Annotated in this window: 51 protein-coding genes, 1 tRNA gene, 1 other RNA gene and 1 pseudogene (2 of these 54 only partly in view); 31 read left to right on the top strand and 23 right to left on the bottom strand. The window is 65.1% G+C overall.

The features are described 5' to 3' along the window. Both B586_RS21680 and B586_RS18645 read right to left on the bottom strand, forming a co-directional pair. Nucleotides 1-174 carry the 5' portion of a PPC domain-containing DNA-binding protein gene (locus B586_RS21680; protein ID WP_211141534.1) on the bottom strand. 90 nt of this gene lie to the left of the window's left edge, so only the first 174 of its 264 coding nucleotides appear in the window; it begins with the start codon at nucleotides 172-174; the stop codon falls past the left edge of the window. A 189-nt stretch (nucleotides 175-363) separates the two neighbouring features. Then, entirely contained in the window at nucleotides 364-1,422 is a 1,059-nt protein-coding gene (locus B586_RS18645) for an asparaginase (protein WP_211141532.1), read from the bottom strand. Nucleotides 1,423-1,803: 381 nt separating this feature from the next. Between B586_RS18645 and B586_RS18640 the strand changes: the two genes are divergently transcribed. The 3 genes from B586_RS18640 (at nucleotide 1,804) to B586_RS18630 (ending at nucleotide 6,851) form a co-directional block, all read left to right on the top strand. Further along, nucleotides 1,804-2,313, top strand: a complete 510-nt coding sequence (locus B586_RS18640; protein WP_211141530.1) for a hypothetical protein — start codon at nucleotides 1,804-1,806, stop codon at nucleotides 2,311-2,313. Between the two features lie 73 nt (nucleotides 2,314-2,386). Further along, nucleotides 2,387-3,427, top strand: a complete 1,041-nt coding sequence (gene ligD / locus B586_RS18635; protein ID WP_054879160.1) for a non-homologous end-joining DNA ligase — start codon at nucleotides 2,387-2,389, stop codon at nucleotides 3,425-3,427. A 250-nt stretch (nucleotides 3,428-3,677) separates the two neighbouring features. Continuing rightward, complete coding sequence (locus B586_RS18630) at nucleotides 3,678-6,851, top strand: ATP-binding protein (protein WP_054880818.1); 3,174 nt, start codon at nucleotides 3,678-3,680, stop codon at nucleotides 6,849-6,851. A gap of 120 nt (nucleotides 6,852-6,971) precedes the next feature. Here the strand turns inward: B586_RS18630 and B586_RS18625 are convergent, their stop codons facing one another. After that, on the bottom strand, nucleotides 6,972-10,196 hold the full coding sequence (locus tag B586_RS18625; protein WP_082607765.1) for an MFS transporter: 3,225 nt from the start codon (nucleotides 10,194-10,196) through the stop codon (nucleotides 6,972-6,974). A 237-nt stretch (nucleotides 10,197-10,433) separates the two neighbouring features. On the opposite strand from B586_RS18625, the gene B586_RS18620 reads away from it, so the two are divergent. Further along, the gene (locus B586_RS18620; protein WP_168162489.1) at nucleotides 10,434-10,586 is read left to right on the top strand and encodes a hypothetical protein; all 153 of its coding nucleotides are present in this window, start codon (nucleotides 10,434-10,436) and stop codon (nucleotides 10,584-10,586) included. 68 nt (nucleotides 10,587-10,654) lie between these two features. Here B586_RS18620 and B586_RS18615 read toward each other — a convergent pair whose 3' ends face one another. Further along, entirely contained in the window at nucleotides 10,655-11,389 is a 735-nt protein-coding gene (locus B586_RS18615) for a cutinase family protein (protein WP_082129627.1), read from the bottom strand. Between the two features lie 285 nt (nucleotides 11,390-11,674). On the opposite strand from B586_RS18615, the gene lipL reads away from it, so the two are divergent. After that, complete coding sequence (gene lipL / locus B586_RS18610; RefSeq protein WP_054879163.1) at nucleotides 11,675-12,976, top strand: esterase/beta-lactamase LipL; 1,302 nt, start codon at nucleotides 11,675-11,677, stop codon at nucleotides 12,974-12,976. Nucleotides 12,977-13,017: 41 nt separating this feature from the next. Here the strand turns inward: lipL and B586_RS22325 are convergent. Beyond that, nucleotides 13,018-13,222, bottom strand: a pseudogene (locus B586_RS22325) (dihydrodipicolinate reductase); the annotation flags it as partial. Nucleotides 13,223-13,529: 307 nt separating this feature from the next. On the opposite strand from B586_RS22325, the gene B586_RS18605 reads away from it, so the two are divergent. Both B586_RS18605 and B586_RS18600 read left to right on the top strand, forming a co-directional pair. Continuing rightward, entirely contained in the window at nucleotides 13,530-13,907 is a 378-nt protein-coding gene (locus tag B586_RS18605; protein WP_054879164.1) for a hypothetical protein, read from the top strand. A gap of 11 nt (nucleotides 13,908-13,918) precedes the next feature. Further along, the gene (locus tag B586_RS18600; RefSeq protein WP_236971331.1) at nucleotides 13,919-14,725 is read left to right on the top strand and encodes an enoyl-CoA hydratase/isomerase family protein; all 807 of its coding nucleotides are present in this window, start codon (nucleotides 13,919-13,921) and stop codon (nucleotides 14,723-14,725) included. Between the two features lie 16 nt (nucleotides 14,726-14,741). Here B586_RS18600 and lucA read toward each other — a convergent pair whose 3' ends face one another. Next, complete coding sequence (lucA, locus tag B586_RS18595) at nucleotides 14,742-15,494, bottom strand: lipid uptake coordinator LucA (RefSeq protein WP_054879165.1); 753 nt, start codon at nucleotides 15,492-15,494, stop codon at nucleotides 14,742-14,744. Between the two features lie 101 nt (nucleotides 15,495-15,595). Further along, nucleotides 15,596-15,681, bottom strand: a tRNA-Ser gene (locus tag B586_RS18590). Nucleotides 15,682-15,870: 189 nt separating this feature from the next. On the opposite strand from B586_RS18590, the gene ffs reads away from it, so the two are divergent. The 3 genes from ffs to B586_RS18580 all read left to right on the top strand — a co-directional run bounded on the left by ffs (nucleotide 15,871) and on the right by B586_RS18580 (nucleotide 19,258). After that, an RNA gene (gene ffs / locus B586_RS20535) (signal recognition particle sRNA small type) lies at nucleotides 15,871-15,967 on the top strand. 87 nt (nucleotides 15,968-16,054) lie between these two features. Next, nucleotides 16,055-17,359 carry an aspartate aminotransferase type Ic gene (locus tag B586_RS18585; RefSeq protein ID WP_156406836.1) on the top strand — a complete coding sequence of 435 codons (1,305 nt, stop codon included), beginning with the start codon at nucleotides 16,055-16,057 and terminating at the stop codon, nucleotides 17,357-17,359. A gap of 81 nt (nucleotides 17,360-17,440) precedes the next feature. Beyond that, nucleotides 17,441-19,258 (top strand): DNA polymerase III subunits gamma/tau, encoded by a 1,818-nt coding sequence (locus tag B586_RS18580; RefSeq protein WP_054879167.1) that lies wholly within the window; start codon nucleotides 17,441-17,443, stop codon nucleotides 19,256-19,258. 65 nt (nucleotides 19,259-19,323) lie between these two features. Here B586_RS18580 and B586_RS18575 read toward each other — a convergent pair whose 3' ends face one another. After that, a complete protein-coding gene (locus tag B586_RS18575) occupies nucleotides 19,324-20,643 on the bottom strand; it encodes a class I SAM-dependent methyltransferase (RefSeq protein ID WP_054879168.1) in 1,320 nt (439 codons plus the stop codon). Further along, complete coding sequence (locus B586_RS18570; protein WP_047316198.1) at nucleotides 20,640-22,019, bottom strand: FAD-binding oxidoreductase; 1,380 nt, start codon at nucleotides 22,017-22,019, stop codon at nucleotides 20,640-20,642. Before B586_RS18570 ends, B586_RS18575 begins: the two co-directional genes overlap by 4 nt. An 89-nt stretch (nucleotides 22,020-22,108) precedes the next feature. Here B586_RS18570 and B586_RS18565 point away from each other — a divergent pair, with 89 nt between their 5' ends. Beyond that, the gene (locus B586_RS18565) at nucleotides 22,109-22,546 is read left to right on the top strand and encodes an SRPBCC family protein (protein WP_054880819.1); all 438 of its coding nucleotides are present in this window, start codon (nucleotides 22,109-22,111) and stop codon (nucleotides 22,544-22,546) included. A gap of 186 nt (nucleotides 22,547-22,732) precedes the next feature. Here the strand turns inward: B586_RS18565 and B586_RS18560 are convergent, their stop codons facing one another. Next, the gene (locus B586_RS18560; protein WP_054879169.1) at nucleotides 22,733-23,467 is read right to left on the bottom strand and encodes an Rv3717 family N-acetylmuramoyl-L-alanine amidase; all 735 of its coding nucleotides are present in this window, start codon (nucleotides 23,465-23,467) and stop codon (nucleotides 22,733-22,735) included. A 134-nt stretch (nucleotides 23,468-23,601) separates the two neighbouring features. On the opposite strand from B586_RS18560, the gene B586_RS18555 reads away from it, so the two are divergent. The 3 genes from B586_RS18555 to B586_RS18545 all read left to right on the top strand — a co-directional run bounded on the left by B586_RS18555 (nucleotide 23,602) and on the right by B586_RS18545 (nucleotide 25,502). Further along, nucleotides 23,602-23,949, top strand: coding sequence for a YbaB/EbfC family nucleoid-associated protein (locus tag B586_RS18555; protein ID WP_047316200.1), 348 nt, complete (start codon nucleotides 23,602-23,604; stop codon nucleotides 23,947-23,949). A gap of 11 nt (nucleotides 23,950-23,960) precedes the next feature. Further along, nucleotides 23,961-24,572: a recombination mediator RecR gene (gene recR, locus B586_RS18550; RefSeq protein WP_047316201.1), complete on the top strand. Its 612-nt coding sequence runs from the start codon at nucleotides 23,961-23,963 to the stop codon at nucleotides 24,570-24,572. A gap of 96 nt (nucleotides 24,573-24,668) precedes the next feature. Next, entirely contained in the window at nucleotides 24,669-25,502 is an 834-nt protein-coding gene (locus tag B586_RS18545) for a PDDEXK family nuclease (RefSeq protein WP_054879170.1), read from the top strand. Here B586_RS18545 and B586_RS18540 read toward each other — a convergent pair. Continuing rightward, entirely contained in the window at nucleotides 25,499-26,206 is a 708-nt protein-coding gene (locus B586_RS18540; RefSeq protein WP_047316202.1) for a type 1 glutamine amidotransferase, read from the bottom strand. The two genes, B586_RS18545 and B586_RS18540, sit on opposite strands and share 4 nt — an antisense overlap. Beyond that, complete coding sequence (locus B586_RS18535; protein WP_047316203.1) at nucleotides 26,199-27,455, bottom strand: Mur ligase family protein; 1,257 nt, start codon at nucleotides 27,453-27,455, stop codon at nucleotides 26,199-26,201. Before B586_RS18535 ends, B586_RS18540 begins: the two co-directional genes overlap by 8 nt. Before the next feature lie 166 nt (nucleotides 27,456-27,621). Here B586_RS18535 and B586_RS18530 point away from each other — a divergent pair, with 166 nt between their 5' ends. After that, on the top strand, nucleotides 27,622-28,623 hold the full coding sequence (locus B586_RS18530; RefSeq protein ID WP_054880820.1) for a DEDDh family exonuclease: 1,002 nt from the start codon (nucleotides 27,622-27,624) through the stop codon (nucleotides 28,621-28,623). An 18-nt stretch (nucleotides 28,624-28,641) separates the two neighbouring features. Here the strand turns inward: B586_RS18530 and leuA are convergent, their stop codons facing one another. Then, a complete protein-coding gene (leuA, locus tag B586_RS18525; protein ID WP_054879171.1) occupies nucleotides 28,642-30,504 on the bottom strand; it encodes a 2-isopropylmalate synthase in 1,863 nt (620 codons plus the stop codon). Nucleotides 30,505-30,819: 315 nt separating this feature from the next. Here leuA and B586_RS18520 point away from each other — a divergent pair, with 315 nt between their 5' ends. From B586_RS18520 to B586_RS18510, 3 genes are read left to right on the top strand one after another with little or no spacing between them, the layout of a single operon-like run. Next, on the top strand, nucleotides 30,820-32,085 hold the full coding sequence (locus tag B586_RS18520; protein ID WP_047316205.1) for an aspartate kinase: 1,266 nt from the start codon (nucleotides 30,820-30,822) through the stop codon (nucleotides 32,083-32,085). Further along, complete coding sequence (locus tag B586_RS18515; RefSeq protein WP_054879172.1) at nucleotides 32,085-33,140, top strand: aspartate-semialdehyde dehydrogenase; 1,056 nt, start codon at nucleotides 32,085-32,087, stop codon at nucleotides 33,138-33,140. Before B586_RS18520 ends, B586_RS18515 begins: the two co-directional genes overlap by 1 nt. Before the next feature lie 7 nt (nucleotides 33,141-33,147). Further along, nucleotides 33,148-34,296 carry a DUF4185 domain-containing protein gene (locus tag B586_RS18510; protein ID WP_054879173.1) on the top strand — a complete coding sequence of 383 codons (1,149 nt, stop codon included), beginning with the start codon at nucleotides 33,148-33,150 and terminating at the stop codon, nucleotides 34,294-34,296. A gap of 8 nt (nucleotides 34,297-34,304) precedes the next feature. Here B586_RS18510 and B586_RS18505 read toward each other — a convergent pair whose 3' ends face one another. After that, a complete protein-coding gene (locus B586_RS18505; protein ID WP_054879174.1) occupies nucleotides 34,305-35,741 on the bottom strand; it encodes a flavin monoamine oxidase family protein in 1,437 nt (478 codons plus the stop codon). Between the two features lie 344 nt (nucleotides 35,742-36,085). On the opposite strand from B586_RS18505, the gene B586_RS18500 reads away from it, so the two are divergent. The 8 genes from B586_RS18500 to egtE all read left to right on the top strand — a co-directional run bounded on the left by B586_RS18500 (nucleotide 36,086) and on the right by egtE (nucleotide 43,848). Further along, the gene (locus B586_RS18500) at nucleotides 36,086-36,457 is read left to right on the top strand and encodes a hypothetical protein (RefSeq protein ID WP_082607695.1); all 372 of its coding nucleotides are present in this window, start codon (nucleotides 36,086-36,088) and stop codon (nucleotides 36,455-36,457) included. 177 nt (nucleotides 36,458-36,634) lie between these two features. Further along, nucleotides 36,635-37,048 (top strand): hypothetical protein, encoded by a 414-nt coding sequence (locus B586_RS18495; RefSeq protein ID WP_054880821.1) that lies wholly within the window; start codon nucleotides 36,635-36,637, stop codon nucleotides 37,046-37,048. Nucleotides 37,049-37,441: 393 nt separating this feature from the next. Beyond that, entirely contained in the window at nucleotides 37,442-38,089 is a 648-nt protein-coding gene (locus B586_RS18490) for a sensor domain-containing protein (protein WP_054880822.1), read from the top strand. A gap of 144 nt (nucleotides 38,090-38,233) precedes the next feature. Next, nucleotides 38,234-39,553, top strand: coding sequence for an ergothioneine biosynthesis glutamate--cysteine ligase EgtA (gene egtA, locus B586_RS18485; RefSeq protein WP_054879176.1), 1,320 nt, complete (start codon nucleotides 38,234-38,236; stop codon nucleotides 39,551-39,553). A 176-nt stretch (nucleotides 39,554-39,729) separates the two neighbouring features. Next, nucleotides 39,730-41,025, top strand: coding sequence for an ergothioneine biosynthesis protein EgtB (gene egtB, locus B586_RS18480; RefSeq protein ID WP_054880823.1), 1,296 nt, complete (start codon nucleotides 39,730-39,732; stop codon nucleotides 41,023-41,025). Beyond that, a complete protein-coding gene (egtC, locus tag B586_RS18475; RefSeq protein WP_054879177.1) occupies nucleotides 41,025-41,735 on the top strand; it encodes an ergothioneine biosynthesis protein EgtC in 711 nt (236 codons plus the stop codon). The genes egtB and egtC overlap by 1 nt, the downstream gene beginning before the upstream one ends. After that, nucleotides 41,735-42,700: an L-histidine N(alpha)-methyltransferase gene (gene egtD, locus B586_RS18470; RefSeq protein ID WP_047316212.1), complete on the top strand. Its 966-nt coding sequence runs from the start codon at nucleotides 41,735-41,737 to the stop codon at nucleotides 42,698-42,700. Before egtC ends, egtD begins: the two co-directional genes overlap by 1 nt. Continuing rightward, entirely contained in the window at nucleotides 42,697-43,848 is a 1,152-nt protein-coding gene (gene egtE, locus B586_RS18465) for an ergothioneine biosynthesis PLP-dependent enzyme EgtE (RefSeq protein WP_054879178.1), read from the top strand. The genes egtD and egtE overlap by 4 nt, the downstream gene beginning before the upstream one ends. Before the next feature lie 88 nt (nucleotides 43,849-43,936). On the opposite strand, the gene B586_RS18460 is transcribed toward egtE, so the two are convergent. Then, a complete protein-coding gene (locus tag B586_RS18460; protein ID WP_054879179.1) occupies nucleotides 43,937-44,623 on the bottom strand; it encodes a class I SAM-dependent methyltransferase in 687 nt (228 codons plus the stop codon). Nucleotides 44,624-44,645: 22 nt separating this feature from the next. Next, nucleotides 44,646-46,118, bottom strand: a complete 1,473-nt coding sequence (locus B586_RS18455; protein WP_054879180.1) for a glutamate-cysteine ligase family protein — start codon at nucleotides 46,116-46,118, stop codon at nucleotides 44,646-44,648. 124 nt (nucleotides 46,119-46,242) lie between these two features. Between B586_RS18455 and glpK the strand changes: the two genes are divergently transcribed. Continuing rightward, nucleotides 46,243-47,769 carry a glycerol kinase GlpK gene (gene glpK / locus B586_RS18450; protein WP_054879181.1) on the top strand — a complete coding sequence of 509 codons (1,527 nt, stop codon included), beginning with the start codon at nucleotides 46,243-46,245 and terminating at the stop codon, nucleotides 47,767-47,769. Nucleotides 47,770-48,003: 234 nt separating this feature from the next. On the opposite strand, the gene B586_RS18445 is transcribed toward glpK, so the two are convergent. After that, nucleotides 48,004-48,714 (bottom strand): PadR family transcriptional regulator, encoded by a 711-nt coding sequence (locus B586_RS18445; protein ID WP_054879182.1) that lies wholly within the window; start codon nucleotides 48,712-48,714, stop codon nucleotides 48,004-48,006. Nucleotides 48,715-48,847: 133 nt separating this feature from the next. Here B586_RS18445 and B586_RS18440 point away from each other — a divergent pair, with 133 nt between their 5' ends. After that, nucleotides 48,848-49,234, top strand: coding sequence for a hypothetical protein (locus tag B586_RS18440; protein WP_047316218.1), 387 nt, complete (start codon nucleotides 48,848-48,850; stop codon nucleotides 49,232-49,234). Here the strand turns inward: B586_RS18440 and B586_RS18435 are convergent. Then, on the bottom strand, nucleotides 49,231-50,106 hold the full coding sequence (locus tag B586_RS18435) for an RDD family protein (RefSeq protein WP_054880824.1): 876 nt from the start codon (nucleotides 50,104-50,106) through the stop codon (nucleotides 49,231-49,233). The genes B586_RS18440 and B586_RS18435 overlap by 4 nt on opposite strands. 79 nt (nucleotides 50,107-50,185) lie before the next feature. On the opposite strand from B586_RS18435, the gene B586_RS18430 reads away from it, so the two are divergent. From B586_RS18430 to B586_RS18420, 3 genes are all read left to right on the top strand, one after another. Then, nucleotides 50,186-51,187, top strand: coding sequence for a stage II sporulation protein M (locus B586_RS18430; RefSeq protein WP_047316219.1), 1,002 nt, complete (start codon nucleotides 50,186-50,188; stop codon nucleotides 51,185-51,187). Between the two features lie 829 nt (nucleotides 51,188-52,016). Next, nucleotides 52,017-52,316, top strand: coding sequence for a PE family protein (locus tag B586_RS18425; protein ID WP_054879183.1), 300 nt, complete (start codon nucleotides 52,017-52,019; stop codon nucleotides 52,314-52,316). 58 nt (nucleotides 52,317-52,374) lie between these two features. Further along, the gene (locus B586_RS18420; RefSeq protein ID WP_054879184.1) at nucleotides 52,375-52,938 is read left to right on the top strand and encodes a PPE family protein; all 564 of its coding nucleotides are present in this window, start codon (nucleotides 52,375-52,377) and stop codon (nucleotides 52,936-52,938) included. 108 nt (nucleotides 52,939-53,046) lie between these two features. Here B586_RS18420 and B586_RS18415 read toward each other — a convergent pair whose 3' ends face one another. From B586_RS18415 to B586_RS18395, 5 genes are all read right to left on the bottom strand, one after another. After that, nucleotides 53,047-54,369, bottom strand: coding sequence for a DUF58 domain-containing protein (locus B586_RS18415; RefSeq protein ID WP_054879185.1), 1,323 nt, complete (start codon nucleotides 54,367-54,369; stop codon nucleotides 53,047-53,049). A gap of 61 nt (nucleotides 54,370-54,430) precedes the next feature. Beyond that, nucleotides 54,431-55,426, bottom strand: coding sequence for an AAA family ATPase (locus tag B586_RS18410; RefSeq protein ID WP_054879186.1), 996 nt, complete (start codon nucleotides 55,424-55,426; stop codon nucleotides 54,431-54,433). Further along, nucleotides 55,423-56,589, bottom strand: coding sequence for a DUF4350 domain-containing protein (locus B586_RS18405; RefSeq protein ID WP_211141526.1), 1,167 nt, complete (start codon nucleotides 56,587-56,589; stop codon nucleotides 55,423-55,425). Before B586_RS18405 ends, B586_RS18410 begins: the two co-directional genes overlap by 4 nt. Further along, nucleotides 56,571-57,224, bottom strand: a complete 654-nt coding sequence (locus B586_RS18400) for a DUF4129 domain-containing protein (RefSeq protein ID WP_054879187.1) — start codon at nucleotides 57,222-57,224, stop codon at nucleotides 56,571-56,573. The genes B586_RS18405 and B586_RS18400 overlap by 19 nt, the downstream gene beginning before the upstream one ends. A gap of 24 nt (nucleotides 57,225-57,248) precedes the next feature. Then, nucleotides 57,249-57,671, bottom strand: the 3' portion of a protein-coding gene (locus B586_RS18395) for a DUF7847 domain-containing protein (RefSeq protein ID WP_236971330.1). 750 nt of this gene lie beyond the right edge of the window; 423 of the gene's 1,173 nt are visible here — the last part of the coding sequence; its start codon lies beyond the right edge, outside the window; the stop codon is at nucleotides 57,249-57,251.

Genomic DNA, 57,671 nt, shown 5'->3' with positions numbered 1-57,671 from the left:
CATTTCCGTGAGAAACTGGACCTTCGCGCCGAGCGAATGGCCACTGTGTCCACTGGCGCTGTGCTCCTTGAGCCCGATCGCGACGTGGATATGTGGTTGTACTTGTTGGCTGCCAGGGTCATAGGCGACGGTTCCACCACCGAACGCTTCACGTTCGTCAAATCCTTGCTCCACACCGGGGCATCCGGGTTCTCCAGTTTGTCGCAGGTGCCGACAAGATCGACTTCGCTGAATCCAGCAACGAACGACGGAATGAAGGCCTGGCGGACATTGACGCTTTCGCGGAACGCGATCAGCGCGGTATAGAAATCTTCGCCGTGATCGAATACCACGCCGAAAGTTCTTCCCAAGGTTAGTTCCGAGCTACGCACGTGTTGGCTTCTTGCAGTCGGAAACGATTGGCCAAGGCCATGTTTCGGGATCGGCTTCGCCTCCAGCGGCGGCGAAAGCGGTCCGGATGGTGGCGGTGTCCGCGTCGGCTGCGAGCAGTGCATGCAATAGAACGCGAGCTTTGAGTGGGTCGAGAAATCCGGCCCCAATCAAACCGCAGCTGCGCAGATCCTGCTCGGAGCCGACAAACCCGTATGTGTGAGCCAGTACCGAGCCGGCGCCGACGCGGGAGGCAAGCACGACCGGCATCGTTTTGGCCAGTGTTGCCAGCATCGGGACAAGCTGAGCAGGAACGTGTCCAGCTCCAAATGCGGCGACAACCAGTCCGTCACAGTTCGCGCAGGCATTGAGCAGGGTGCCGTCGTCGGCGAGCGTGATGGTCACCATGCCGATCCGAGGAGCACCGAGATTCGTGGCAGGCACCACGAAACGAGCGGGTGGACCGCTAACAAGTACGGGCTTGCCTTCGATGACCAAGCCGATTGGACCACTGTTCGGCGATTCAAATGCGCCGTTGCTGGTGGTGTGCCCCTTGCGTACCCGGGCGGCGGCATGGATTTCGTCGGCCATGACCACCAGCGAGCCGCATCCCTGGAAAGCAGGACTCGCGGCTACTTGGATCGCAGCGAAAACGTTCGCGGGTCCGTCGTGGCCGGCTAGGCTGGGGCTTCGCATCGCGCCCGTGAACACGACAGGTTGTCGTGTCTGGTGAATGAGGCCGAGAAGATATGCGGTTTCCTCGACCGTGTCGGTGCCCTGGATGACCACCACGCCATCGACAGTGGAGAATTGGTCTCGGATTGCAACGGCCAACGCGCCGATATCCCCGAAGGTAAGACACGCTCCTGGAACCTGGCGGACGTCCTCGACGACGATTCGTACGCCGATCGCGGCGAGTCCTGGCACCGCCGCGACGAGTTGGTTGGCGGACAGTGCGGGGGTGAGGCCGTTGGCTTCTGGGGAAGCTGTCATAGCGATGGTCCCGCCGAGACCGAGTACGGCCACGCTGGGGGTACCTGACGGGCTCGACACGGCGTCCAGCCTATCGGGCCGGGCCGGCAAGGTCGGCGACGAAGCTACACGCACGATCCACGCCGATTAGCGACAGCAGTCGGCTACGTGGCTGGGCAAGGCCTGCCGCCCCGTACCCTGACAGTTCCCAGCAGCGCTGTGCGAACCATTCCCAATCGATATCCAGGCAACTTGCTACTGTTCGCATTCGGATCAACGGATCTGCTCCCGTCGTGATTTGAGTGCGCACGAGCGTCTGCAATTGTGTCGCGGAACTCGCGCACGGTGACCCGGTTGGCTATACCGACCGTCCAAATCGATTCCGAGCGAAGCCAGTTCGCAACTATTGCACGTCTTTGCGAATCGAGGACGAATCCCGGCATTGCGGTGTATTGCGATTCGGTGCACACATCTACTCGGATGCCGAAGGACTCATTCAATGCCACCGCGAGTAATGGCAAGGTCCGCTCAAAGCGCGGCGTTCTCGTAGACGATGGACCGGCCTTTGTGGTTACGGCTAACGGCACCTGCACGAAGTTCTACATAGATGACGACGCGTTCGCAGGCTGGGTCGCTGATGACAGTGATGAGTGGGAAGCCAAACTTCTTGACCCGAGCAACGACAGTGTTGGATCGTCCTTATCGGACTTAGCCTATGAGGCGCTAAGTGCTGGTGTGCTCGTCGGCGATCCCAGCCTCGAACTCAACGTCCACAGTGATGGTGTCGGATACCTCGTGCGGCTCAACAATGTCGCTGGCCGTCAGCGATCGGTTGGCCTGACCCGAGGATTGCACCAGCTGCTTTGGCCGTTAAACGAACTCCCCGCATGTGCAAGCATTCGCCGTTACCTGCAACAGGTCTGCGACGTCGCCAACGCGCTACTCAACGACTTACTGGTAGCCGCGGTGTAGAAGGGCGGCGCGCGCCCCGATCGGACAGTTAGGCCCGGTACGCGGCGGCGATGCGGCATGCTGGACTTCAGATATGGCTGCTGCAGCGGAAGAACTTGACGTCGACGGCATTTCGGTGCGGTTGACCAACCCCGACAAGGTGCTTTTCCCCAGGCTTGGGCCCAACGGGACGAAGCGGCGGCTTGTGGAGTACTACCTTGCCGTGGCAGGCGGCCCGATGCTGACCGCGCTGCGCGATCGGCCCACTCACCTGCAGCGTTTCCCGGACGGCATCGACGGGGAGGAGATTTACCAGAAGCGGGTGCCGCAGCATCACCCCGACTATCTTCAGACCTGTCGGGTGACGTTCCCGTCGGGGCGAACCGCTGACGCGCTGAAGGTGACTCATTCCGCCGCCATTGTGTGGGCGGCGCAGATGGGCACGATCACGCTGCACCCGTGGCAGGTGCGCTGCCCCGACACCGAGCATCCCGACGAACTGCGCATCGACTTGGACCCGCAGCCCGGCACCGGCTTCGAGCAGGCGCGCGCGGTCGCTGTCGATGTGCTGCGGCCGGTGCTCGACGACCTTGGTCTGGTCGGGTACCCCAAGACATCCGGGGGCCGCGGGATCCACGTGTTCCTGCGGATCGCCACCGACTGGGACTTCATCGAGGTGCGCCGGGCGGGCATCGCGCTAGCCCGCGAGGTGGAGCGTCGCGCACCCGACGCGGTGACCACGGAGTGGTGGAAGGAAAAACGGGGCATGCGGGTTTTTCTGGACTTCAACCAGAACGCCCGAGACCGCACCATGGCGTCGCCGTATTCGGTGCGGCGCACCCAGATCGCGACCGTATCGACCCCGCTGACCTGGGACGAACTGGCCGTAGCCGACCCGGACGACTACACCATGGCGACCGTGCCTGATCTGGTGCATGGCCGGGACGACCCGTGGGCCGGCATAGATGATGTTGATCAGTCGATTGTCCCGCTGTTGGAGATGGCCGCGGCCGACGCAGAGCGCGGACTGGGGGACATGCCGTATCCGCCGAACTACCCAAAAATGCCGGGCGAGCCCAAACGGGTGCAGCCGAGCCGGGACATTAATCGAAAATCGGGGACCAAACCGACTTGATGTGGTAGAAATCTGCGTAGGAAGCCGGCTGTTTACGTGTTTCTGCTGATGCTTTGTGCCCTGTGGTGGCCGCATGCTGGCTGGCATGAGCGAGATTGACGCATGGCTCGACACCGCTGAGATGCTGGGCGGACGCGGGCGCGGCCGCGTAATTGCGCTCACCGACCATGACCAGCGTCAACGTGCGCTGTTTGGCGCGTTGCCCGGGGAGGATCCGAAAACTCTGGGACCGGGAGTGGCGGAGGGGCGGATGGCGACGGCGTTGGCCTGCGTGGCGTGCGGCGCAGAATTACGGCCGACCGCGAAGTTCTGCGATGGGTGCGGCTCCCCGGTTGTCGAGGCCGAAACACCCGCGGAGTACAAGCAGGTGACGGTCTTGTTCGCCGACGTGGTGGGTTCGATGGACATCGCGGCAGCGGTCGGTTTGGAGCGGCTGCGCGAGATCATGACCGAGCTGGTCGGCCGCGCGGCGGGAGTGGTGGAGCGGTATGGCGGCACGGTGGACAAGTTCACTGGCGACGGCATCATGGCGATCTTTGGTGCGCCGACCGCGTTGGAGGATCACGCGCTGCGTGCGTGTTTGGCTGCACTTGGTGTCCAGGAAAAGGCTAGGCGGCTGGCCGCCGAGGTTGGTGACCGTGACGGGGTTGATCTGCAGCTGCGGGTGGGCCTGAACTCGGGTCAGGTGATCGTTGGTGAAATCGGTTCTGGCGCTTTGGGTTACACTGCTGTTGGTGTGCAAGTTGGGATGGCCCAGCGGATGGAGTCGGTTGCGCCGCCGGGCGCGGTGATGCTCAGCGAGTCCACCGCACGGCTGGTGGAGCAGGCCGCAGTGTTGGGCGAACCGCAGACGGTGCGCATCAAGGGCGCCGAGGACGCGGTGCCAGCGCGGCGGCTGCTCCGCGTGGCCGAGCCGCGCCAGCCGACGGGGCTTTCAGAGTCGACGTTGGTGGGTCGTGAGTGGGAATTAGCCACGCTGGCGGCGATGCTCGACCGATCGATCGGTGGGCGGGGATCGGTGGTGGGGCTGGTCGGGCCTGCTGGTATCGGCAAGACCAGACTTGCCGCCAAAGCTGTGCAGCTCGCGAAAAGCCGTGAAGTCGAGGTGTTTTCCGCCTTCTGTGAATCGCACGCCACCGATGTCGCGTTCGATGTGGTGGCTCAGCTGGTGCGTGCCGTGGCGCAGATCAGTGGTCTTGACGATCACAGTGCGCGGGCCCGTGTGCGGGCGCAGATTCCCGACGCCGATCCGCAGGACCTTTTGCTACTTGATGACTTGTTGGGCATCGCCGATCCGGAGGTGGAGCTGCCCAAGATCGACCCGGATGCGCGGCGGCGGCGGTTGACCGCGCTCATCAACGTCGCCCAGCTGGCCTTGAGCCGACCGGCGGTCTTTGTGGTGGAGGATGTGCACTGGATCGACGAAGTGAGCGACTCCATGCTGGCCGACTTTTTGGCGGTGATCCCGCAAACCCGGTCGATGGCATTGGTGACCTATCGCCCCGAGTACCACGGAGCCCTGCACCATGTCGTTGGAGCACAGACCGTTGCCGTGGCGCCCCTGAGCGATGCGGAGACCTCAACGCTGGTTGCTGAGTTGTTAGGCCCCGATCCCTCCGTTACCCAGATCGGCGAACTGATCGCCGAGCGTGCGGCAGGAAACCCCTTCTTTGCCCAGGAGATCACTCGCGAGCTCGCCGAACGTGGTGTTCTGGCCGGTGAGCGTGGCAGGTACACCTGCCGCACCGATGTGGCCGAAGTCCTGGTTCCAGCCACCCTGCAGGCGACCATCGCAGCCCGCATCGACCGTCTCAGCCCGCCGGCCAAACAGCTGCTTGCCGCCGCGGCGGTCATCGGGTTTCGTTTCGGCTCCGATCTGCTGGCCAGCCTGGGGATCGATCTCCGCGTCGATGAGCTGATCGATGCCGACCTTGTCGACCAGGTGCGGTTCACCTCGCCCGTCGAGTATGCGTTTCGGCATCCGCTGATCCGTACCGTGGCCTACGAGTCACAACTGAAATCCGATCGGGCCCGGTTGCACCGGCGGCTGGCCGCTGCGATCGAAGCGCGTGCCCCACACTCGGCCGACCAGCACGCGGTGCTGATTGCCGAGCATTTGGAGGCTGCCGGTGATTTGCACGCCGCGTACGGCTGGCACATGCGCGCCGCGGCATGGGCCACAAATCGGGACGTCCGCGCGGCGCGACTGAGTTGGGAACACGCCACAAAGATCGCCGACGCACTACCTGCTGAAGATCCACACCGAGCAGCGATGTGCATTGCTCCTCGAACCAGGTTGTGCGGGATCGCTTGGCGAGGACGTACGAATGCTGGCGCCGGTTTTGATGAATTGCGTCAGCTGTGCAACGCCACCGGGGACAAGGCCTCGTTGGCCATCGCCATGGCGGGGCTAGTGATCGATCATGCGTATCAGGCCCGGTTGCGCGAAGCGTCGCAGTTGGCTTCCGAAGCCATGGCCCTCATCGAGTCGCTTGACGATCCGATCCTGACCGTGGGGCTGTCTATCGCACCGATTTATGCGAAAGGTGAGTGCGCCGAGTGGTCTGACGTGCTGCGGTGGGCAGCGATGGTCATCGACTTGGCCGATGGCGATCCCACCAAGGGCAACGTGCTCATCGGGTCCCCGTTAGCGCTCGCCTTGACGATGCGTGCCGAGGCGCGTTGCTTCCTGGGTCATCCTGGATGGCACGACGACCTACGGCAGGGGCTGGTCATGGCCCGCAGCGCCGATCCGTTGTCCTACGTTGCGGCCACTGGCTACGTCTACGGCGCAGGAATACCGGGTGGGGTGCTGGCCGTCGACGATCAGGCGTTACGTGAGATTGAGGATGCCCTGCAGTACGCCGAGCGATCCAGCGATGATCTCGCGTGGACCCTGGCCCGGATGCTGCTAGGTATTGCGCTGGTGCATCGCCCAACTGATGCCGACCGTAGCCGCGGGACGAAGGTCCTGACCGAGGTCGAGGACATACTGGTGCACCAGGGACACAGCCCAGTCGGGTTACCGGTGGTGGTCGGTATGTACTTGGCGCGGGAAAGGGCTCGGCGTGGGTATCGCGATGACGCCATACCGCTGATCCGCACTGCCACCGACCGGTTGGTCCGCGAGGGCCGCCTACTTGGCTGGGGCATTCCCGCGACAGGTGTTTTGGTGGAGACCCTGCTCGATCGCGGAGCCCAGAGCGACTTGCTCGAAGCCGAGGCGGCGATCGAGCGGTTAGCGGCGGTGCCGAGCCACAACAGCCTGGCGTTGCGCGACGTCTGGCTGGTGCGGTCGCGGGCTCTGCTGGCGCGGGCGAAGGGTGACGCGGCGGCTTATGCGGACTCGAGGGATCGCTACTGCGACATGGCGAAATCTCTTGGCTTCGACGGGCACATCGCATGGGCAGCGGCGATGTCATGACGGTGGCTAGGGTAAGGCGCTATGTGGGCGTTACGACCGCGTGACAGCCGGGTGACAGCCGGCGGTGCTGGCTTGGCGGCTACCGATCAGAGCGTTGTGTCGACGACTCGGGCCCGTCGTTCAGCGCTGTACTAGCGCCATGATTTGTGGCAACGCTTCCCGGGCCGCGATCCGTCCCGCCTCCCGGGCGTGGTCGATCTGGAAGTACTCCATCAATCCGACTCCTACCGGGTTGGGCTTGATCACGACGTCGGCCTGCGCCAGCGCAGCCGTTGTCGACATCGCCCCGCTGATCGTCATGGTGCGTAGCAGCGTGTCGTTGAGGCTGGGCACGGTTGGCGGTCTGTTGCGTTTGCTGCTGGACGTGGGACTTGGGCTGGCGCCGGTGGCCACGCTCACCGCAATCAGCGGGCCCTCCGACCCCGCCAGCGCGGTGACGGGCACGTTATCCAGCACGCCCCCATCGACGTGCAATGCGCCGTTATAAACCATGGGCGCATACAGCAGCGGTAGCCGCAACGAACAGGCGAGGACGTCGGCCAGCGGACCTCGGCGGTGCACAACGGGCCGTCGTGCTAGCAGATCCACGCTGACGCAGCGGAACTGCTTCGGCAGCTCCTCGATCAGCTGCGCGCCAAAGGCGCTGCGCAGGGTGGCCATGGTGCGTTTCCCACGGATGAGTCCCTTGCTCGGCAGGGTGTAGTCGCTGTGGCTCTTGCGCACGAAGCACTCGTAGATGTACGCATCCACACCAGCCGCATCTAAACCGCAAGCTGCCAGCCCAGCGATGACCGCACCCATGCTGGTGCCGGCGAACCGGTCGACCGTGATCCCGGCTGCCTCCAGCTCCTCCAGCACGCCGAGGTGGGCACACGCCCGCGCGCTGCCACCGCCAAGGACGAGACCGACCGACCTGCCGGCGATGCGAGCGGCGAGCGGGCGCAGGTCGTCGGTGTAGCCGCCACGGCGGACCACATGCACTGACCGCGGCGTGATCAATTGCTCCCACGCACGCCGGTGCTCCTGGTCGGCGGGCGGTCCGGCCAACACCAGATCAGCGCCCTGAGCTGCTGTCGGCAGCGGCTGTGCAGGCGGGACTGGGTTACCCGCGACCAGCACCACGCGATCGGCGACGCGCAAACAGAAGTCCCGCCACTCTGGATCATCGGCCGCCACCTGCAACACCACCCGATCCGCGGTCTGTTCGGCGCGTTCCAGCCCGTCACGGTCGACGCGGCCAGGGGCGACTACCCGTAGCCGGGTCGACAGGGCCGCGCAAAGTTCGGTGGCCACCATCGCTATCGGTGCGCTGGCGTCGGCGCCGATGACCGTGATTACGGTTTCGGGTGTTGTCCGGAAGGCCGCGCGGGGAGTCTGATGCTGCCGTTGGGCGAGCACTCGCACCAGTGCCCCAAGTACGCGGGCGTCGGCGATCTTGTCGAATTCGGCTTTGGTCAGTCGGGTGAGGGACGAGTCCCGTACGGCTCGAACCGACGCCCAACGCGGCGCACCGATCAACAACCCACGCTCGCCGACCACCTCGCCGCGGCCCAGCTCCGCGACCACGCCGTCCGCGTCGAGCACCTGTAGGCGGCCGTTCTGCACCACGTAAAGCGCATCAGACGCATCGCCCGCGTGGAACAGATATGAGCCAGCCGTCAGCTCCACCTGCTCGCCGCGGTCCCGCAGCTGGGCCAGGGTGACCGAGTCCAGCTCGGAAAACACCGACGGAGCCCCCGGCACCTCGACGTGGTGGGACGCCGGCCGCGCCGGTTCCGTCGGTGTGGACACCATCGCCTGTTGCCCCGATCGCGGGGGATCGACTGGCGGCGCGGGCTGTGCCTCAACCACCTCCGCGGGGGCCTGGCGGACGCGGCCCAGCGACACCGCCCCGACCGCGACCGCGACAAAACAGATTGCGGCCATCGCCCACCCGCGGCGCAGCGCCTCATCAGTCAAGCCATGTGCCGGTGTGCCGATCAGGACCACCAACAGCGCGACGCCGATAACGGCGCCGACCTGGCGGATGGTGCCGGTCACGGCCGAAGCGGTGGCATAGCTGCCGCCCGCGGCCAGCCCGGCCAGGGCGGCGCTGCCCAGCAGCGGGAACGTGGCGCCCACCCCGATTCCCTGCAGTATTTGGCCGGGCAACCATTCACCGAGGAAGTCGGGTTTGGACCCGACACACTTCAGGTACCAGAGCAGTCCGGCAGCCCAAAACAGCGCGCCGACAGTGATGATCAGGCGATACCCATGCCGGTCGGCGACGCGGCCCAGCCCCCCCGCAACCACGGCCGCGATGAACGCGGCGGGGGCCACCGCGAGGCCGGCCCGCAGCAGCGAGTAGCCCCACACGTAGTTCAGGAACAGCACGTGCGTCAGCAGGTAGGCGTAGAAACCGACGCAGGCGATGGCGGTGAGCACGCTGCTGGCCACGAACGACCGCATGCGCAACAACGCGGGATCAAGCAGCGGCGCCGGGTGGTACCGCGAGCTCATCACAAATCCGACCAGTGCGACCGCCGCTGCCACCAGCACCCCGATTGTCGGTACGCTGCCCCAACCCCAGTCCGAGCCCTTGATCAGCCCCAGGGTCAACAGACCCAGCGCCAGGGCCAGCAGCGCCGCGCCACGCAAATCGGGCGCGCGGCGCCGTCCCGCGGCCCGGCTCTCCACCAGCACGCGCCGAGCTGCCAGCACCGCCGCGACGCCCAACGGGAGGTTCACCAGGAACACCCACCGCCAGTTCAACGCCTCCACCAGGGCCCCGCCGACCGGCGGACCGAGGCCCGCGGCAATGGCCCCCACCGCGCCCCACAGGTTTACCCCGTGCGCGCGCCGCTTGGCGTCGAAGGCCTCGACAACGAGCCCGAGCGATGCCGGCACTAGAACCGCTGCGCCAATACCCTGCAGCACCCGAAACGCAATCAGCTGCCCGGTGGTGCCGGCAGCGGCGCACAGGCCGGAGGCCACCGTGAACAACACCACGCCGGAGATGAACAACCGCCGGCGCCCCATCAGGTCAGCGAGCTTGCCGGCCGCCACCAAGAACGCGGCGAAGACAATGTTGTAGGCGTTGAGCACCCACGACAGGTTGCTGATGCCGCTATGGAAATACCGCTGAATGTCGGGGAACGCGACATTGACGATGGTGGAATCAAGAAACGCGAGGAAGGCACCGAAAGCCGCCACCAGCAGCACCGCCGTCGGGGAGGACTGGCGGCGTCGACGAAGCGGAGCGCCGGTGCGATGTCGCGGTCTGCGGCGGCTGCCTGGTTCCGGGTCGACAACCGGCGTCTGAATGGGGGGTGGCGCAGCGTTGGTGCGCACGGTCTGTACGGTAATAATGAGCTCCGGCAATTTTTGAGGGGTTTTCCGGCCAGGTGGTGATGAAGGGGGAAACCACCGGCCGAATTGATGTACGCGTGCCGAATTAATGTACGCGGTGGCAGTGCCGTTGGTTCATAAAGCGTGACGAGAGTCACTGCGCCGAAACGACCAATGCGAAAATCGTTCCTACTTTTAGCGACTCGCGGGCAGCCAACGAAGCCGCCGATGCTTCGGCCTGTCACCATGGAGTGCGTGACCACCGCAATTGTGGTGACGACGCTGGCGCTCCTGGGGATCGGCATCGTGATCAATCAGCTTCTTCGGCTCAGGAACTGGCTGAAGAATTCGCCCCCTGGCGAGCCTTCCGATGAGCAGCACGCGCAACCTCCTGGGCCGACCACATAACGTCTAGCTGCCCCCGACGCTACCGCGGCGGAGGCGCGAATTACTTTGTCGGGAAACGGAATTGCAAGTTACAGGTGGTTTGCGGCGTAGTCCGCAGCCTGACCCGCCATGCCGTTCACCGAATAGAGCGCATGCGCGGCGGGACTGCCGCCGTCACCACAAATCGCATCGCCCACAGCGCACAACTCGAGGGTCTTGGGCTGATACAGCGGGCCGATGGCGATCGGCGGCGCGCCGTATTGCTGCAGGAAATGATCCGACGGTGTTCCGAAAAGCGTGACCGCGGCGACGTGGCTTGCTACCTCCGGCGGCATGGGTGGGGGGACCACGGCGGCAGGTATTCCCGGCGGAACGGCAGCCGAGGTGACATATCCAGCCACTGCTGCGCCTTGGGAATATCCGCCCAGCACCTCCCGGGTCTTGGGGCAGTTCGCTGCCATGGACTCGATATGAGAGCTCGCGTCACGAATTCCATCGATGACCGTGAAGGGGAAATCACTGTTGCCGAAGTCGCTACTGGCGGGGTAATTGACCGGGTAGACCCCGATTGATTTGGACCCAACCTGGCTGCGCAGCGCGTCCACGAAAGGCCCTCCCACGCTGCCAATGCCAGGCGGCTCGCCGGTGCCGCGAGCGAACACCACATCGATGTCGGGACAAGGGTCGGCAGTCGCTGCGGGCACCGGCACGCCCAGCAGGGCCCAACTGGCCGCAACCGCTGCGACGCCCACGGCCACCGCAATCCCAGGGAACCGCTTGGCACCGATCAAATTGATGACGTCTACCCAATCGCGTCGCTTCATGACCCTTACCCCAATTTCAATCCGCTATTGCGATGCTAATTGCGATATGGATAGCCACAAGACCCTTTTTGTAACCTGATGGCACGATCGCCCAATTTTGCTGGGCGGTACGGCTGGGCTTCGGTTGAACTAGCTCGCCTTAGCTGAACCACCGGCGGCGGGTACGCGTCAAACTGAACCCAACCGCGCCGGTGCTACTGATAGCGTCATCCTCGTGATCGCATCAGGTCGCGGACATGCTGCTCCCGCGGTAGCTCGGTTGAGGGCGCGGGGCCGCGCAGCGCAGTGACACCGGCAGCTCTTCTCGTCACCGGCGACGGCTTGCCGCGCGGTGTGTCCGGGGCTGCCGACCCGCATTTCGCAAACGTCGTCAAGCTGTTCGCGCAGCTATTTCCCGGGCGGCGGCTTGGTGGCGGAGCCCTCAGCGTGTACATCGAAGGGCGGCCCGTCGTCGACGTCTGGACCGGGTGGTCGGACCGAGCCGGCACGGAGCTCTGGACCGCCGATACCGGCGCAATGGTTTTCTCGTCGACCAAGGGCGTCGCGTCGACGGTGATTCACCGGCTGGTCGACCGCGGGTTGCTGTCCTATGACGCGCCGGTCTGCGACTACTGGCCGGAGTTCGCGGCCCACGGGAAGGCCGACATCACGATTCGCGACGTGCTGCGGCATCGATCGGGGTTGTCGCATCTGCGGGGCGTCACCAAGACGGAGTTGATGGACCATCTCCGTATGGAGCAGCGCCTGGCGGCTGCGGGGGTCGATCATCTGCGGGGCGTGCAGGCCTACCATGCGCTGACCTATGGATGGCTGCTGTCTGGCCTGGCCCGAGCGGTGACCGGCAAAGGCATGCGCCAGCTGATCCGCGAGGAGGTCGCGCGCCCGCTCAACACCGACGGCATGCATCTTGGCCGCCCTCCTGCCGGCTCGCCGACCCGGCCGGCGCAGATCCTGATGCCGCAGCTGAACCTGCGCGGTCCGGTGTTTAACTTCATCGCACCGAAAGTGGCCGGTCTGCCGTTTTCCGGTGCCCTGGGGGCGGTGTACTTCCCGGGCGTCGTATCGCTGATCCAAGGGGATACGCCGCTGCTGGACGGCGAGATTCCAGCGGCCAATGGTGTGCTGACCGCCCGCGCCCTGGCCAAAATGTATGCGGTATTGGCCGACGACGGCCGTATCGACCGCAAACGGTACCTGTCCAAAGCGTTGGTGCGTGGCCTGACGGGCGAGTCGCGAATTCCCTGGCCCGACTTGAACACGATGATGCCGATGCCTTTTCACCTTGGCTATCACGAATCGCCAATTCCGGGCTTACTCAAAGGCTTTGGTCACATTGGGCTAGGCGGAACCCTCGGATGGGCGGATCCGGCAACCCACAGCTCGTTCGGTTACATACACAACCGGCTTGTGACGCCACGGCTTTTCGACATGGGGTCATTCGCGGGCTTGGCCGGTCCGCTGCGTAAGGCGATCGAGGCCGCTCGTCACCAAGGCCCGCGCGAGGTGCCGCAGCTTGGCGCGACCTACACCAAGCCCGCTCGGCGGCGAGCGGCCAGCCCTGGAACGGCAGCGTCGGGGGACGCTTAGGTCGTCGAGGTCATGGTGATGGTGGGCTAGCTTTTTGGCGCCACGCAGTCCGGTTTTAGGGTGAGCAGCGCGTCGACGTCGTGGGTGGTGGTCACACCCAGCAGCGGCATGCCGATTAGTTCGCCCGCGTCGCGGCCGGCTTTCCCCGGCGGCCAGTTCCAGCGCGGGGTTGGCGACGATCGATTGCAGCGAGCTTTTGCCGACGTTGCCGGTGCACCATTGCACGACGCGGTATCTGATTGGCACTCGCTCCATAGGGAAGCGGCGGCTCGACGCAGGCACGTTCGCCGCCCGGAGTTCGATCGATCAGCCGCACGTCAGGGGTCGACCTTCGGGGTGGCCTTGTGGTCATCTTGCCGCTTGGCTTGACGCAGGTCACCGAAGCCGGGTTCAAGTCCGGCAGATCGCTGCCGTGAGAAGGCGTTTCAAGCGCGAGTTACTACCGACCCCAATTGTCTTGGCGTCAAGCCGGTAGGCTGCCTCGACACGGGCGTCGCGTTTCAGCCGGCTTAGCGATGTCGGGTGGCGGGCGTCAGATGGAGGGAGGCATCCGATGGCGAGCGTGAAATGGCTGGAAAGGCCTGAGGCACATGATTTTCCGGCGGCAGCCGATTACCTTGGTTTACTTGCGGACATGCACTCTGTCAAAGAGTTGACGGAGCAGCTGCAGGCCGGAACCGTTGTGCACAAGAAGGCCAAAGACATTCTTCGGGCAGCGCAGCTGCGTCTGTTGCCTGTTGACAATCCCCACGTCGCTTCGGATCTGGCCAAAATCAGAAAAGGCGAGCCGCTGTCGCCCATCCTGCTAATCCGTGGCGACTTCACGACGGGCGTTCCGCTACAGATCGCCGACGGCTACCACCGGGTGTGCGCGAGCTATCACACCGACGAGAACACCGACATTCCGGTCATCCTCGCCCGCCGCGAGTAGCACCGGCTCCCGTGCCGGGTAGGGTCGGCAGCCGGGAATTTCCGCTAGCCGGGCGCAACTCTGGAGTGTGTCATTTGATTGAGATCCAAGTCGTGGGAACGGTGCGGGTACTGACCCTTTCGTCGGGGCGCGTTAACGCCCTCGACGAGGAGTTGCTGGATGAGCTGACCGAGGCCATCCGCGAGCTGCAACGTGCGGGTGGTGGGGCACTCGTCGTCACCGGTGCTGGCCGGGTGTTCTGCGCTGGAGTTGAGCTCAACCGGGTGTTGCAGGGCGGGGCTAGCTACACCGATCGGCTGATCCCGGCTCTGTCCAACATGTTTGAGGCGATGTTCTGCTATCCCGGGCCGACCGTGGCCGCAGTCAATGGGGCCGCGATCGCAGGCGGGTGTGTGCTGGCCTGCGCGTGCGACCGTCGCCTGGTGAGCCCCGATGCGCAGATCGGGGCGTCGGAGGTTCGCGTCGGAGTGCCGTTTCCACCGGCCGCGCTCGAAGTGGTGCGTTACGCCTGCGGAGATGGCGCGGAGGAAGTGCTGCTTGGCGGCCGCATCTATCGGGGGGTTGAGGCTGTCGCGGTCGGACTTGCCCACCGTGTCATCGCCGAAGATCTCGTCGAGGCGGCCGTTGCCGAGGCGTCAGACCTCGGCGATATTTCAGTCGATGTCTATCGGCATACGAAGGCCCAACTGCGCGCTCCTACTCTGGCGCGGATCCGCGAGGCTGGTGGCATTGACCGCGAGGTTCGCCAGCTGTGGGGGGCGGAGCACACGCGCCAGCGCATCGCTGACTCGGTCGAGCGGCTGCGGCGCCGCGACTGACTGCGCGGCTAGGCTGCTACTCCTCGACCGCGACCCCGCCGCGTGAACGCCTGCGCCGATGTGACACTTTGCCGGTCGGACGGCGGTTGTGCAATCCGCGCCGGGGCTCGTCGGCCTCTTCGGCCTTGTCGGCTGGGAGCTCGTCAGCTTCTTCCTGCGTCCCCGATTCGGGTGCTGGCTCAGGGTCCTCCGCGGTGGCCTCTTCGGCCTGCGCTGGCGTTTCGGTCTCCTTGAGCTCGCCAACCTCGACTTCATCGGCGTCAGCCTGGTCGCCCTTGCGGCCCGTCCGGCCGCGAATACGTCGCTGGTTGGTTTTCTTCGGCTTGATCGGTTTCGGCGGTGGCGGTGGCAGCTCGGCGACGAACGACAGGTAGAAGGCGGCGAATCCGAGTACCGCGATGGCGGCAGCGGCCCCGTAAATCCCGAACAACCACTGTCCAGCGGCATCGAGGCTAAGCCAGATCTCGCTGACGGCGGTGCCCACGATCAGTACCCCGGCCAGCACGTGGGCCACGATCGACCAGGTTCTGATGGACAGTGCTAGCTGCGGGATGCCGAGCTCGGGCTTGCGGGTGCGCAACAGCGTGAACACCACCGGCAGTGCGGCCAGGCCGAACAGCACACCCGTCACGATGCGAAGCGTCGTCCCCAACGTGTGCGTGGTTTCGCCCATCAGCTCCGGCCAGCGGGGCAGCACAAAATAGAAGTAGAGGACGCCGGCGCCGATCGAAAATGACGCGTGCCACAGCATGGCGACTTTGCGCCCCATACCCCTCCTCGTGCTGGTGACTTCAAGCCGGCCTAAAGGCGACCAACCCGACTCCAGAGCAGTGTCCAACTTGATCGTGTCTGTGAAAGAACGACCGCGTGCGGAGGATGCGGGATTTGAACCCGCGAGGGCTGTTAACCCAACCCGCGTTCCAGGCGAGCGCCATAGGCCACTAGGCGAATCCTCCGTGGCTATGGTAGCCGCTGGGCCGGGTCGCATGTGTTGCGGTCGCCGCTGACCGACCCAACCCGAGCAAGATGCGTGGTGACCCGCTGCGCCCGGCTGCGCCGCGCTTGCGATCGCCACGGGGTGAGATGCGTGGTGACCCGCTGCGCCCGGCTGCGCCGCGCTTGCGATCGCCACGGGGCTAGACTCGCGATGGACCCCGCGCGGCGTCTATCCTGTGAACTCCCCCAGGGCCGGAAGGCAGCAAGGGTCAATGGGCTCTGTCGGGTGCGCGGGGTCCCCTACGTCGGGGTGTCGTAACCAGCGCTTATGCTCGGGGCCTGCCCCAAATCTGCGTATGTCACACCGTGTTCGACGGCGAAAGGGTTCCATTGATGTCGTTCGATTCCCTCAGCCCTGACGAGCTAGCAGCCGTACACGCACGCCACCAGCAGGATTATGCGGAGCTGCAGGCCATGAAGCTGGCTTTGGATCTGACTCGAGGCAAGCCGTCCCCAGAACAGCTCGACCTGTCCAACCAGCTGTTGCGCTTGCCCGGAGACGATTACCGCGACTCTGAGGGCGTCGACACCCGCAACTACGGCGGCCTGCACGGCCTGCCCGGACTGCGGGCCATATTCGCGGAGCTGCTCGGCATCGGAGTGCCCAACCTGATCGCGGGCAACAACTCCAGCCTGGAGTTGATGCACGATCTGGTCGTCTTCTCGATGTTGTACGGCGGGGTGGACTCGGTACGTCCCTGGAAGGACGAAGCGAGTGTCAAGTTTCTGTGCCCCGTCCCCGGGTATGACCGACACTTTGCCATTACCGAGACGATGGGCATCGAGATGATCCCGATCCCGATGCGCCACGACGGTCCCGACGTCGACCTGATCGAAGAGTTAGTCGCCGTCGATCCCGCAATCAAGGGGATGTGGACGGTGCCAGTGTTCGGCAACCCCTCCGGCGTCACCTACTCGTGGGAAACGGTGCGCCGGCTCGCCCAGATGCGGACGGCAGCACCTGACTTCCGGTTGTTCTGGGACAACGCGTACGCGGTGCACACCTTGACGCATGACTTCATCCGCCAGGTCGACGTGCTGGGGCTAGCCGCTAAAGCCGGCAATCCGCATCGGCCTTACGTCTTTGCGTCCACCTCGAAGATCACCTTCGCCGGCGGCGGTGTCAGTTTTCTGGGCGGATCGCTTGGCAACATCGCCTGGTACCTGCAATACGCGGGGAAGAAGTCGATCGGCCCCGACAAGGTCAACCAGTTGCGGCACTTACGCTTCTTCGGCGATGCCGACGGGGTCCGTGTGCACATGCTGCGCCACCAGCAGATACTGGCGCCGAAATTCGCGTTGGCGGCCGAGATTCTGAAGCAGCGGCTCGGCGATTCCAAGATCGCCTCTTGGTCCGAGCCCCAGGGCGGCTACTTCATCAACCTCGACGTCTTGCCCGGAACGGCGCGCCGGACCATCGCCCTGGCCAAGGACGCCGGCATCGCAGTTACCGAAGCGGGTGCGTCATTCCCGTACCGAAAAGATCCGGACGATAAGAACATTCGGGTTGCGCCGAGTTTCCCGTCGCTGTCGGACCTACGTAACGCGGTCGACGGGCTGGCGACGTGCGCACTGCTGGCGGCTTCCGAGTCGCTGCTCAACCCGGGACTAGCCTCCTCGACGCTGGCCGGGCGTTAGTCAGCGGCTAGGCTTGATTGGCCGCCCCTCAGCGGACCCTCCGGGGTCCGCATCGTCACCGGGCCTGAGTAGCCTGCTGACGTGGCTCTGTACCGCAAGTATCGACCGGCAACCTTCGCCGAGGTGGTGGGGCAGGAGCATGTCACCGAGCCGCTGTCCATCGCTTTGGAAGCCGGCCGGATCAACCATGCCTACCTGTTTTCCGGGCCGCGCGGTTGCGGAAAGACCTCGTCGGCGCGCATTCTGGCGCGGTCGCTGAACTGTGCGCAGGGGCCCACGGCCACGCCGTGTGGTGTCTGCGAATCATGCTTGTCGTTGGCTCCCAACGCGCCCGGCAGCATCGACGTGGTGGAGCTCGATGCGGCCAGCCACGGCGGCGTGGACGACACTCGTGAGCTGCGCGACCGCGCGTTCTACGCGCCGGCCCAGTCGCGGTACCGGGTGTTCATCGTCGACGAAGCGCACATGGTGACCACCGCCGGCTTTAACGCGTTGCTCAAGATCGTCGAGGAACCGCCCGAGCACTTGATCTTCATCTTCGCCACCACCGAACCGGAGAAGGTGCTGCCGACGATTCGATCGCGCACCCATCACTACCCGTTTCGGCTGCTGCCGCCGCGCACCATGCGGGCGTTGATCGGGCGAATCTGTGAGCAGGAGGGCGTCGTCGTCGACGACGCGGTGTATCCCCTGGTCATCCGGGCCGGCGGCGGCTCCCCCCGAGACACGCTGTCGGTGCTGGACCAGCTGGTGGCTGGCGCGGAGGGCGATCACGTGACCTACCAGCGGGCGCTGGGGCTGCTAGGTGCCACCGACGTTGGACTGATCGACGACGCCGTCGATGCGCTCGGGGCTGCAGATGCGGCGGCGTTGTTCGGTGCAGTCGAGTCGGTGATTGATGCCGGCCACGACCCGCGGCGCTTCGCTACCGATCTGCTCGAGCGATTCCGCGACCTCATCGTGCTGCAGGCGGTTCCCGATGCGGCAGCCCGTGGCGTGGTGGATGCGCCGGAGGACGTGTTGGACCGGATGCGGGAACAAGCGGTGAGAATCGGACCGGCGACGTTGACACGCTACGCCGAGGTGGTACAGGCCGGGCTGGGGGAGATGCGTGGTGCGACGGCGCCACGTCTGCTGCTCGAAGTGGTCTGCGCGCGACTGCTGCTGCCCTCGGCCACGGACACCGAGTCGGCGCTGCTGCAACGGGTCGAGCGAATCGAGACCCGGCTGGATATGTCGATCCCCGCCGCCAGGGCGGTGTACACGCCTCGGTCAGCGCCTGCCGAGCAGGTTGCGCAACCAGTTGCTCAGCCCGTCCCGCCGCCCCCGCCCGTTCAGGATCCCCCGCCTGTCCCGCCCTCCGAGCCGGCTCCAGCGCCAGTGGTCGCCGAATCAACCCCTGTCGCGGGTGAACCCAATGCGGCCGCGGTACGAACCATGTGGCCGACGGTGCGTGAGAAGGTACGCCGGCGCAGCCGCACCACCGAGGTGATGCTGGCGGGCGCGACCGTCCGCGCGGTTGAGGACAACACCTTGGTGTTGACCCACGGATCGGCGCCACTGGCCAAGCGGTTGTCTGAACAACGCAACGCAGATGTCATCGCCGAAGCGCTCAAAGACGCGCTGGGTGTGAACTGGCGGGTGCGATGCGAGGTCGGTGCACCCGCGCCTACCGTGGGTGCACCACCCGCTGGCGAGTGCGTGGCCGCGCCGCCCGCCCGGGAGAAAGCGCCTGTCCCTGATCTGGATTCTGCTCAGCAGGACGACGAGGACGAAGAGGAGGGCATGCTAGCCGAAGCCGGCCGCAGCGACCCGTCCGCGCCGCGTCGCGATCCGGAAGAGGTTGCGCTCGAACTGTTGCAAACCGAACTGGGCGCCCGCCGTATCGATAATGGCTGACTGACGCGGTCGACAACTAAGCTCGATGGTGGCTTCGTCCGGCTCCGCCGCACTTGCGATCGCCACTAAGGCGTCCACCAAGGTCGCGGCGGGAGGCTGTCGTCACCCCACACGTCGACCTTCGTTGCCAGTACGTGATGCAGCTGAAGGTTGTTTCGTTCGAAGGCCACCCGCGACGCCGCCATATACAAACCCCAGACCTTGGCGATGGGTAGGCCGACCTCGGCAACCGCGTCGTCCCAGTGCTCGACGAGGTTGCGGCACCAGTCGCGCAGCGTCATCGCGTAGTGGTGCCGGAAGTTCTCCTCGTGCAGCACTTCCAAACCGACCTCTTGGATCTCGGTGATGATGCGTCCCGAGCCGGTTAGTTCCCCGTCGGGGAAGACGTAGCGGTCGGTGAATCCGCCGGCAAAGGAGGTCGACGTGTTGTCGCGGCGGGTGATGCAGTGATTAAGCAGCAGACCGCCGGTCCGCAACTTCGACTTCAGGAAGTTGAAGTAGGCGGGGTAATTCTTGACGCCGATGTGCTCGGTCAGCCCAATCGACGAGACGGCGTCGAACTCCGTCTCGCATACATCGCGGTAGTCGGAATGCCGCACTTCAGCAAGCTCTGTCAACCCCTCGTCGTCAATCGCTTTTCGCGCCCACTTCGCTTGCTCGGCCGACAGCGTCGCACCGATGACCCGGACCCCGCGTCGGGCGGCGTAGCGCACCATACCGCCCCAGCCGCAGCCGACATCGAGTAGCCGGTCACCGGGCTGTAGTCGCAGCTTCTCGAAAATCAGACGGTATTTGTTCTCCTGGGCCTCTTCCAACGTCGCCTCGGCGTTCGGATAGACCGCGCAGGTGTAGGTCATCGAGGGCCCGAGCACCCACTCGTAGAACGTGTTGGAGACGTCGTAGTGGTGGTGGATGGCCTCGGCGTCACGAGCCTTGCTGTGCAGCAGGCCGTCAGTGATCCGGCGCCACCGGGGCGGTGTCTCCTGCGGAGGCGGTGCGATCGGCAGCAAATGCTCAACGCCAAGAGAGCGGACGACACTGGCCAGTACGCGCAGTGACGGTCGTTTGAATTGGACTCTGTCGGTCAGTGTTTTGAGCAGCGCGTAGGGATCACCGGGATGGACACCGCGGGCCTGCAGGTCACCGGCTACATACGCGCGTGCAATACCGAGCTCACCGGGAGCCGTGGCCAAGTAGGTGGCGCCGCGGGGGGTGCATAGATCCAGACCCATTTCGGCATCATCGTGGCCTGCGGTGCTGCCGTCATACGCGGTGAACTTCAGCGGCTGTTGCCCGGTAGCGGTCAAGATCGCCAGAATCTCGGCCATTGTCAGTTTGCCCCCAGAAATCTGGGTGAAACGCTCGGGATCTCTGGTTGTGGTCATCGTCGTTGCACCGCCTTTGCATAAAGGTCGAGGAGACGTGAGTCGGGATCGTATATCTTCTTCACGGTGTTGTAGGACTCCCCGCCATACAGCTCGGTAAACTCCTCGCGGGTATAGAAGGAGTCGGAATACAACGACTTGTGCCCATCGAGCGCACTGACCTTGGCCTCGATCGTCCGGTTGGTCGCGCCCTCGGTGGCGCCAGCTGGCACCGTGGACCAGAACCCAATGTTGACGTAGCTGCGGTCCGGTTGGATCGGATACAGCGGCCAACTGTTGTGATCACGAAGCCGCAACGGGCACAACCAGATCGGAGCAATGGGCACGTTGCCTAGGAACCACTGCAAGAACTCGCAGGTCCGTTCGATCGGCACCTCAACGTCCTGCACCACCCGTTCCCGTGGTGGACGGCCATTGCGCGCCTCGATCCGGTCAGCGATTCCAAAGCGCCGGTCGGCGGCCACCAGCTTCCAGTACACGCTGCTGCGCCGGTAGCGGCGCGGCCACCAGCGCCGCAGTTGCCGGTTCTGCGCCCCAAACGCGCGAGAGCACCAAAACCAGTCGGTGTCCCAGCGCCACATATAGTCGTGGATTGTCAACCGGTCTTCTTTAACGTCGTTGTCGTGCTGGATCGACCGGTAGTAGATGCGTTGTCCGGTGTAGTCGCTGACCAGTCCCGGGGTTGTGGTCCGCTTACCGACGCATAGGTAGCTCTCGTCAGCACTGAACACCACACCGTCGAGATAATCGACTGGGATGCCGTCTCGTCCGCCGGTGTCGATGATGCGTTCCATCGCCGCGACCATTTCGGTCAGCGAGTGAAATCGGATGTGTCGCAGCGCCACGAACGGCGCGACAGGCTCCAGCGCGATTCGAAGCCGGGTTGAATATCCCAACGTCCCATAAGAATTGGGGAAGGCGCGGTACAGGTCGCAGTGCTGGTCTGCCGATACGGTGAGCAATTCGCCAGCGCCGGTGAGGATATCCATTTCCAGCACCGATTCGTGTGGTAGGCCATTGCGAAACGAGGCCGATTCGATGCCCAACCCGGTGACCGCACCGCCGACGGTGATGGTCTTCAGTTGCGGAACCACCAGTGGCGAAAGGCCGTAAGGCAAGGTAGCGGCTACCAGGTCATCGTAGGTGCACATGCCGGCCACATCGGCGGTGCGGGCTTCGGTGTCGATGCTGATGACACCGGTCAGCCCCGAGGCATCCAGGCCGGGTGCATCGCGTTTAGCACGGGCGCGGAACAGGTTTGAGGTCGGCTTGGCGAGCCGGACGGGCGACGTGGCGGGGATGGATCGATAGCTCGCCAACAACCGCTCGACACCAGATGTGTGGACAGCCAGTGCAGATGCTTGAACAGGCACCACATATACCCTAGTCCCCGACCACAGTTCCCCGCACCGACCCCATGGCCAAGTGCGGGGGCACCGTAATCACAACAGAGGAGTCGCGCCTGATGGGACAGGTGAGCGCAGCCAGCACGGTCTTGATCAATGTTGAGCCCGCGGCCACACTTGCTGCGGTGGCGGACTATCAGAAGATGCGCCCAAAAATTCTGTCTTCGCAGTACAGCGAGTATCAGGTGGTGCAGGGCGGCCAAGGGCCGGGCACCGTCGCGAAGTGGAAGTTGCAGGCCACCAAATCACGTGTTCGCGATGTGCAGGTTGATGTTGATGTCGCTGGCCACACCGTCATTGAGAAGGACGCGAACTCGTCCATGGTCACTAGCTGGACGGTGGCTCCCGCGGGACCGGGATCCAGCGTGACGATGAAGACGGCCTGGACCGGTGCGGGCGGTGTCAAAGGCTTCTTCGAAAAGACCTTTGCGCCGCTGGGGCTGAAGAAGCTCCAGGCCGAGGTGCTGGCCAACCTGAAGAACGAGCTGGAAAGCTAGCCCGGTGACGATGCGGCCCGCGTAGCGGGCTGAGGTGGGGTACCTCCCGCTTGCGGGGGCGAGTCGGGTAATTCAGCTTTAGCCCGGTGACGATGCGGCCCGCGTAGCGGGCTGAGGTGGGGGTACCTCCCGCTTGCGGGGGCGAGTCGGGCAATTCAGCTTTAGCCCGGTGACGATGCGGCGGGTTCAGTGCGCCTGGCTCTGGGCGGCAAGGAAGCCCGCGACGCCGCGGACTACAGCGTCGGCGTATTTTTGTCTGCCTTCGGGCGACTCCATCAGCGCCGAGTCGGCTGGATTCTTCATGTTGCCCAACTCGATCAAGATCGACGGATACTGCGCCAGATTCAGGCCAGCCAGATCTGAACGCCCGTACAGACCGCTCTGGCCAATGTAGTTCGCCGGCGGAATGCCTGAGGCTTGCAACTGGTCGCGCATGATTCGCGCGAACTGCACCGACGGGCCGGCCTGCACCGTGTTGAGCGGCGGGGCGGAGTAGTTGACGTGAAAGCCCCGGCCGGATGCCGGGCCGCCGTCGCCGTGCAGGCTGATGACCGCATTGGGGTGCAACGCATTGGCCATGTTGGCGCGTGCGTCGACGCACGGGCCCAGCGCAGTGTCGTTGCCGCGGGACAGGGCGGTCCGCACACCCAGGCCGTTCAACGCGGCGCGCACTCGCAGCGCGGTGTCCCAGGTGAGAGTGTGTTCTTGATAGCCACTGTTCGTCGACGTGCCGCTGGCCTGGCAGTCCTTGGTGCCACCCCGACCGGTGGGCACCTGGCGGCTGATAGATGCGTCATTGGAGCCATTGTGGCCGGGGTCGATGAACACGACCGTGCCAGCGATATTGGCGGGGTTAGAAGGATAGGCCGCCGCGGTCGGGATGATTGCCGTCGAGGCCGCGACGAGTACACCTACGATCATTCGAAACCCGACACGGAAGTTAACTCGTGCGTTCACGGCGCAAAGGTAGCGTGGCGCAGTCTAGGCTGGGGGTTTCGAATCGCCCGATACCCGCAGGCGAGACCAACTCGAGATCAAGATGCGAGGGGAATGTCATGCAACCCGGAGGCGATATGTCAGCGCTGCTCGCTCAGGCGCAGCAGATGCAGCAAAAGCTACTGGAAGCCCAACAACAGCTTGCGAACGCGCAGGTGCATGGTCAGGCCGGTGGCGGCTTGGTCAAGGTCGTCGTCAAAGGCAGTGGCGAAGTGGTCAGTGTCGCCATCGATCCCCAGGTCGTCGACCCCGACGACATTGAGACCTTGCAGGACCTGATCGTCGGGGCGATGGCTGATGCTTCCAAGCAAGTCACCAAACTGGCTCAGGAGCGCTTGGGCGCGCTGACGGGCGCCATGCGCCCAACACCTCCGCCGACCCCACCGACTTACATGCCAGGAACCTGACTTGCACCGACATGTTTGAGGGGCCGGTCCAGGATCTGATCGACGAGCTTGGCAAGCTGCCTGGTATCGGACCTAAAAGCGCGCAGCGCATCGCTTTCCACCTGTTATCGGTTGAACCGCAAGATATCGACCGGTTGACCGCCGCGTTGGCGAAGGTCCGCGATGGCGTCCGGTTCTGTGCGGTGTGCGGCAATGTCTCCGACGACGAGCGATGCAGAGTTTGTTCTGATACCCGTCGAGATGCATCTGTGGTGTGCGTTGTCGAGGAGCCGAAAGATGTCCAGGCCGTGGAGCGCACACGCGAATTCCGCGGGCGCTATCACGTGTTGGGCGGTGCGCTTGATCCGCTCTCCGGAATTGGTCCCGACCAGCTGCGGATCCGCGAGCTGTTGAGCCGCATCGGGGAGCGGGTCGACGAGGTGGACATCACCGAGGTGATCATCGCCACCGACCCCAATACTGAGGGTGAGGCAACCGCCACCTATTTGGTTCGAATGCTGCGCGATATCCCCGGCCTGACCGTGACGCGGATCGCGTCCGGGCTGCCGATGGGCGGCGACCTGGAGTTCGCCGACGAGCTGACCCTCGGCCGCGCGCTGACCGGCCGTCGCGCCATGGTCTGATTCACCGAGCCTGTAATTCCGCAGGCCCCTACTCGCGCTTCTCCTGCAGATTTACAGCCTCGGCGAATTGTCGGGCCCCGATGCCAACATTCCGGCATGGCGTCGGTGTTTGTCGGTACCGGTGACGTGACTCGGCACAAGCTGCAACGGTGGTACCACCCGGTTTACCCAGGGGTCTACGCCCCGAAGGATCACAACTTGTCACTGCGAGACCGTACGGTCGGCGCGTGGTTGTGGTCTGGGCGACGAGGTGTCGTCGCCGGCGTCGCCGCTTCGGCGCTGCACGGTGCACGATGGGTCGAGGACGACACCCCCATCGAGTTGATCTGGTCCAACACCAGACCGCCTGAGGGGCTTGTTGCCCGCGATGAGACGTTGGCCGACGACGAGGTCACCCGCGTCGCCGGTCTGCCGGTCACCACACCGGCGAGGACCGCCTATGACCTCGGCAGGCAGCTGCCGCGTGGGCAGGCTTTGGCACGCCTCGATGCGCTGATGTGGGCGACGCCGTTCTTAACCGAAGAGGTGTTGCTTCTGGCCAAGCGCCACGCGGGTGCCAGGGGTGTCCGACGGCTGCGTACGGTGTTGCCGCTGATCGACGGCGGTGCGGCGTCACCCAAGGAGACATGGCTGCGGCTGTTGCTGATCGACAACGGCTTACCCATTCCGACCACGCAGATACCGGTGGTGCACAGCTGGCGCACTGTGGGCGTGCTGGACATGGGCTGGGAGGAACTCAAGGTGGCGGCCGAGTATGACGGAGATCAGCATCGCAGCGACCGCCGCCAGTACGTCCGTGACCAGCGACGGCTGCGCAAGTTGGAAGAACTGGGCTGGATCATCATCCGCGTAATTGCCGAAGACAAAGCCAACGAGGTGCTGGTTCGCGTGCGCAACGCGCTGCTCTCCAGAGGCTGGAGGGCCCCCTAGCGAGCCGCCAGTCGCTCGCGGCGTAGCAACTCCACCTCGGGCAGCTCTAGTGGCGCCAGCTCACCTACCACCTTGCTCAGCAACAGGTCGGCAAGCTCGGGGTTACGGGCCAGGCAGGGTCCGTGCATGTAGGTCGCCACCACACTGCCCTGAATGACGCCGTCGAAGTTGTCACCCGCCCGGTTACCCGCTCCCTTGACCACCGCGCCCAGTGGCGTCGCCGCGGGGCCCAACACGGTGCCACCGCGGTGGTTTTCGAAGCCGCTCAGGCGTTGGCTCAAGCCGGCCAGCAACGGCGTGCTGACCAGTTCGCCAATGGTGCGTGCATCTTGTGGCGCGGTAGTCACATCCAGCAAACCCACGCCGTCAACTCGTTCCTCGGACGATGTCTCGTACCATTGGCCGAGCACCTGCACCGCCGCACAGATCGCCAGCACGGGTGCGCCGCGGGCCGCGGCTCGCTGCAGGCCCGGATACCGCAGCAGGTGTCTCGTGGCCAGCCGCTGCGCGTAGTCCTCCGCGCCACCCAGCGTGTACAGGTCCAGCGACTCGGGCACCGGATCAGCGAGCGTCAGCTCGACAATCTCAGCGGCGATGCCTCGCAATAGCAGTCGTTGGCGCAGCACGACCGCGTTACCGCCGTCGCCGTAGGTGCCCATGACGTCGGGCAATACCAGCCCGATCCGAATGACCGAGTCAGCCATGACGCGCCAACCTGCGCTGCAGCTGGAGGAAGGCGGTGTAGTTGGCGACGACCTCCACCTGCCCGGGTGGGCAGGAGGCGATCGCGGCTACGGTGTCGTGCACCAAGGTGTGTTCCACCCCCGCGTATCCCAGGCGTACCGCCAGGTCGGTGCCGCGTTCGCCGGCGGCTACCACTGGAGTTTTGAAGGCCTCCCCGAAGTGTTCGAAGCGCACATCCCACAACCACGACAGATCCTCGCCGTCGGGCACCTGCCCGTTGACCGAGATGACCACCCCGGCAGCGTGTCTGTTCACCATCGACAGCGCTTCTTGCCAGCCCGCCGGATTCTTAGCCAGCAGGATCCGGGCGGTGTGTTCGCCGATTCGCACGCTCCGGTACCGTCCGGCGACTTCATCGACCTTGGACACTGCTGCTACTGCTGTTGTGGCGTTGGCGCCCAGCGTGACGGCGGCGGCCACCGCCTGAGCGGCGTTGCCGCGATTTACCGAGCCGGGCAGTGCCAGCCGCATCGGCAGCGCCAGCCCGTCGGGCCCGTACAGGGTGTTGTTGTCGAACCACCAGTGCGGGCTGGGTCGCTTGAAATCGGCGCCGGTGGAATACCAGTGTCCGTTGTCGCGGACGATGACCTCGCCACTGCGGGGGCAGCTGACCGAGTCGTTCGACCACGTGCCACCCGCGGCCACCCACACCACGTTCGGACTGTCGTAGGCGGCCGAGGTCATCAGCACGTCGTCGCAGTTGGCGATGACGACGGCCGCCGGGTGCCGGGCCAGGCCGGCGCGCAGCGTGCGTTCGATCACGTTGATCTCGCCGACGCGGTCCAGCTGATCGCGCGACAGGTTCAGCAGGACGACGACGCGAGGCGTGAGGGCATCGGCGACGTGCGGCACATGCATCTCGTCGACCTCAAGGACTGCGAGTTCGGCGCCACGGTTCGCGGCCAGCGCGGCCACCAGGCCGGCGTCCATGTTGGCGCCTTCAGCATTGGTCGCAACCGAGCCAGGGACCAGCGTGCTCGACGCGGCCTCCAACGCGGCCACAGCCATCCGGGTGGTCGTCGATTTGCCGTTGGTGCCGGTGACGACGACGGTGCGCCGGCCCGCTCCGAGCTGGCTGAGAATCGAGCGGTCCAGGGTTATCGCTACTAGGCCGCCGATCATCGCCCCAGCTCCGCGTCCGGTAATCCGCGACGCCCACCGCGCGCCTGCCCCGGCGGCCAGGGCTAGATGTGCGCGGGCGGTAACCACCCGCGCAGTTTAGGGCGATCGCAAGCGCGGCGCTTGCGCCGGGCATGGCGGGTCGCCCCCATCAAGTCGAGGCGATCGCAAGCGCGGCGCTTGCGCCGGGCGTGGCGGGCCGACACGACGCGCAGCGACGCCGGTAATGTCGGCTCGACATGCAATCCTGAAGTTCATGACCCCCCAAAATCCGGCGCCCTGGGGTTGGCCAGCCAGCGAGCCGGTCACGGGTTGGGCCGTCATCGACGTCGAGACCTCGGGTTTTCATCCCGGTCAGGCCCGGATCATCAGCGTTGCCGCACTCGGCCTCGATGCCGACGGACGCGTGGAGCGGTCGGTGGTCAGCCTGCTCAATCCCGGGGTGGACCCGGGTCCTACCCACGTGCATGGCCTGACGGCCGCCATGCTCGAAGATCAGCCGCAATTCGCCGACATTGTCGGTGACGTGGTCGAGGTGCTGCGCGGCCGCACGCTGGTGGCGCACAATGTCGCGTTCGACTACGCGTTTCTCGCCGCGGAGGCCGAGATCGCGGAAGCCGAACTCCCCGTCGACAGCGTCATGTGCACGGTCGAGCTGGCCCGGCGGCTAGGCCTGGGGATCGACAATCTGCGGTTGGAGACTCTCGCGGCGCACTGGGGTGTGCCCCAGCAACGGCCGCATGACGCCTTCGACGACGCACTGGTTTTGACCGGGGTGCTGGCAGCGGCGCTCAAGAGGGCGCGCCAACTCGACGTGTGGCTTCCGGTGCGTCCGGTGACCCGGCGCCGCTGGCCCAACGGCCGGGTGACCCACGACGAGCTGCGACCGCTGAAGGCGCTGGCTGCCCGCATGCCGTGTCCGTATCTCAACCCGGGGCGATACGTCCGCGGCAGACCGCTGGTCCAAGGCATGCGGGTGGCCCTGGCGGCCGAGTTGGCACGCACTCACGAAGAACTCGTCGAGCGAATCCTGCACACCGGGCTGGCCTACAGCGAGGCCGTCGACCGCGAGACGTCACTGGTGATTTGCAACGAAGCCGCCCCCGCGCAGGGCAAGGGCTATCTCGCCAGGCAATTAGGTGTGCCAGTGGTTTCTGACGAGCAATTCATGGACTGCGTTCGCGCCGTCGTCGGCGGCACCAGCATGGACGAATTCGCCAACGTCGCCGCGACCGACGAGCAGTTCACGCTGTTTTGATGCGCGGGTGACCCGATGCTAGCCGCGCATTGCCCGGTTGACCGCTGAGACGACGGCACGCAGCGACGCCGTGGTGATCGACGGCGCAATGCCCACGCCCCACACCGTACGGCGCTCGCTGCCTGCGCGCTGACCCGCTTCGCCCGGCTCCGCCGCGCTTGCGATCGGCACGGCTACCGACGCCTCAACGTAAGCAGCGGCCTGCGCGTCGTCGCCGGCGCTCATCGCGTGCTCAGAATAATCCAGAACGGACACCTGGAAGCCGACGTGGCCCAGCGCGTCGATGAAAGCGGCTAGTGGGCCGTTGCCGACCCCGCTGATCTCGGTCTCTTCGCCGTTGATCTTGACGGTCGCGGCAATGCTGGTGCTGCCGCCGTCTTCCTCTGCGGCATTGACTCGCTGCTTTATGCGCTCCAGCGGTCGCACTGGTGCGAGGTACTCCTCGGAGAACGCGTCCCACATCTCCTTGGGTGTGACCTCGCCTCCGTCGCCTTCACTGATTTTCTGGATTACTTGAGAAAACTCGATCTGCAGCCGTCGCGGCAGTTCCAGGCCGTGGTCGGCCTTCATGATGTAAGCCACCCCGCCCTTACCGGACTGCGAGTTGACCCGGATCACCGCCTCGTAGGTACGGCCGACGTCGCGCGGGTCGATCGGCAGGTACGGCACCTGCCACAGGATGTCGTCGACATCGGAGTTGGCGGCGTCCGCATCGATCTTCATCTGGTCCAGGCCCTTGTTGATGGCATCCTGATGGCTGCCGGAGAACGCGGTGTAGACCAGGTCTCCGCCGTAGGGGTGACGTTCGTGCACCCGCAGCTGGTTGCAGTACTCTACCGTTCGCCGGATCTCGTCGATGTTGGAGAAGTCGATCTGGGGGTCCACACCGCGGGAAAACAGGTTCAGCCCCAGCGTTACCAGGCACACGTTGCCGGTGCGTTCCCCGTTGCCGAACAGGCAGCCCTCGATCCGGTCGGCACCGGCAGAAAAGCCCAATTCTGCTGCAGCGACGGCGGTTCCGCGATCGTTGTGTGGATGCAGGCTCAGGATGACGGACTTGCGGTTGGCCAGATTGCGGCTCATCCACTCGATCGAGTCGGCGTAGACATTGGGGGTGGCCATCTCCACGGTGGCAGGCAGGTTGAAGATGATCGGGTTTTCCGGCGTCGGTTGAATGACTTCGCCGACGGCGTCGCACACCTGTTTGGCGTATTCCAGCTCCGTCCCGGTATAGGACTCCGGTGAATACTCGAACCGCCACTGCGTGCCCGGGTACTTGGCCGCCTCTTCGATACACTTACGCGCACCGTCGGTCGCGATGGCCTGCACCGCGGCTTGGTCGGCACGAAAAACCACGCGACGCTGCAGAATTGACGTTGAGTTGTAGAAGTGCACGATCACCCGCGACGCGCCCTCGCAGGCCTCGAAGGTGCGTTCAATCAGTTCCGGTCGGCATTGGGTCAGCACCTGGATGGTGACGTCGTCCGGAATAGCGCCGCCAGTGATGATCTCGCGGACGAAGTCGAAGTCGGTTTGGCTGGCGGACGGGAACCCGACCTCGATCTCCTTGTAGCCCATGCGAACCAGCAGGTCGAACATACGGCGTTTGCGGGCTGGGCTCATCGGGTCGATCAGCGCCTGGTTGCCGTCCCGCAGATCCACCGCGCACCACAGCGGCGCGCGATCGATCACGCGGTCGGGCCAGGTGCGGTCGGCGACCCGGATGGGCTCGACTTCCTGGGCGAACGGCCGGTACCGGCTGACCGGCATTGTGGAACCTCGTTGAGGGTTCCACGCGGGCTGGCCCGGCGTGGGTGTGCCGGCGGGTTTCACGATGGTGCGTGCTGACTGATAGGCGTCGGGTGAATCAGGATTAGTCACGGTAGTTGCTCCGGGTATGTGAGAAGGAACCTCAGACCGGCGCGTCGCGAACTCCCGCGACGGGAAGCCGGTCTGGATCAGACCCCGTCGCGGCGTCCGAGGAGGAGCACCCGCTGCATGCCGTGAACTCTACCGCGGTCGACGCCCCGGCCAAAACGGCACGGTTCTATGCCGCCGAGCGTGGGGCTTAAGGACGAATTCCGCGCGGTTTCGGGACGTAGGGCCCACGCTCGACGCCCGGGCATCGCCCAGAAAATCGAGATGTGCAGGCACGTATTCTGTTGTGGACCCATCGCCAAGCAGGAAAGAGCAACAGTGGCGCTCGTCGTGCAGAAGTACGGCGGATCCTCGGTGGCCGACGCCGATCGGATTCGCCGCGTTGCCGAGCGCATCGTCGAGGCCAAAAAGCAGGGCAACGACATCGTTGTGGTGGTTTCCGCGATGGGCGACACCACCGACGACCTGCTAGACCTGGCGCAGCAGGTATGCCCGGCGCCGCCAGCCCGCGAGCTGGATATGCTGCTGACCGCGGGGGAGCGCATCTCCAATGCGCTGGTGGCCATGGCGATCGAATCACTCGGCGCCCAGGCCCGCTCGTTCACCGGCTCGCAAGCTGGTGTCATCACCACCGGCACCCACGGCAACGCCAAGATCATCGACGTCACCCCGACCCGGCTGCAGTCCGCGCTCGACGAAGGGCGGATCGTCTTGGTCGCCGGATTCCAGGGCGTCAGCCAAGACACCCGCGATGTCACTACGCTGGGCCGCGGCGGCTCGGACACCACCGCAATCGCCATGGCCGCGGCATTAGGCGCCGACGTCTGCGAGATCTACACCGACGTGGACGGCATCTTCAGCGCCGACCCCCGGATCGTGCACAACGCCCGCAAGCTCGACACCGTGACCTTCGAGGAGATGCTCGAGATGGCGGCTTGCGGCGCCAAGGTGCTGATGCTGCGCTGCGTGGAATACGCACGCCGCCACAACATTCCGGTGCACGTCCGGTCGTCGTATGCGGACAAACCAGGCACCGTCGTCGTCGGATCGATCAAGGACATACCTATGGAAGACCCCATCCTGACCGGAGTCGCGCACGATCGCAGCGAGGCCAAGGTGACCATCGTCGGGATACCCGACATCCCGGGTTACGCGGCCAAGGTGTTCCGCGCCGTGGCCGACGCCGACGTGAACATCGACATGGTGCTGCAGAACGTCTCCAAGGTCGAAGACGGCAAGACCGACATCACCTTCACCTGCTCCCGCGACAGCGGGCCCACCGCGGTGGCCAAGCTGGACTCGCTCAAAGACGAGATCGGCTTCACCCAGCTGCTTTACGACGACCACATCGGCAAGGTGTCGTTGATCGGGGCCGGTATGCGCAGCCACCCCGGGGTCACGGCGACCTTCTGCGAGGCGCTGGCTGCAGTTGGGGTCAACATCGAGCTCATCTCCACCTCGGAAATCCGGATCTCGGTGCTGTGCCGCGACACCGAACTAGACAAGGCCGTCGTGGCGTTGCATGAGGCGTTCGGGCTCGGCGGCGAGGACGAGGCGACCGTGTACGCGGGGACGGGGCGGTAATGGGTAGCAAAGGTTTGGCAATCGGGGTCGTGGGTGCCACCGGCCAAGTCGGCCAGGTGATGCGCACGCTGCTCGACCAGCGCGACTTCCCGGCCGAATCCGTGCGTTTTTTTGCCTCAGCCCGGTCGCAGGGGCGCAAGTTGGCCTTCCGCGGCCAAGAGATCGAGGTGGAAGACGCCGAGACGGCCGACCCCACCGGCCTGGACATCGCGTTGTTCTCTGCCGGCGCATCCATGTCTCGGGTGCAGGCGCCGCGCTTCGCCGCCGCCGGAGTGACGGTGATCGACAACTCGTCGGCGTGGCGCAAGGACGTGCAAGTGCCGCTGGTGGTGTCGGAGGTGAACTACGACAGGGATGTGCGAGACGCTTTCCCGCTCCCCAAGGGCATCATCGCCAACCCGAACTGCACCACCATGGCCGCGATGCCGGTGCTCAAGGTGCTGCACGACGAAGCTCAGCTGGTGCGGATCGTGGTGTCGTCGTATCAAGCGGTTTCCGGCAGCGGCCTGTCTGGGGTGGCCGAGCTCGCCGCCCAGGCGCGTGCGGTCATCGACGGTGCCGAGCAACTGGTACACGACGGTGGTGCCGTGCAATTCCCCGCGCCCAGCAAGTATGTAGCGCCGATCGCCTTCAACGTGGTGCCCCTGGCCGGATCACTGGCCGACGACGGCTCGGGCGAGACAGACGAGGACCAGAAGCTGCGCTTTGAGAGCCGCAAGATCCTGGGCATTCCCGACCTGGCGGTCAGCGGTACCTGCGTCCGGGTTCCGGTGTTCACTGGGCACTCGCTGTCGATCAACGCCGAATTCGCCCGGCCGCTGTCGCCGCAGCGGGCCCGTGACTTGCTGAACGGCGCTCCGGGCGTGAAGCTGGTCGATGTGCCGACGCCGCTAGCCGCCGCCGGTGTCGACGAATCACTGGTCGGCCGCATTAGGCGTGACCCGGGGGTACCCGACGGGCGTGGCCTGGCACTGTTCGTCTCCGGCGACAACCTGCGCAAAGGCGCGGCGCTCAATACGATCCAGATCGCCGAGTTGCTAGCCACGCAACTGTGATCCACGGGTGAGTTCCGCCCGGGTCGCGCGGTGCTCGTTGCACGCCGCGTTGTGTTTGTGTGTCGTACAGGCGTTTTGGGTTGCTTCTTGGACAGCGCACGCCGATCCACCCGCGCCGGCCCCAGCGCCGATTCTGCAGCCGCTGATGCCGGGTCAAGTGCTGCGGATCGGTCCGACGGCGGGCACCGGAACCCGCACCGGTGACTACGGCATCGGCGCCACCGACCTGTGCGAGTTCATCGAGTTCCCCACCAAGCTTTTGCAGGTTTGCGGCGACAGCTTCGCCGGCCAGGGGGTCGGGTTCGGTGGCTGGTACTCACCGGTCGCGCTGCACGTGGACACGGCGTCGGTCGACGACCCGACCGGGGTGCGCTACACCGGCGTCACCGGTGTGAACAAGCCGTTGCTGGCCGACCCCACACCGCCGGGAGACTCGCAGCTGCCTGCCGGCGTGGTGCAGATCAACCGGCGCAACTACCTGATGGTGACCACGACCAAAGACCTGGAGCCACAGGACTCCCGGCTGGTCACGGCCGAGCCCGCGCGTGGCAACTGGCAGACCGTCCCTGGGTCCCGACGCGCCGCGACCTACCAGGACGGCCGGCAGACCCAGATCAGCGGGTACTACGACCCGGTCCCCACCCCGGACTCGCCGAGCGGGTGGGTGTACATCGTGGCCAACAGTTTCACCCGCAGAGATCCCGCGCAGCTTTTCCGGGTCACACCGCAAACGTTCACCGACCGGTCCCGGTGGCAGGGTTGGGCGGCTGGACCCGATGGCGGTTGGAACAAGCCACCGACGCCGCTGTGGCCCGACCAGGTCGGCGAGATGTGCATCAGGCAGATCGACGGCCAGGCCGTGCTGTCCTATTTCAACGCCACCACCGGCAACATGGAGGTCCGGGTTGCCGCCAACCCGACGTTGCTGGGCACCGCGCCGGTGACCACGGTGGTGCAACACGACGAGTGGCCTGATCCGGCGGAAAGCCTGCCGCCTCCGTACGACAATCGGCTCGCCCAACCGTATGGCGGGTACATCTCACCCGGCTCCACCCTCGATGAGCTGCGGATCTTCGTCAGCCAATGGGACACCCGTGCGCGGGTGAGTGCGCCGTACCGGGTGATCCAATTCGCGGTCAACCCGTTCAAACCCTGAGCAGGCGCCTAAGTTGCGCGTCCCAGCACCGCATCAGCTGCGGCGTATCCGGCCTGGACCGCCCCTTCGAAATAGCCGGTCCATTTGCGGGACATTTCGGTACCAGCCCAGTGAATCCGGCTCACAGATTCGGTCATGGCGGGGCCGCAAGTGGTGAGTGTCTTGGGGCCGAGTACAGCGTTGAACGCTCCTCCGGTCCATTTTTCACTAGCCCAATTCGTTTCGATGAATTGGACCGGATGCATCGCCTCGTCGCCGAAGTACGTGACTAGCTCCGAGAGCACTGTCTGTTTACGGGTGTCATCGCCGGATTGATTGGCCAAGCCGATCGCAGCGGGACCGATGACGAAGCTCGTCAAGATCCCCGGTGTGCCGCTAGGCGGTGAGCTGTCGGCTGTTTGCACGACGATGCGATCACTCACCGATGCGCCGCTGAGCCCTTTCGCGCGCCACCAGGCGGTCGGATACACGGCGGCGTATTTGATTACCGAGCCCATGGGGGCTCGTTGAGTGAATTGGATACGACGGGCGGGCAGGGGAGGGCTGTAATCAATTACGCCGGCCAAATGGGGAGGAATCGCGACTATCACGCAGTCTGCTCGGTAGTCGCCCGCGGTAGTCGTGACGGTCGCCCCGCCGGTGTCCTGCACGATTCGCAGAACGGGTTGTTCAAGGCGTATGCGGTCACCGAGTTCGTCGGCGAGGCGCTCGGGAATTTGACCGGCCGCGCCATGAAAGAGCCACTGTTCGGGCTTTTCGTCGCTAGGGCCGGCCGCGTAAGAAGCGAGAGCAAACAACAGAGATACCGCGCCGGGGTCGGCCCCCTCTTGGCTGAGTGTCCAGTTGGCGACACAAAATCGGGCAAACGGAGATGTCGTGGTGGTGGCGAGCCAGCTGCTGACGGTTTGGGCGTCCAACGCGGCGGCGTCTGACGTGAGCCAGGGACGCTCGACGTTCACCGTCGCGGTCAGGGCGAGGAACTGATGCCAAACCCGGTTGGCTTCAGCGACTTCGGCAGCCGAGATTGCCGGTGAGGCTTCGGTCGGTGGCAAGTCACGATCGACGGTCGACAAGGCGCCGTTGTAACAGACGACGGTGTGCCCCGCATCGTGGTGATCGAAATGAGTGACGCCCAGGGACTCGGCGAGCGAGAGAATACCGCTTTGCGTGGGCCCGATCCATTGACCGCCAAGATCGATCCACCCGCCGTCGATAACAGGCTTGCGGACCATTCGACCACCGACCCGGTCACGAGCTTCCAACACCAGCGTGTCTATGCCCTGTCGGATCAGCTCACGCGCCGAACACAGCCCGGACAGGCCTGCGCCGACCACGATCACGTCGGCCGTGCGGATATCGGCTTGTCGGCCGCAGCCGCTCACGGCCCCGGACGCGGCTGTGAGCCCCAGCCCGGCCGCTCCGGCCGGCAGCTTTCGATGACTCACTGTGGCCGCTTACGCGCCATGGCAACTGACCGCCGGACCAGACGCCGCCGGCATAGCACCACCTCCGCGGGCAAAATACCCCAGCCCGCACGGCTTATGTGGCGCATCAGAACCTCACTAAGGAGAGCTACGGGCCTCCGGCTTGAGGTCTGCTGCGACGGGCCAGACTTTCGACAATCAGCGTTACCCCATGCTTGTGCGGGCACATCGTCCACTATCGCAAATCGGACAGCTCAATTTCGGTACCCGACGTCCCGGCAGCGCTGCCGCTCTGGCGGTTGTGCCAGGGCTCACAGCTTCTACCTAAGTAACGCAAAGCCGTGACTATTGTTTACCCCGGCATCATGCGTCTCATGAGTGAAACATCTGAAACCCCAACTACTGCCACCGCAATAGCAACGCCGCCTCCTGCAGCGGAGGCGGCGCCATACAAGACCCCCAAGGTCTTCCAGGCCGCGGCCTGGGTCGCCATTGTCGCCGGCATCGTGTTCATCGTCGCGGTCATTTTCTTTAGCGGCTATAGCCTTGGACGGCATGCCGGCCACCACGGCGGCTTCCACCACGGTCACCACAAGCAACACGCGATGGTCATCCACCCGAGGGCTCCGATCGGCGGCCCTGCGGCCACCCCGGGCGGTGGGCTTACCCCGTTGCGTCCCGGCGCGCCCGGTCAGGTGCCGTCGTCGGTCGCTTCGTCGGCGACGACCGCTCCGTAAGGTAACGGGGGAGTTCGAAGCCCTTCGCGGGCCAGCAGCCACAACCACAAGCCCGGCGCTCGGGTGAGCGCCGGGCTGCACGTTTGTCAGCTGCCACCGACTCCAACGCCGCAATTCACAGCAAGTTTGTTGCCGGATCTTGTTCCCTCGGTCGCGGGCCTGGACGATATTCAAGAAATGAGCGAAACACCAGAACCAACGAACCAACCGACTCCCGCCGCCGCAGCCCCGCCACCGCCACCACCACTGCCGCCGCCAGTGGCGCTGCAGGTCAAACCGAGCCGGCTGTACACGGCCGCGGCGTGGGTGGTGATCGTCGCCGGGATAGTGTTCATCCTCGCGGTCGTATTCTTCTCGGGCGCGGTGATCGCGGGGTCTCACCACCCCTGCCATTACCGCCATGACCACGGCATCTTCAAGCCCTGGGGACCGCCCGGTCCGGGTGTCGGGCCGGGGCAGTATTGGGCGCCGGGTGGTCCCGGGATTGCTCCCCCGTTCTTTGGCGGTCCGGTTGGCCCGGTCTTTGGTCCGGGTGGTCCCGGTCAGTTGCCGACGACCACGCCTTCTAGCACTTCGCCCGCACGGCCCTAGCGGGTACCCGGACGGGATGTCGAACTTTCTTAACTAATTCCAGAATCGGGGCCTCACGCAACTGCCGGCCCGGCATCTTGGCTGGGTGCGGCGGCACGGCATCGCACTGAAAGTACTTGATGCCCACCTATATTCGAGCCTTCGAAAGCTAGCGGACGCGTCACGGAACGGTGAATTACCATGCCGCTTCGGGATTTCCGTGAATCCGGCCAGCCTGCCCTAGACGCCCAACTCTCACGGCGGTCCCCAGGCCGACCTGTCGCGCGCTGCTAAGGACGGCAGCTCCTGCCGACATTCACCGCGCAGCGTCAGGCTGGCATGATCGAGACCCATGACAGTCGAAGTCGGTTACACCATAGAATCCACAGCGACCGGCGGCCAGTGAACCGGGCGATGCGGATATCCGCCGCGGCGATGGGTGTCGGTCTGGGCGTGGGGGCTGCGCTGGGGATACCGATCGCAGGCGCCCACCCCTCCGACCCGGGAGTGGTGTCTTACGCGGTCCTCGGCAAGGGCTCGGTGGGCAATATCGTCGGTGGACCCATGGGGTGGGAGTCGGTGTTCACCGAGCCGTCGCAGACGTACTCGGTCGACCTGCCGGTATGCAACAACTGGGCGGACATCGGGCTGCCCGAGGTGTACAACGACCCTGACTTAGCGTCGTTCAACGGAGCCATTGCCCAGACGTCGGCGAACGACCAGACCCACTTCGTCAAGCAGGCGGTCGGGGTATTTGCCACCAACGACGCCGCGGCCCGGGCCTTCCATCGGGTCGTGGACCGAACCGTGGGTTGCTCGGGACAGACCACCGCGATGCACCTGGATAACGGGACAACCCAGGTCTGGTCGTTCGAAGGTGGCGCGCCGACCGATACCGACGCGAATTGGACCAAGCAGGAAGCAGGAACCGATCGTCGGTGTTTCGTGCAAACCCGGCTGCGCGAAAACGTGTTGCTGCAGGCGAAGGTTTGCCAATCTGGCAACGCTGGTCCCGCGGTCAACGTGCTGGCCGGCGCGATGCAGAACGCGCTGGGTCAATAGCTCGGGTGTACGCCGTGCCACGAAAGGGCGCGGCAACGGGAATATGTCGGGGCGGTCTGCATGATGAAGGGGTGGCGGCTATCGTTCCGATAGCTGCGTAACAAGCGGTCCGCGAGATTTGCTCGGGCCCGGAGGGATCGTGATATGACGTTCGCTGCCATCACGGCCGCGGCTTCGCAGCTAGACGCCGCCTGCTCGGCCTCAGAGAAGAACAGTGTCGAGCTGGCCAGTTGCTCGGCTGCCGCGCAGTACATTGCCGACGGCTGTCTGGTCGATGCGCCGCTGGGACGGGTGGGTCTGGAAATGGAGGCGCACTGCTACGACCCGGCCGATCCGCAGCGCCGGCCGGGCTGGGACGAAATTACTGAGGTTTTGCAGTGGCTTAGCCCGCTGCCGGGCGGCAGCATGGTCAGCGTCGAACCCGGTGGCGCCGTCGAGCTGTCTGGCCCGCCGGCCGACGGCGTGCTACCTGCCATCGACGCGATGCACCGCGACCAGGCGGTGCTGCGGTCGGCTTTTGCCGACGCCGGGCTGGGGCTGGTTTTCCTGGGCGCGGACCCGTTGCGGCCGGCCGAGCGCGTTAACCCGGGGGCGCGTTACCGGGCGATGGAACAGTTCTTCGCTGCCAGCGACTCTGGGGTGGCGGGTGCGGCGATGATGACGTCGACCGCCTCGGTCCAGGTCAACGTGGACGCCGGGCCGCAAGCCGGATGGGCGGCGCGGGTGTGGCTGGCGCACGCCCTGGGGCCCACCATGATCGCGATCGCCGCCAACTCCCCGATGCTCGGCGGGGAATTCTCTGGTTGGGTCTCCACCCGGCAGCGGGTGTGGGGCCAGATGGACTCCGCACGCTGCGGACCCATCCTGGGGGCCAGCGGCGATGACCCCGGCACCGACTGGGCGCGCTATGCCCTCAAGGCGCCGGTGATGCTGGTGCACAACCTGGACGCCCCGGACCTTACCGCGGTCACGCACTATGTGGCCTTCGCCGACTGGGCGGACGGCTTGGTCCTGCTCGGCGGCCGCCGTCCGACCCTCGCCGACCTGGACTATCACCTGACTACTCTGTTCCCACCGGTCCGTCCACGGCAGTGGCTGGAAATTCGCTACCTCGATAGCGCGCCGGATGCCTTCTGGCCCGCCCTGGTGTTCACGCTGGTGGCGCTGCTCGACGACCCGGCCGCCACCGACATCGCGGCTGAAGCCGTTGAACCGGTGGCCACCGCCTGGGACACCGCGGCCCGGGTCGGTCTGCGTGACCGGCGGCTGTACGCGGCGGCCAACCGGTGTGTGGCCGTCGCCGCCGCAAACGCGCCGGCGGAGCTCAGCGACGCGATGGAGCGGCTGGTCTGCAGGGTCGAGCGGGGCCGCTGTCCCGGGGACGACTTTTCCGAGCGGGTAATCAAGCACGGCATCGCGGCTACGGTCGCGGAGGCCGCGCGGTCGACCCAAGGGGGCCTGTGACGTTCGCTGATGATTCCGACCCGTCCCCCGCAAGCGGGCGGTACCCCCAGCGCCCGGCTGCGCCGCGCTTGCGATCGTCATGCGCTGATGATTCCGACCCGCTGCGCCCGGCTGCGCCGCGCTTGCGATCGTCATGCGCTGATGATTCCGACCCGCTGCACCCGGCTGCGCCGCGCTTGCGATCGTCATGCCGGGGGCAGCTCGCCGACGATCTGACTCGCGCGCGGCTGCGGACGTTGCGGCTAGTCGATTTCGACGACGCCGAACTTTGCCGGCAGTACGACCCGTTGATGAGCCCACTGGTGTGGGACCTGGCGCACATCGGTCAGCAGGAGGAGCTTTGGCTACTGCGAGGCGGTGACCCGAATCGGCCCGGGATATTGCCGCCAGCTGTCGAGGGCCTCTACGACGCCTTCAAGCATTCCCGGGTCAGTCGTGTCGAATTACCGCTGCTGTCTCCGGAGCGGGCGCGGTCCTATTGCCGCACCGTGCGGTCCGCTGCTCTGGATGCCCTCGATGCCCTACCTGACGACCCCGCTGGCGACGAGGCGGCCTTCGTGTTCGGCATGGTGGTCAGCCACGAAAACCAACACGACGAAACCATGCTGCAGGCATTGAATCTGCGCACCGGGGCGGCGCTGTTGCCCGACACGTCCGCCCTGCCTGCCGGGCGGCGTGGAATGGTCGGAACGTCGGTGCCCGTACCCGCCGGCCCGTTCGTGTTGGGCGTCGACGCCGCCAGCGAACCGTATTCGTTGGACAATGAGCGTCCCGCCCACGTCGTCGACGTACCGGCGTTCCGGATTGGTCGGTTTCCGGTCAGCAACGGCGAATGGCAACACTTCATCGACGACGGCGGCTACGCCGACGCGCGATGGTGGTCGGCGCGGGGCTGGCAGCACCGTCAGTGTGCGGGCCTGACCGCGCCGCAATTCTGGAGTTCCGACGGGTGCACCCGCATCCGGTTTGGCTATGTCGAAGACATTCCGGCTGACGAGCCGGTGCAGCATGTCTCCTACTTTGAAGCCGAGGCCTACGCAGCCTGGGCCGGCGCGCGGCTGCCCACCGAGACGGAGTGGGAGAAGGCCTGTGCGTGGGATCCGGCGACGAACACCCGGCGTCGCTACCCGTGGGGGGTCGAGGAGCCGACGGAAGCGCACGCCAACCTGGGTGGCAGCGCGCTGCGTCCGGCGCCGGTCGGCGCCTACCCGGCCGGAGCGTCGGCTTACGGGGTCGAGCAGATGCTGGGCGATGTCTGGGAGTGGACAAGCTCGCCGCTGCGGCCCTGGCCGGGGTTTGTTCCGATGATCTATGAGCGTTACTCGCAGCCGTTCTTCGACGGCGACTATCGGGTGCTGCGGGGTGGATCCTGGGCCGTGGAGCCTGCCATCCTGCGGCCCAGCTTCCGCAACTGGGATCACCCGGTTCGCCGCCAGATCTTCTGCGGTCTCCGGTTGGCGTGGGACGTTTGATGTGCCGTCACTTGGGGTGGCTGGGAGCGCAGGCCACGGTGTCGTCGTTGGTGTTAGACCCGCCGCACAGTCTTCGGGTGCAGTCCTATGCTCCGCGTCGGCAAAAGCATGGGCTGATGAACGCCGACGGGTGGGGTGTCGGGTTTTTCGACGGCTTTTCGGACTGCCAGGTTCCCCGTCGTTGGCGCAGCTCTGCGCCGTTGTGGGCCGACGTGTCGTTCGACTCGATAGCGCCCGCGCTGCGCAGTCACTGTGTGGTGGCCGCGGTGCGCTCGGCGACCGTAGGCATGCCGATTGAAGCCAGCGCAACCGCGCCCTTCACTGACGGCCATTGGTTGTTGTCGCACAACGGTGTTGTCGACCGTGCTGTGCTGCCGCTTAGCTCGTCCGCCGAATCGGTTTGCGACAGCGCGATACTCGCGGCCACCATATTCGCGCGTGGGCTCGACATGCTGGGCGAAACCGTCGTGCAGATCGCTGCTGCCGACCCGGATGCCCGACTTAACGTGTTGGCCGCCAATGGGTCTCGTCTGTTGGCCACCGTCTGGGGTGACACGTTGTCCATTCTGCGCCGTGACGACGGTGTGGTGCTGGCCAGCGAGCCGTATGACGACGTCTACGACTGGGAGGACGTGCCGGACCGCCACTTCGTCGAAGTCACCGCGGAGGGTGTCACATTGACATCCCTAGATTACCCGAAAGGATCTTGATGACGCTATCGCTGGCCAACCACCTCGCCGCCGAATCGGCGTATCACGCGTTGCGTCGCGATGTGTTCGACGGCCTGCAAAAGACACCGAAGTCATTGCCGCCCAAGTGGTTCTACGATTCGGTGGGCAGCGATCTGTTCGACCAGATCACCCGGTTACCCGAGTATTACCCGACCCGCGCCGAAGCTGAGATCCTGTGTGCTCGATCAGCCGAAATCGCGTCCGCCAGCCACGCCGACACCTTGGTGGAACTGGGCAGCGGGACGTCGGAGAAGACCAGGCTGTTGTTGGACGCGCTGCGTGACCGCGGGTCGCTGCGTAGGTTCGTACCGTTCGACGTCGATGCCAGCATGCTGTCGGCGGCCGCAACCGCCATACAACACGAGTACTCAGGCGTCGAAATCAACGCTGTCTGCGGCGATTTCGAGGAACATCTGGCCGAGATTCCCACCGGTGGGCGACGTATGTTCGTGTTCTTGGGGTCGACGATCGGCAACCTCACGCCCGAACCACGCGCGGAGTTCCTCGCAACCTTAGCCGCGGTCATGCGGCCAGGGGACAGTCTGCTGCTGGGTACCGACCTGGTCAAGGACGCCGCTCGGCTGGTGCGTGCCTACGACGACGCTGCCGGGGTGACCGCCCGGTTCAACCGCAATGTGCTGGCGGTGATCAACCGGGAACTCGACGCCGATTTCGACGTCGAGGCCTACCGGCACGTCGCGCGCTGGAACACCGCTGCCGAGCGCATCGAGATGTGGCTGCGGGCCGAGCGGCGCCAGCGGGTGCGCGTCGCTGCGCTCGGCTTGAGCGTCGACTTCGCGGCCGAGGAGGAGATGCTCACCGAAGTTTCCTGCAAGTTCCGCTCGGACGGGGTGGGTGCCGAATTGGCTGCGGCGGGAATGCGTCGCATCCGGTGGTGGACTGACAGCGCTGGCGACTTTGGGCTGTCGTTAGCGATCAGGTGAACGGTGCCGATTCGCTGCCCGACCGATGGCGGGCGGCCCGCCCGCCGGTCGCCGGGCTGCATTTGGACAGTGCGGCCTGCTCGCGTCAGAGTTTCGCGGTCCTCGACGCTACCGCTCAACACGCGCGGTTCGAGGCCGAAGTCGGCGGGTATGTCGCCGCTGAGGCCGCCACCCCGGTGCTGGATGCCGGGCGGGCCGCGGTCGCCGCATTGAGCGGCATGCCCGACGCCGAAGTGGTGTTCACCACCGGCTCGCTGCACGCGCTGGACTTGCTGCTTGGCAGCTGGCCGGCAGGACCGGCGGACCGAAGGACGCTGGCCTGCCTGCCCGGCGAATACGGTCCCAACCTGGCCATGATGGCCGCACACCGATTCGATCGCCGACCGCTGCCCACCCTCGCGGACGGCAGGTTGGCGCTCGACGACGCGGCTTTCGCCTTGGCCGCGGACCCACCTGATCTGGTTCATCTGACCGCGGTGGCTAGCCACAGCGGTGTCGTGCAACCGCTGTCGATGATGGCGCAACTCTGCGCCGAGTTGGGATTACCGCTGGTCGTAGACGCCGCTCAAGCGCTAGGCCAGGTGGACTGCGCGGTGGGTGCGGATGTGACCTATGCGTCGTCGCGCAAGTGGATCGCCGGGCCGCGCGGTGTGGGCTTCCTTGCGATGCGTCCTGAGCTGATGCAGCGGTTGCATCCGAGACTTGCGGCCTCGGGGTGGGCGTCGACGAATCTGACGGTGGCCCAGCAACTCGAACTCGGCGAGGCCAATGTCGCTGCGCGATTGGGTTTTTCGGTAGCACTGGGGGAACATTTGGCGTGCGGACCGGCGACCGTGCGAGCACACCTGGCCGCGCTGGGTGGCATCAGTCGGACGGTGCTGGCTGATGTGCGCGGGTGGCGGGTGGTCGAGGAGGTCGATGAGCCGAGCGCGATCACCACCCTGGCTCCGGACGAGGGTGCCGATCCGCAGGCGGTGCGGGCATGGCTGCTCGCCGAACGGCGGATTTTGACCACCTACGCTTCAGTGGAGCGAGCGCCGCTGCAGCTGAGGGCGCCGGTGTTGCGGATCTCGCCGCACGCCGATACCACCGCCGACGACCTGGTTTCCTTCGCCGAAGCTTTGGCGAGCGCAACCGCGGCTACCTAATGCTATGGAGTACCGCGGCGAAAAAGGAGATGTCGCGCCCGGGCCGGCTATACGCTAGCGCCTTGGTTCATTGCTTGATGACGAGACGTTACGCTTTGTGCGCTGTCAGCAGGTATGCGGGAAACTTCATCCGGCCCTGTTCGTCGCGGTCGTGCGGCGGAAATTCGAACGGCGCCCCGGCGATCTCGGGGACATTGGCGTGAATATAGGCAGGCCGAATCTCGTCGATCTCCCAGTATTTGCTCACCGCGGCGTGCAATTCGGCCTCGTCGACTTCGTTGGGCCCGGTTTCCAGCTCGGCGGGGAAGGCGCCCTTGGCGAACACCAGCACGTAGTAGCTGGCGCCCGGGGCCGCCGCGCGGTGCACCGAGCGCAGGTAGCCGTCGCGGCCCTCCACCGGCAGCGAGTGAAACAGCGTGCTGTCGACCACCGTGGCGAACCGTCCGGCGGATCCGGCTGGATAGCCGGAGAACTCAGTGATGTCGGCCTGCACGAAGCTGGCTGTGGTCAATCCACGTTCCTCGGCCGCCTTGGTGGCGGCGGCGACGGCCGTCGGCGTGAGGTCGATGCCGACCACGGTGTAGCCGTCGGCGGCCAGCGCCAACGACAGCTCGGCGAACCCGCAGCCAGCGTCCAGCACGTCGCTGCGGAATTTGCCCTCGGCGATCAGCGCGGCCAGTTCGGGTTGTGGCTCACCGATGTTCCACGGCGGTGGGCCCTCGAAGCCGCCCTGTTCGCGGTAGGTGCTGTCCCAATCCATGATCTCGTTGGCCATGGTTCCTAACCTACGCGCGCATTCAGGCGTCCCACATGTGCACCGGCTCGTTGGTGTGCATGTGCTCGCAGTACCGCCGCAGCATCTCGGCCAGTGCCACCGGCCGAGCCATCCCATCGTCCTGAAGCGCCCGAACCGTGGACACCTGCCAGCGTGCGCCATTGCGGCCGGTCTTGGCGCGGCCCTCGATGACGCCGAGGAACCGGTCGCGCACGTCGGCGTCGACCCCCCACCGCCGCAAGCCTTCGTCGGCCATCGGGAGCAACGTGCCCAACACCAACTGCGGTGCCGTCACACCGCCCAATCCCGGCCAGTGTAGCTGGGCGTCCATGCCGTTTTGGGCCGCCTCGCCGAAATTTGCTTGTGCCGCAGCGAAACTCATCCTGGTCCACAGTGGGCGCTCCTGTTCGGACATGCTGCGTAGCGCGCCGTAGTAGAAGGCTGAATTCGCCAGCATGTCAACGATGGTCGGTCCCGCCGGCAACACCCGATTCTCCAATCGCAGATGTGGGCGTCCGTCGACAACGTCGTACACCGGTCGGTTCCACCGATACACAGTGCCGTTGTGCAGACGCAATTCGGACAGATGCGGGGTGCGTCCGGCGGCCAGCTCGGCAACTGGATCCTCGTCGGAGACCTCAGGCAGCAGGGACGGGAAGTAGCGAATGTTCTCCTGGAAAAGGTCAAGGATCGAGGTGATCCAGCGTTCGCCGAACCAGACTCGCGGTCGCACACCCTGGGTCTTGAGTTCCGCGGGGCGGGTGTCGGTGGACTGCGTGAACAGTTCGATACGGGTTTCGGCCCACAGTTGGTGGGCGAAGAAGTAGGGCGAGTTGGCGCCCAGCGCCAGCTGCGGGCCGGCCAGCACCTGAGCCGCGTTCCAGTGGGCAGCGAAATCCATCGGAGCTACCTGCAAATGCAATTGCATGCTGGTGCACGCAGATTCGGGCGCGATGGTGGCGGTATGCCAGGCAAGTGGCTCCGGACCGGCAATGTTGATGGGGATGTCCTCGCCGCGGGCGCGGAAGATCGACTCGTTGAGGGCCGCATACCGCGCTGAATCGCTCATCCAGCCGTCGATCAGATGTTCCGGCATCAGCGTGGGCAAGATGCCGATCATGACGATATGGGCACCGCCGGAGTTAGCCTTGGTCTCAGCATCATTCAGGCTGGCGCGTACTTCGGCCTCCAGATCCAGGCTGGTGTGTCCGGGCAGCGGCCGCGGTGGAACATTGAATTCGATGTTGTAAGCTCCTAATTCGCTTTGGTAGGCGGGATCGTTGATGGCGTCCAGCACGTACCGGTTCGACATGGTGGGCTGGTAGTCAGCGTCGACAAGGTTGCATTCAATCTCCATGCCGGTGAGCGCCCGGTCGGTATCGAACGGGCACTGCGCAAGCATCGTTTCGAAGACGTCCAAACACCGCTGCATCTTGCGCTGGTATTCCAGCTGATGCGTGCGGTTATACGTGGTGCGCTTGACCTCTTCGCCCACACCGCCGATGCAACAGGTTTGCCGCCGGTAACGCAAGTACGCCGGTTAGCTGCCGATTCATCGACCGGGTAGACCATCATGGACGATTACATGAAGTGTCACAGTTCACGCCGGAGGAGCGCAGTTGGCCGAGTTCGCTGAATTCATCGCCGCCATCGACCAGGGCACCACCAGCACCCGTTGCATGATCTTCGATCACAATGGTGCCGAGGTGGCCCGCCACCAGCTTGAGCACGAGCAGATCCTGCCCCGCGCCGGCTGGGTCGAGCACAATCCCGTCGAGATTTGGGAGCGCACCGCGTCGGTGCTGATGTCGGTGCTCAACGCCACCAATTTGGCACCGAAAGATATTGCAGCGCTTGGAATTACCAACCAACGTGAGACGACCCTGGTGTGGAATCGGCGCACCGGACGGCCGTACTGCAACGCGATCGTCTGGCAGGACACCCGCACCGACCGCATCGCCGCCGCGCTGGACCGAGACGGTCGCGGCGACGTGATCCGCCGCAAGGCCGGCCTGCCGCCGGCGACCTATTTCTCCGGCGGGAAGTTGCACTGGATCTTAGAGAACGTCGACGGGGTGCGCGCCGCCGCTGAAAACGGTGACGCGCTCTTCGGCACCGCCGATACCTGGCTGTTGTGGAATCTGACCGGCGGTCCGCGGGGCGGCGTGCACGTCACCGATGTAACGAACGCCAGCCGGACCATGCTGATGGACTTAGAGACGCTGGATTGGGACGACGAACTGTTGTCGTTCTTCTCCATCCCCCGGGCGATGCTGCCGGCGATCGCGTCGTCGTCGCCGCTGCAGCCCTACGGCGTCACGTTGCCGGATGGACCCCTCGGTGGCGAAGTGCCGATCACCGGAGTCCTGGGCGACCAGCATGCGGCGATGGTCGGTCAGGTGTGTCTGGACGCGGGAGAAGCCAAAAACACCTACGGCACCGGCAATTTTTTGCTGCTTAACACCGGTGAGGCGATCGTGCGATCCGACAACGGCCTGCTGACCACCGTCTGCTACCAGTTCGGGGATGCCAAACCGGTGTACGCGCTGGAGGGTTCGATCGCGGTGACCGGTTCAGCAGTGCAGTGGTTACGTGATCAGCTGGGCATCATCAGCGGCGCTGCGCAAAGCGAATCGCTGGCCCGTCAGGTCGCCGACAACGGTGGGGTGTACTTTGTACCGGCATTCTCCGGGCTGTTCGCCCCGTATTGGCGATCCGATGCACGAGGCGCCATCGTGGGCCTATCACGGTTCAACACCAACGCGCACCTGGCCCGCGCGACGTTGGAAGCGATCTGCTACCAAAGTCGGGACGTGGTGGACGCGATGGCAGCAGATTCCGGTGTGCGCCTTGAGGTTTTGAAGGTCGACGGCGGCATCACCGGCAACGACCTATGCATGCAGATTCAGGCTGATGTGCTGGGTGTGGACGTGGTACGCCCGGTAGTTGCCGAGACCACTGCGCTGGGCGCCGCCTATGCGGCGGGTCTGGCGGTCGGGTTTTGGGCCAGCCCGTCCGACCTGCGGGCCAATTGGCAAGAGGACAAGCGTTGGACGCCGACGTGGGACGAGGACAAGCGGGCAGCGGGGTATGCGGGCTGGCGTAAAGCCGTGCAGCGGACTCTGGATTGGGTCGATGTGTCCTGAGTTGATCCCTGCCGACGGGAAGTGGGGGTCCCTTCCGGGTGCCCCCACTTCCGGCCCCTCCGGCCCCGCGCCGTTGCGGGTGAAGCATTTGGTTCGCTCGACTGTGTTGGTGCAGAACTTTATCAACATTGGTTGAAGCGTCCGCTCCCCGGCCCGCCGAGTGGCGCGAGCGTGCGTAGTGTGCACAGGGACACGCCGTGTTGGCTGACATTTTGCGCGCGCTCGCGGGACAGGCTAGTCCTCGCCGAGGATGCCGTAGATCTCGCGTCGTGCGTTGTTGATGATTTCCACGATGCGCTGCTGCTGGTCAGCGTTGGCGGTATGTGCGGATTGCATGACCGCACCGAACAGCTGGCCCAGCGCTGCTCGCAGGCTGATGTGGCCCGGGTCGACACCTTGGGCGATCTGGTCCCACGGCGGGGTCTCGACTTTCTCTGCCGCGGCGCGGCCATCGTCGGTCAGCTCGAAAAGCTTCTTGCTGCCGTCGGTTTCACTTGCGGTGATCAGGCCTTCGTCGGCGAGCAGCTGTAGCGTCGGGTACACCGAACCGGGGCTGGGCCGCCATATTCCGTTGCTCCGTTCGGCAATCTGCTGGATCATCTCGTAGCCGTGCATCGGTCGCTCGGTGAGTAGCACCAGAATGGCTGCTCGCACATCACCGCGGCGGCCCCGGCCGGCGCCGCCACGGCGCCAGCCACCGCGCGGACCGCCCGCGCCAAAGCTGAAACCGAACCCGGAGCCGAAGCCGGGGCCGAAACCAGCGCCGAAACCGAACGGCCCGTCGTGACCGCCGTGATGGTCACGCAGGTGTTCGAAGAATTCGTGTCGGGCGTGCCGCCGGCCGCCGCGCAGGGCACGCCGCTGTGCGGGGCCCGGTCCGAAACCGAATCCGAGGCCTGGCTCGGCCGCGAAGGGCCCGGTAGGAGGAGTGAATGGGTCGTTCATATCCGTAGTCCTTTGCGTTTGAGGAGCACCACCCATGCTCCTGGTATATCACGATATATCGCTAACTAACGTGGTGCAACGTTCGTTGTGGTGGTCTTGTTTGCGTGCAGCTGCACGCGGGTAGCACCGTCTGATGAACGGTAAGAACGGCAACCTGACGATCGATCGCGGTGCCGACATCGCCAGCGAATCGGCGCAGGGCAACCGCCGCCGGAACATTCGACTATGGGTCAACTGGGGGCTGGCGCTAACGACGGTGCCGGTGGCCGCGACCGTGATGCTGTTTGCGCTTGGTGCTGTGCTGAGCACCGATGACTGCGTCGACCGCCAATGCCCCAACCTAGGACTCGCGGGGATTGATTTTGGCGTGTTGTTCTACGGTGCACCTCTGGTGGCGGTGTTGGTGATCGGTATCTCGTTTTTCTCCGCGACGCGCCCCGCGGGCATCGCCGTCCCGCTGTGTGGATGGGCGCTGTTAGTCGCCGACGTCGCCATACTGGCGGCCACTGCCACGCACTAGCGAGGGGGCGAGAATCCACCGCTGTCCTGCCGCGGTGCCTGCTGCGGCCAGGAAGCGGATGGCCGCCCAGGGAACCCGGGAGGGACGGGATACTGGGGCACCGTCGGTGGCCACAGTGGCGGGCCGACCGATGTTGGACGAAGGCGCACCAGCTCGCGGCGATGTCGTTCAGCGAGCACGGCGGCTAGCACCAGTTGCGGCGGCGCGCCGGGCGGGGGTGGCGGGGCGATACGAGATACCACGTCACCGGCGATCCGGTAGGCCATCTGCTCTCGTAGTTGGGGATCGAGTTGAGGTGCCCGGGAAAGGAATTGGCGTGCGATCTCGACCTGCTTAGCGTTGAGACCCGACAGCTGCAGCGACGACGCCCACCACGTCAATGACGGTGGCATAGCCGGCGGCGGCCCCAGCCGAGGACCGCGTTCACTGATTACGACTGTGCCGGCGAAGATGTCGCCGATACGTTTGGCCTTCGGCGACAAGATGCTGCAGATTACGGCGGGGCTCCCTAACAGCATCCACATTTCCACCACCGACGCCAGCGCGCGAAACAGCGCCTGTCGGAAGCGTTCCGGGCCGCCGTCGTCGGAAACCACCCGCAGGCCCATCACGATCTTGCCCAATGACCGTCCCCGCGTCGCGGTTTCTAAGACCAAGGGATACCCGACCATCACCAGCACAGTGAAGATGATCAGGATGGCGGTGGTCAACGCGTCATCGAACTCAGTCAGGGTGGCGGCCCACAGCATCAGCCCGAGCACGTAGCCGACGAATATCACCGTGATATCGATCAGCGCGCCGACAGCCCGCACCGGCAACTGGGCGATCTGAACGTCAAGTACTACGGCGTCCCCGGTTACCACCTCCGACATACCACCGAACGGTACAGGCCAATGCCGACCCGCTGCGCTCGGCTTCGCCGAGCTTGCGATCGTCATTAGGCTGCGCAGGGTGGACGTCGATGCATTCGTGCTGACCCATCGTGGGACGTGGGACCGGCTCGACCAGTTAATCAAGAAACGTCGATCGCTGACCGGCGCCGAAGTCGACGAACTAGTCGAGCACTACCAGCGGGTGTCCACCCATCTGTCGATGTTGCGGTCGGCCAGCACGATCGGGTCGGACACACTGCTGATTGGCCGGCTCTCGAGTCTGATCGCACGCGCTCGCGCCGCGGTGACTGGCGCGCATGCCCCGCTCAGTAGTGCCTTCATCCGGTTTTGGACCGTGTCTTTCCCCGTGGTCGCTTGCCGAACATGGCGGTGGTGGCTGGCGACCGCGGTCGCGTTCTTCGCCGTCGTGCTGGTGATCGCGTTTTGGGTAGCCGCCGATCCCGAGGTGCAGTCCGCCGTCGGAACACCAAGTGAAATTGGCGAATTGGTCAATCACGATGTCGAGTCTTATTACAGCGCGCACCCGGCTTTGTCGTTCGCCCTCCAGGTATGGGTGAACAACTCGTGGGTGGCGGCGAAGTGCATTGCGTTCTCCGTCGTGCTTGGTATACCGATCCCGTTCGTGCTCTTCCAAAACGCCGCCAACCTGGGACTGATCGCAGGTCTGATGTCCCAGGCCGGCGAAGGCGGGCACCTGCTGGGCTTGCTAGCGCCTCATGGGCTGCTGGAGCTGACGGCGGTGTTCTTGGCCGCGGCAACTGGAATGCGGCTGGGGTGGTCGGTGATATCGCCCGGTGACCGGCCGCGTGGACAGGTGCTTGCCGAGCAAGGTCGAGGTGTTGTCTCGGTCGCGGTGGGATTGGTGGGCGTGCTGCTGATCTCCGGGTTGATCGAGGCGTTGGTGACACCGTCATCGTTGCCGACATTTGTTCGGGTGGGCATCGGAATCATCGCCGAAGTGGGATTTCTGTCGTACATCGGGTACTTCGGCCATCGTGCCGCGAAAGCCGGGGAGACCGGCGATATTGACGACGCACCTGACGTGATCCCAACCGGCTGAGGCACGCTCATAAGCCGCGTCTCCAACTAGGCAAGCCCGCCGGCTGAGGCCAAACGCCGCTATGTCGAGCTGATCCGCTAAGGATTTAGCGGCGCTGGCCCGTCGCAGCGAGTGCTTCCGATGGCACCAACGAGTCGCGTTCGTCGCCGCTGTTCAACGGGCCGGGTTGATCAACCAAAATCCGCAAGTTGCAAAAGAGTTTAGCACCAACATGATATGGGCCTTGGGCATCCTAGACACCGCTGGGCTGAAACGGTTCAGCGGCGTGGTCGTGGTAGCTGTGGCCGCCGTCGGGGATGCCGCTTCCAGTAACGGAGGCGCTATAGGTTGGGTTAAAACTTGCTAGCCCCATCGTGTTTGGGTGTGCTCGTGCGCGGTAATTGGGGACCCGTTGCGGATGCGATCGGGTTAACTCGATCGCGATGTCCATCCAGTGTCGCTAGGAGCGCGTATCGCCCGATTCGATGGATGTCGAGTGCCGTCATATCCAGTTCGCGCCGCACCAGATCCCTAGGGGATTGAAGCCCAGATTGGCCGGCACCGGGGTCGCGGATATTGGCTGTGGCCCGGTAGACACCAGCGTCGAGCGCGATCGGTGCCGGTCGCGCCGCTGAGTTGTGTGCCATGCCCGGAGGCCGCATACAGCCCAATATTAGATATGTGTTTAATAGTTGGCAGGGCGAGCGGACTTTGGCTGTCCTGCCCGCCATAGCTGTGATCATGACCGGCAGCTGGGCTGTCCGAACCGTCAACGGTGCGGACATGCAGACAAACCGCTAGGTGGGCCCGCCCCGGGGCATTTTTTAAATAGGAGAGGAGTGGAGTTGGCATGTCTTTTGTGACCGTTGTACCCGAGGCGTTGACGGCCGCGGCTGATGCGTTGCACGACATTGGTGAGGGCATGGTTACCAGCGGTGACGCTGCAGGCCGGGTGACGGCGGCTGTTGTTGCGCCGGCTAACGACGAGGTGTCCAAGGAGCTGGCGGCGTGCCTTTGCGCGCAGGCTCAGAACTATGCGGAGGTCAGCGGCCGGGCCGTGTCGATTTTCGACGAGTTTGTGGTCTCGGTGGCGAGCGGCTCAGATCAGTATGTGACCGCCGAGGCCGACAATGCCACACACATCGGGTGATCTGGTTGCCAACGATACCCGTCGCAGCGGTCGTGATAAGCACAAAGGAAGGAAGAAGATGAAGAAGGTGGATTTCTCAGCGATACCACCGGAAGTTATCTCCCACCAGTTTGATGCCGGCCCCGGTGAAGCCTCACTCGACGCCGCCGCCCTTGCGTGGCACCAGTTGGCGAAGGACCTGTATGCGGTATCGAAGGGCATTGCCGGTACGCTGACCACGCTGACCGGGGCGTGGCAAGGTACGGCGGCGATACAGATGGCCCAGGCGGTCGCGCCGTATCAGGCTTGGCTAAGCGACGCAGCAGCTGGTGCCCACCAGACCGGCCTCATGACCACGCACGCCACGCACGCCTTTGAGAGGGCGCGTAGCTTGTTAATCGATTCAGCGATCATCGACGAACTCGTCCTTGCGAGAACGAAAGTGCACAACGACTTCGGGCAAGACGCTGCCGCGATCGCGTTGTTCGACGACAAATACCAGGAATACTGGGTCACGAATGCCCAGGTAATGAATTCCTATGCAGCTGCCGTGGCGGATGCGATGTCGAAGGTGACCCCGTTTGCGGAGGCGCCGAAGATCACCACCGCGGCCGGGTTGGTCGCGAATGGTCTCGCGGTGTAGTACCCAGTACCCACGCCGCGGTTGAGCAAGCTAGCCAGGTGATGGATAACGTGAGGTTGTAGGGAGGACCGGGGTGGCGGCCGATCGCACAGTGGCGGACATCGAAAGTTAAAGTCGGCCGGTTGCTTTCATCGCCAGATAGCGGTCGGCAAGCGCGGGCGCGAGTTCCGCGGGCGCCGCGTCGACGACGTCCACCCCGCTGCGGCGCAATCGCGACGCAATGGAACGCCGGTCATTGCGCGCTCGTTCGGCAGCTGCCGCGTCGTACACTGCGGCCGCATCGGAACGCCCCGCGGCCATGTGGTCGACGCGTGGGTCTGTGACGGCGGCGATCATGACATGATGCTTGGTCGATAGCTGCGGCAGGATCGGTAGCAGTCCTTCGTCGAGGGCGGTCGCGTTGAGATCGGTCAACAACACCACCAGCGACCGTCGCCGTGTGCGCCGAGCAATGGCGGCAACCATTGTGCGCCAATCAGATTCGACCAGGGTGGGTTGCAGCGGGGCCATCGCATCAACAAGCTGGGCGAGCAGTTCGGTGCGCGACGCGCCAAACACGCCGGCCCGGGTCACCCGGTCGTGGGCGAGGAAGTCGACATGGTCGCCGGCCCGCGACGCAAGTGCTGCCAGCAGCAGGGCGGCGTCCATCGACCAGTCCAGCCGGGGCCACCCCGCGGGGTCGGCGGCGGTCGGGTCGACGCCGACGCGGCCGGCGGCCATGCGTCCGGTGTCCAGCACGAGCACAACTCGCCGGTCGCGTTCGGGCCGCCACGTGCGGACCATGACGTCGGCACGACGCGCGGTCGCGCGCCAGTCGATCGAGCGCACGTCATCGCCGACGACATATTCGCGCAGTGAATCGAATTCGGTGCCCTGACCGCGTATCAAGGTCGGCAAGAGCCCGTCGATCTCCCGCAGTTTGGCAAGCCGCGACGGCAGGTGTTTGCGAGAAAGGAACGGCGGCAGCACCCGGATGGCACCAGGCACCCGCTGTGAACTCTGCCGGCCCGCCAACCCTAGTGGCCCGATGGATCGGGCGGTGATCATCGCCGCGCGCTGGTCGCCGCGGCGAATTGGCCGCAGGACGGTGTCGACATGCTGGCGCTGCCCGGCGCCGATGTCGACGGAATGGGCGCGCGGTTCAGCGCACGCGCTGGGTGGCCACGCATCGCGGACTTGGCCGCGGAACCGGCGGCCGCCGTCGTTATGGATCAGCAGGCCCGCGTTTACCAGCTGGGCGAGTCGGGCCGAGCGGTCTGGTGAACGGGTATAGCGCAGCCTGCGGGTGTTGGCCGCCAGCACGATGTCAACGGCCACCAAGGTCGCCAGCGCCACCAGCAGCACCAGGAAAGCCTTTGCCGGCCAAGGCGACAGCGCGATCGGCACGACGCAGATCAGCGCTACCAAGCCGGTACGTCCGGTCAGTATCATGGGCGCCGCTCCTCCTCGCCGATTTTGTCGCTGCGCGCCATATCGTCGCCGGCGCAGATCACTAGCGGGGCACCGGAACCGACGCCAAAATTCCCTCGAGCACACCGTCGGCTGTGGTGCCTTCAAGCTCGGCTTCGGGGCGCAACATCACCCGGTGCCGCAGCGTCGGACGGGCCATGGCTTTCACGTCGTCGGGAGTGACGTAGTTGCGGCCAGACAACCACGACCATGACCGGGCGGTGGCCAGTAGTGCCGTCGCTCCGCGTGGCGACACGCCCAGCTGCAGCGCGGGGGAGGAGCGAGTGGCCGCGACGATGTCGACGATGTAACCCAGCACTTCGTCGGCGACCAGTACCTGGCGCACCGCCTCGCGGCCGGCCGCTAGCTCGGCTGGCCCGGCCACCGGTTTGATCGCGGACAGATCGTGGGGATCGAAACCGTGTGCGTGCCGGCCAAGGATGCCGATCTCGGAGTCGCGCGACGGCAGGGGCACGCTCAGTTTGACTAGAAAGCGGTCGAGTTGGGCTTCGGGCAACTGATACGTGCCCTCGTACTCGATCGGGTTCTGTGTCGCGGCGACAATGAACGGGTCGGGCAGCGGCTTGGGTTCGCCGTCAACACTGACCTGACGCTCCTCCATTGCCTCGAGCAGCGCTGCCTGTGTTTTGGGTGGGGTGCGGTTGATCTCGTCGGCCAGGAGAAGGTTGGTGAACACCGGACCCGGGCGGAACACGAACGCGGCAGTGCGCGCGTCATAGACCAGCGAACCGGTGACATCACCAGGCATCAGGTCAGGGGTGAACTGGATCCGCTTGAAGTCCAGCTGTAATGCGGCGGCCAGCGCGCGCACCAACAGCGTCTTCGCCACTCCCGGAACACCTTCGAGCAGCACGTGGCCACGACACAGCAGCGCGATCACCAGACCGCTGACCACCCCGTCCTGTCCAACAACGGCCTTGGCGATCTCGGCGCGCAACGCCAGCAACGCCTCACGTGCTGATTCTGAGGGGCCAGGCAATTCAGTACCAGGGGTCTGGGTGGGAGCCGGTTGTGTCACGAGTGGATGACCTGCCTTTCGATTTCGTCAAGTGCACGGGCAAGTTGTAGCAGGTCAGTATCGCTGGCCGGTGGTGGGCCGAATAGGTGGTACCAAACATATTCCGGATGGGCTCCGGTGCGCTGGGCTACCGTCGCCGCTAACGCCGGCGCTGTCGCGTGTGCGCCCAGGCCGAGCCGGGGCAGCAGCCGCTGCAATGTTGCGGCGCGCAGCGCGTCGGCGGCGCGGTCGCGGGCCCGGCGGGATCGGTACAGGCGCCCACGTCCTTCCACCGTCTCCGACGCGCGTACGACGACAGGTAACTCCTCGGCCACCAGCGGACCGATCCGGCGGCCCTTCCACAGCGCCAGCAGCAGCACGACTATCCAAAGCTGCCAGAAGATCCAGGTCACGTTCTGTGGAATCACATCGGAAATCGATGTCGGCGAGGACGTTTCACCCTCAACCTGGTGGGGTGCATACCAAATGAGACGTGGTCGATCGCCAGCAAGGTTCATCGCCAGTGCGGCATTGCCGGCTTTTAACAAGCCCTCATTGGTCATGAAGTCGGTACTACCGACCACTGTGATGATTCGCCCGCTGTCCCGATACCGGAGCAGCACGCCGTCATAACAGCTGGTTACCGTCAGGCCGCCGTTGGCCTGGTAGCTGTCGCTTGGCCCGAATCGAACTGATCCGGCTCGATTAGCTTCCCGCAATGTGCAATTCGGGTTGTTGTCGAAGGTGCTGGCACCCTTGATGCGTAGCTGCGGTGTCAGGGCCTCGCGGGTTCGTGCTGTCGGCTCCACTAGCAGGAAATCGCCGGGGGCCGTCGCCAGCCGGTTCAGCATCGTGGCATCGGTTAGGTACTGACTCTGTGCCACCAGTGTCAACGTGTCGGAGCGAGCCGCCCTACCGACATCATCGATGGTGTCGGCCACGATGACCTCGACGCCGTTGTCGCGCAGCAGCGTTGCTAGCGCGTGGGCGCCGTCGGGGCCAGTGGACGCCGGATCCATCCGCAGCCCGGGCCGCGGGGCGGTCAGGTAAGCGCTGAGCGCGCCCAGCGCCGCGAGCACAACCAGCGTAAGCACCACCCAGCGCCATGATCGCCGTCGCCGGTCAGCAGCCGCGGATTCAGGACGTGCCGCCGCATCGACCGTCATCACCGGACCTGCGCCCATGAGTCGAACGCGGCGGGCTGCGTGGCGGCTGACGGTACGGCTGGTGGTCGCGACTGCAGATGGTCGTCGAGGTCGGTGATCATCTGGTAAGCGGCTTGAGTTCCGGGTCGGTCGCCGAAGGTGACGTCGTTGAATATCGTTGCAGCCTGCGATAATTCGTCTGCAAGGTGAGCCAATGCCGTAGCAGCGTCATGGGCCAGCTCGTTCGCGGTGCGGCCGGGGGCTGGGTTGAGCACGCCATTCTCTTCGAGCTGGCGGGCTACGGCGCGCAACCGGTGTCGAATTGCTGCTGCCCAATTTTCCTCCGCCGCATAGCCTTCAGCGGTCACCCGATGTTGGGCTGCGGTGAGCTGGGCGACGTCGAACAACCGATGGTCGCCGCCGCGGTTGGTGCGCATGGTGCGCCGTGCGACGTGAATGGCGACTACGGCCGCGATGACCAGCAGCATGAGCAGCACCGTGGTGGTGAACCGCCCGCCCGGGATCGAGGACGTTTTCTCCAGCAGCCGGTACAACAGTTCGTTAATCCATTCGTCGAATTGTTGTGCCGTAGAAGCCTTGCTATAGATCGGTTTGGCGAGCTCGTTCTGTGCGGCCTGGTGTGCGGCATCGCGGTCGATGTCGATGGAAGGCACTGTCAGTTAATCCTCGCTCAGTTCTTACCAGGGCCGGGTTAGCCAGAGGTTGTCGGTGGATGCGACCGCGTAGGGTCCGCCGGCGGCCCCGGTCTGCAGCACCAGGTCGAATGCTTCGGCGCGCATTCGGCGATCGGTGTAGAGCAGCACGATGACTCCGGCGTTGAATGGCGCGGTGATGATCTGGCCGATTGCTGACCCGATGGACGTGATTGTGGTGCCCAAGAGCAGGATGCCGGTGGACGTGGTCCCGGCCAGCAGCAGATTCTCGGCGATGGCGAACGGTATTGCGACCGCGTCGGCAACAACGGTCGCCACGAGGAATGTCAGCAGCCGGATGCCTAGCACCCGCCAGAAGCTATTGCGAACCAGCGCAAAGGATCTAGTGATCGCGACGATGACTGGGAGTCTCTCCAGCACAATGAGCACGGGTGCGAACAACACCAC

The sequence above is a fragment of the Mycobacterium haemophilum DSM 44634 genome (assembly GCF_000340435.2).
Classification (GTDB): domain Bacteria; phylum Actinomycetota; class Actinomycetes; order Mycobacteriales; family Mycobacteriaceae; genus Mycobacterium; species Mycobacterium haemophilum.
Note: the sequence above shows the minus strand (reverse complement) of the source record. Positions and strands in the feature narration are given on the sequence as shown.

Bases quoted from the DNA above. Each gene is read 5' to 3' on its own strand.
- B586_RS18435 (WP_054880824.1), bottom strand. From the start codon at position 50,106: ATGTCGGAGGTGGTAACCGGGGACGCCGTAGTACTTGACGTTCAGATC.
- recR (WP_047316201.1), top strand. From the start codon at position 23,961: ATGTTTGAGGGGCCGGTCCAGGATCTGATCGACGAGCTTGGCAAGCTG.
- B586_RS18555 (WP_047316200.1), top strand. From the start codon at position 23,602: ATGCAACCCGGAGGCGATATGTCAGCGCTGCTCGCTCAGGCGCAGCAG.
- egtD (WP_047316212.1), top strand. From the start codon at position 41,735: ATGACGCTATCGCTGGCCAACCACCTCGCCGCCGAATCGGCGTATCAC.
- egtC (WP_054879177.1), top strand. From the start codon at position 41,025: ATGTGCCGTCACTTGGGGTGGCTGGGAGCGCAGGCCACGGTGTCGTCG.
- B586_RS18445 (WP_054879182.1), bottom strand. From the start codon at position 48,714: ATGAACGACCCATTCACTCCTCCTACCGGGCCCTTCGCGGCCGAGCCA.
- B586_RS18605 (WP_054879164.1), top strand. From the start codon at position 13,530: ATGGCGAGCGTGAAATGGCTGGAAAGGCCTGAGGCACATGATTTTCCG.
- B586_RS18460 (WP_054879179.1), bottom strand. From the start codon at position 44,623: ATGGCCAACGAGATCATGGATTGGGACAGCACCTACCGCGAACAGGGC.
- B586_RS18405 (WP_211141526.1), bottom strand. From the start codon at position 56,589: ATGGGCGCAGGTCCGGTGATGACGGTCGATGCGGCGGCACGTCCTGAA.
- B586_RS18415 (WP_054879185.1), bottom strand. From the start codon at position 54,369: ATGATACTGACCGGACGTACCGGCTTGGTAGCGCTGATCTGCGTCGTG.
- B586_RS18530 (WP_054880820.1), top strand. From the start codon at position 27,622: ATGACCCCCCAAAATCCGGCGCCCTGGGGTTGGCCAGCCAGCGAGCCG.
- B586_RS18630 (WP_054880818.1), top strand. From the start codon at position 3,678: ATGGCGACGGCGTTGGCCTGCGTGGCGTGCGGCGCAGAATTACGGCCG.
- B586_RS18500 (WP_082607695.1), top strand. From the start codon at position 36,086: ATGCGTCTCATGAGTGAAACATCTGAAACCCCAACTACTGCCACCGCA.
- B586_RS18425 (WP_054879183.1), top strand. From the start codon at position 52,017: ATGTCTTTTGTGACCGTTGTACCCGAGGCGTTGACGGCCGCGGCTGAT.
- B586_RS18515 (WP_054879172.1), top strand. From the start codon at position 32,085: ATGGGTAGCAAAGGTTTGGCAATCGGGGTCGTGGGTGCCACCGGCCAA.
- B586_RS18545 (WP_054879170.1), top strand. From the start codon at position 24,669: ATGGCGTCGGTGTTTGTCGGTACCGGTGACGTGACTCGGCACAAGCTG.
- B586_RS18540 (WP_047316202.1), bottom strand. From the start codon at position 26,206: ATGGCTGACTCGGTCATTCGGATCGGGCTGGTATTGCCCGACGTCATG.
- ligD (WP_054879160.1), top strand. From the start codon at position 2,387: ATGGCTGCTGCAGCGGAAGAACTTGACGTCGACGGCATTTCGGTGCGG.
- B586_RS18495 (WP_054880821.1), top strand. From the start codon at position 36,635: ATGAGCGAAACACCAGAACCAACGAACCAACCGACTCCCGCCGCCGCA.
- B586_RS18490 (WP_054880822.1), top strand. From the start codon at position 37,442: ATGCGGATATCCGCCGCGGCGATGGGTGTCGGTCTGGGCGTGGGGGCT.
- B586_RS18585 (WP_156406836.1), top strand. From the start codon at position 16,055: ATGTCGTTCGATTCCCTCAGCCCTGACGAGCTAGCAGCCGTACACGCA.
- egtA (WP_054879176.1), top strand. From the start codon at position 38,234: ATGACGTTCGCTGCCATCACGGCCGCGGCTTCGCAGCTAGACGCCGCC.
- B586_RS18565 (WP_054880819.1), top strand. From the start codon at position 22,109: ATGGGACAGGTGAGCGCAGCCAGCACGGTCTTGATCAATGTTGAGCCC.
- B586_RS18615 (WP_082129627.1), bottom strand. From the start codon at position 11,389: ATGAAGCGACGCGATTGGGTAGACGTCATCAATTTGATCGGTGCCAAG.
- B586_RS18560 (WP_054879169.1), bottom strand. From the start codon at position 23,467: ATGATCGTAGGTGTACTCGTCGCGGCCTCGACGGCAATCATCCCGACC.
- lucA (WP_054879165.1), bottom strand. From the start codon at position 15,494: ATGGGGCGCAAAGTCGCCATGCTGTGGCACGCGTCATTTTCGATCGGC.
- B586_RS18440 (WP_047316218.1), top strand. From the start codon at position 48,848: ATGAACGGTAAGAACGGCAACCTGACGATCGATCGCGGTGCCGACATC.
- B586_RS18575 (WP_054879168.1), bottom strand. From the start codon at position 20,643: ATGACCACAACCAGAGATCCCGAGCGTTTCACCCAGATTTCTGGGGGC.
- B586_RS18420 (WP_054879184.1), top strand. From the start codon at position 52,375: ATGAAGAAGGTGGATTTCTCAGCGATACCACCGGAAGTTATCTCCCAC.